A 57,161-nucleotide genomic window follows, 5' to 3' on the forward strand; every position below is an offset into this window, starting at 1 on the left:
CTTCGAAACAGCTAGTTGTCGGATCCGTTCTTGACCGATGCTCGTTTCGAAGGTGCGTGAATGACTAGGCATAGCAGTGCATCAGCGCGTCTGAGTTATTCGATGAACGAATGGCCGACGAACCGGCTCGGAAGCCTGCCGATCGTGCGGGCAGGCATGGAAGAATCCGCAGACGCCTTCATTCAGTTGGCGCTCGAGCGCAGGGGGGCCGGCGGGCGTCCCTTCTACTCCACCTCCGCAAACGGTCAGGTCATTGCGCTTTGCGAGCATGATGCCAATTTCCGCTCGTTGACGCGTCAGGCCGACCAGATCCATGCCGATGGAATGTCGGTCGTGCTCTTCTCCAAGCTATCCTCGGCCGAGCCTTTGCCAGAACGCGTCGCCACGACCGATCTCGTTCATGCCGTGGCGGAACGCGCGGCGGAAGCCGGGGTCAGTTTCTACTTTCTTGGTGCCAGCGAAGAGGTGAATGCCCGGGCGGTCGAGAACATGTCGAAGGCATATCCGGGACTTCGCTTTGCCGGCCGACGCAACGGTTATTTTGATCGCGCCGAGGAAGAAGCGGTTGTCGAGGCGATCAATGCGGCGGCTCCGGATATCCTCTGGATCGGCTTCGGCGTGCCGCTGGAGCAGCAGTTCGTCGTTCGCAACATCAACAGATTGCACAATGTCGGCTTGATCAAAACTTCCGGCGGCCTGTTTGATTTCCTCGCCGGAGGCAAGAGCCGCGCCCCCCGCTGGATGCAGAAGGTTGGCCTTGAGTGGTTCTACCGCATGCTCCTCGAGCCGCGCCGGCTGGCAACACGCTATCTGACCACCAATCCGGTTGCCATCTACGCGATGCTCCGGCATTCGCTGCGAGCCCTTTCTGCAGGCCGGTGATCGGACCAACGATCTTGAGTTCCTCGATTTCGCTCATCACACCGAGTTATCGTGGCGACCTCGACAGTTGCCGTCTTCTCTGCGACTCGATCGACCGGTATGTGACGGGCTACGACCTGCATTACATCGTGATCGGGGACGAGGATGCGGACGCCTTCGTGAGCTTCGAAGGGGAAAAACGCCGCGTGATCGTCTCGTCCAGCCTGCTTCCATCCCTTTGGGCCCTGCCGAAATGGCGGGGGCGTCGCTACTGGTGGGCACCCCATTTGCGCCTGCCAATCTACGGCTGGCACCTGCAGCAGATGCGCAAGATCGCAATGACGCTTGCGCAACCGAGCGAGCGGGTCATGTGCATCGACTCCGACAATTGCTTCTGCCGCCCACTGGATCTGAGCGCAATGGCATCGACGCCGAAGCTCGCCCACCACGTCGCGTCTGGAGATATCAATCCCACGCGACCTAGCCACGTCCGCTGGTGGCAAAATGCGCATCGGCTGCTTGGCCTGAGCGTACCGGCGCTGCCGGGCGACGATTCCATCAGCCAGATGGTTCTGTGGGAGCGGCGAACGGTGGCGACCATGGTGAAGCGTATCGAGGGCGCTAGTCGCCTTCCGTGGTGGCAGGCGCTGGCCCGCATCCGGCATTTTTCCGAATATCTCGTTTACGGTGTCGCGGTCGCCAATGACCCCGAGCTTGCGCAACGACATGAACGCGTTTCGCAAAGCCCGTGCCTGACCTATTGGGAGGGGCCGGCTCTAGACCGGGAAGGATTGGCGGCATTCATCGAAGGCTTGAAACCGGGGCAGACGACGATCGCGATCCAGTCGCATACGCACACACCGATCGAAGTGATCCGAAAGGCAGCTCTTGGCTGAGAGAGCCTAGTTGCTGGCCCGATATGGGGTTGGCAGGAAGCCGAGGCTTGCCAGTGTACGACCGAGCGACACGAGCAGCGGATGGCTTGCCGGCAGCAACCGCCGGGTCCTGAGGAACAGCGCCATCGATCGAAGGCAGCCGGCGCCGAGACTGAGCGCGTTTTTTGCAATCACCCTGATGGCCGACGTGCTGTGGATCCGATCGATAACATAATTGATGCTTCCGGTGCGCAGCGAGCGCGTCATCAGGAAACGGGCTGAGACGCGTTCCCCGGGTACGAATTCGCGGATAACCGCCTCGGCGCACCACCAGGTCTTGAAGCCGGCCTTGCGGCATCTCGTAAAGAACTCCATGTCGCCACCGCCCAGAAAATTGAAGCGGACATCGAAAAGCGGCGAAGCAAGACCGGCAAATACCCGGCGGTGGATCAGGCAGTTGCCGGAACCGTGGATCTGATCAATTGCCCGGGTCGAGCCTTCTATCGAGCCGAAAAGCAGATGCTGTGTGACTGCGTCGGACACTGGTACTTCGAACTGCCGGACAACAGGCCCGCCGACGATGTCGGCGCCCTCCCGCCGAGCCGTGCCAACGATTGCGGCAAGCCAACCGGGCATGGCCATTTCATCGTCATCGATCATCAGCAGAAACTCGGCCTCCGGAAAGCCAGCCATTGCCTCGCCGAACGCACGGTTGATGGCATGGCAATTGCCCTGCCGCTCTTCCGTGGTGACCAGGAATGGCAGGCCGACCCTGGTGAGAAACTTGCGGGCAAAGTGGGCGCCGGCCGGGTTGGCTGCGTCGTTGTCGACAACGACGATGGCAAAGGGGAAATCGGTCACCTGCTCGGCGAGCGATGTCAGGGTGCGCGCCAGCCATTCCGGTCGACGAAACGTCGGGATGCAAACGACTGCCTCAACGGACCCCTTGCTTTCCTGCATCATCCAAACCTCGATCGCGCAGAGATTGTTCGCCTTGTGGCGTTAGCCGACTTGGCCCGGCTATTGGCGGTGAAGCTGTAATTGGCTGGCGCCCACTCTACAATCGACGGCTGAGTATGAGGTTAACGGGCCTTCTCAGAACCGTTGCGTCGATCCGAGGCGCGGGGACGGGAGTAACGCGCGATCCTGGTGCGTCAGCCTCCTTGACGACAAGCCCGGCATTGGCCTGCAATCTCAAACCGAAGACCGCAATCAGCATCGTGAACCAGATCGGTCCGCTATTGCCGAAGAACGGGCTTTCGAGGCAGGCGAGAAACAGGGAAAAGAGCCAGATCCGCAAGAACAGGCGTGTCAATGCCATGTCGTTGCTACCGGCAAGCGCGCGGCGGGCATAGCCGACAGGAAGGACCACCAGCCAGATGAACGTCATCACGAGCGCCGGGATGCCGCCATTGATCAACTGTTCCACGTAGCCGTTGTGTGAATTGGCGGCAGTGACGGCCCAGGTGGTCATGGCTTGGCCGCTGTTGAACAAGGCGTCGGTCTGCCAGAAGGACTGAAAGCCGTAGCCAATGATGGGCCGCTCGGCGATCGCGGAGAGTGCAAGCCGCCAGATCGAGCCACGGTCGGTAAAGGTCGGATCGATACCCGCGGAAGCAAGCAGGCTGCTGAAGGAAGGCGAGACCGCCGCAGTCAGCAAGATCAGGTTCAAGCCGACAAGGCCGCCAAGAAGCATCACCACGCCGAGTTTCGTCCAGCGTTCAAAAATCCAGGCAAGCAGCAGGATTGCCGGAAGCATCGCGGCGGAGGTTTTCCCTCCCGCGTGAAGCACGAAGAACCCTGCTGACAATGCAATCAAGAAGCCAAGCCGGGCGTGTCCTGACCTTCTTGCATAGAGGCCGAAGAATACGGCATAGACCATCGCGGCTGCAGCCACGTTCTTATGGCCAAAATGACCGCGCCAGTCGCCGGCAAGCGACTGCTCTAGCGCGTCTGTCGCTTGATGGATGGCGAGGTGCGGCAGGAGAAGTACGCCAAAATAGGAGAGGCCGATCGTAAAGGTCAGGCCAAGGCACATGAGCCTTGCAAATTGCTCGCCGTTTCTTGGAATGAAGAGCATTGCGTTCGCGCACAGGCAAACAAGGATTGCGAAAACGAGGCGCCTGAAGGCGGCGCTGGGGTCGCCGGCAAAAAGACCCGTGAAGAGCAGCCAGACGAGCAGGCCAATCAGCAGGCCATATGGGCGCAGCAGCAAGTGGCGCGCGGGATTCTGCAGGACCGTGCCAAGGACCACGGCCGACATGGCAATGACGATCAACTGATTGAAAACGTTGGACGTGCTGCCATAAGGTGTGGAAAGGCTTGTAGCATTTGGATCGGGAAACGGGCTCAATCCGATCCAGAAGTAGCCGAAGACAGCCAGGAAGAGAAAGCCTGCAAAGGTACTGCCTTTGCCCGCAACGACACTCTTGCCGCTGTCAGCCATAGGCCTTGGCCTGGATCGCGCTCAAGCGGCGATAGTCTCGCCAAAGCCCCGACAAGACCGCGATGGCAAGGCCAAGTCCGAGGCCGACAACGCCGCCGGCGCCAGCCAGCACATAGGCCCGCGGCGGAAAGCTCCGCGTTGTCGGTACGACCGCCGGTGAAACGATCCGCACGTTGGTCGTGTCGATCTGCTGGCGTTCGGCGGCTTCTCCTGCTCGTGCCATGAAGGCTTCGTAGACAGTCGCCTTGGCGCGCGCCTCACGCTCCAGTTCGCGCAGGTGAATCTGCGCGGCGGTGTCCTGGAAGACCGAGGATTTCATCTGGTTTGCCTCGGAGTTCAGCGCGTCGAGTGCCGATCTTGCCTGGTCGAGTTCGGCTTTCGCGGCTTGCACGATGCGTGCCGTCTCCGCGTCGATCTGGCCCTCCAGCGCCCTGAGCTGTGGTTCGAGCGCCAGGATCATGGGATGACGCGGCCCGAGGACGGCCGATTGAGAGGTCACGCGTTGTCGCAGCGTCGAATATTGCGTGCGCAGCATTGTCATCGTTTCCGATTGCAGCGCAGACGCGTTCAGGCGGTTTTTCGGGTTGGTGGACACGAGTTCGTTGTAGCGCGACTGCGCCTGAATGACGCGCGCCTTGGCGTCGATCAGCTGCGTGTTCGTCTGATTTGACATGAGGGTGCTGACGAGTTCTCCCGAACTCGATTGCAATCCCTGTTCGCGCTTGAACGTCTCAACCGCAGCCTCTGCCTTGGCAACCTCCACCTTCAGGTCACCGAGGCGAGCAAACAGCGAGCTCGCAGCCCGGCCGGCCCCTTCCGATTCCGCCTTGGCCAGCTCTTCCTGGAAGGAGGTCGCGATGGCATTGGTGATGGTGACTGACTTGGCCGCGTCCTGCGTCCACACCGCGATATTGACGATGAAAGAGCGTTCGTCACGACGGGCCGTAACGCGCTTTGCCAGCGCGCGCAGCGCGTCACCGGCCGGGTCCTTGGCTTCAGGCGCAACAAACTCCGGGTCATCGGTGAGCTTCAGCTCGCCAATCACGCGGCTCAGCACGTTACCCGATGTCAGGACCCGCAGCTTGCTTTCGACATCAAGCAGCTGCGTATCCCGCTGCATGCTCTCGGAGAAGATGTCGTCAGCGACAACCCGGAGATTCGACGGGTCGACGAGAAGGTCGATTCCGGCCGTAAAGCGCGGCTTCACCACAAGAACGACCGCATAGCCAGCGACAGCGCCGAGGATGGCGAAGGCAAAGATCCAGACGAGACCCACGCGCAGCCAGTTGAGGATACGGGTCAGGTCGAACTGAAAGAGTTCTTGAAAGACCGAAGGCCAGTTTTCTGGGGAAGGGGTGGAAGCAGGGGGAGGCGCAACTTTCAGCACCGGCCGCGGCGATGCGGCACCGTCATCCTTTTCCCGGCTCGTCGTCCAGCCACGCGTACTGATGACCGGAGTCTGATGTCGGGATGCGGCTTCATACATGGCAGCGGGTTCTGATTTACGTGGGCGCGGGAGCGCAAACCTATGGTTAAGAGACCTGATTTTCCTTAAGTATCCATTAATGGCGATTTCAATTTTCGCGTGCGCGTGAAGCAGCTCTCCAATAAAAAAGCAGAAGTTCAAGGCCTTGCACGCTTGCGCGGTCGAATTCTGGTTCATTTATACGCAATCCAAGGATATCCATTTATGCGCAGGCGGGACTTCGTTCTCGGCGCAATGGGTGCCGGACTGGCATCCACAGGCGCGCTCGACCCTTTTGTCCGGGGTGATCTGACTGCCAGGGCGGTGCCTGCCAGAGGCCCCATTCCCTACGGTGCGGCCGTGCGCACCGATGTTCTCGACACCGAATTCGACTACAGGCAGGCCATCGTCGATCACTGCCAGCTTGTCGTCGGAGAGGGCGGCTTGAAGTGGTTCGACCTGCGTCCGAGCCAGGATCAGTTCGTCTTCGACCAGCCTGACCGCCTGATCGATTTTGCCGATCAAAACGGCATGCAAATGCGCGGCCACACACTTGCCTGGTATGGCGCGATGCCCGATTGGACAAACAGCATCGGGAGCGCGTCGGAAGCCGAACGCGAACTCGTCCATCACATCACCACCGTCGTCGGACGCTATCGGGGGCGGATTCCGAGCTGGGATGTCGTCAACGAGGCAATCGCCGAACAGCCGGAGAGTGGTGCGACGATCCGCGGCTCGATATGGCAGGAGCGGCTCGGCAAGCGCTACATCGAGCTTGCGCTGCGCACGGCTGCCGCCGCCGATCCTTCGGCTCAGCTCGTCATCAACGATTACAACATTGAAAATCCGACACAGCAGTGCCGCGACCGGCGCCAGGCCTTGCTCGACCTGCTACGTGATCTGAAGGACCGCGATGTGCCGGTCCACGCCGTCGGTATCCAGGGACACCTCCCTGGCGACATGGACATCGACAAGGAGGGCCTATCGAGATTTGTCGAAACGGTGAAGGGAATGCAGCTTGACGTTCTCGTGACCGAACTCGATGTGATCGACAACAAGCTGCCCGCCCGTGAATATGACCGGGACCAGGTCGTCGCAGCACGCGCACGCGAATTCCTCGGTGCGATTTCCGAGGCGGCGCGCCCGAGCGCCATTCTGACCTGGGGCATCACTGATCGCTATACCTGGGTGCCGATGTGGTTCAAGCGCGACGACGGCAAGCCCAACCGTCCGTTGCCCCTCGATGCCGGGTGCCGGCCGAAGGCGCTGATGAAGGTCATCGACGAATTCACGCGTGCGGCCGAATGATGTTTCGTCAAATCTCGGCATACATGATTGCGAACGCCGTTTCGGCCCTTTTCGGGTTCGTTTCGGTCGTGCTTTTCACGCGCATGCTTAGCCCGCACGAATACGGCATCTATGTCGTGGGTACGGGTGTTGCTGGTGTCATATCGACCCTGCTTTTCGGCTGGATCAAGTTCTCCGTGCTGCGCTTCGATTCCGAAGGTGGATCGAAGGACGTGCGCACCACTGCCCTTTTCGCTTATGCGGGACTGATGCTGCTCAGTCCGCTGGTCATCCTGGCGACGTGGCTCTTTGCGGAGAATTCGTCGACCTATGTCGTGCCGGCCGTGTTCGTCGCCTTCATGGTCGGGTTGTTCGAGTTCGTGCAGGAAGTGTTCCGGTCTCGCCAGCAGACGGGGGCCTACATGTGGTCGGTCATCCTGCGGGCGGTGCTGACGGTCGTCTTCTCTGCCGTCCTCGTAATGGTATTCGGCATGGGCGGGCAGGGTCTCCTTGTGAGCGTCGCCTGCTCCTATCTCGTGACTTTGTTGGTCTACGCGCCGGGCGTCTGGCGCCGACCGCGCCACCCGTTCGATACCGGGCTGATGAAGGAAATGATGCGCTTCGGCCTGCCGATGACCGCCTCGTCGTTCATCTTCGTGTTGCACACGGTTCTCGACCGAATGATCATCATAACCTATATCGGTGAGACGGCCGCGGGCGTCTATGGTGCCGCTGCCGATCTCGTCCGACAGATCATCCTTTTTCCGGGCGTTGCAATCGGATCCGCAACAATTCCGGTGGCGATCCGTTTGCTGGCGCAGGACGGCCATACGGCTGCCAACCGGCATCTGATGGAAACCGCCGAGGTGCTCCTGACAGTCCTGATGCCGATGGTCGTCGGACTGGCGCTTGTCGCGCCCGGTTTTGCAAGCCTGATCCTCGGCCCCGAGTTTCGCGACGCGGCTGCCATCCTCATCCCGATCCTCGTCTTTGCCTGGCTGTTTCGCTCCATCTCCTATCAGTTCGTGCATGTCAGTTTCCAGCTGGCGAAGAAGCCGAGCCTGATGGGGGCGCAGGGCATGATCATTCTGGCGATCAACATTATTGGCATGGTTGTCCTCGTACCGCGCTTCCAGCTTGTCGGTGCGGCTTGGGCGCTGCTGATCGCCGAGATCGGTGGTGTAATTGCCGGTTACTTCCTGTCCTATCGCGCCCATCGCTTACCGCTCGAACTCCGTCCGATCGTCAAGGTCAGTCTCGCAACCGCAACGATGGTGGTGCCGACCTTCATCGTGGGCAGGCTTCAGACCGGCAACGCTGTCTTCGACCTGACTGTGCCGATCGTCACCGGTGTCGTCGTCTATGCGGCGGCTGCGTTTGCGCTCAACCTGGCCGGCGTCCGCATGGCCTTGACGAGGCGACCGCGGCCAGCCTGATCGGGATCACTTTCTTTTGATCTGGCGCCGAATAGAAGGCGAGACAATGCCATTCCGACTTCCGCCAATTCTTAACGTCTCAAGTATATCGGTGAGGAATACGCACGGCGGTCTCTCAATCGGAACGCCTTGCGCGGGAGGGCAATAGTGACGCGAACGGATGTGAACTCGCAAGAAGAGAAAGGGCGTTCCGCCTCTCAGCCGACGGTCTTCGGGTCGCATACCGGTTTGTTCACGGCAGCTGATGACGATGCGCCAAAGAGCGATCTCGCAGTGCTTTTCCTCAGCCCTTGGGGGCTCGAGGAGATGTGTACACGCAGGTTCCATCGCATCCTGGCGGAGCGCTTCGCAGAGATTGGTGTCGCGAGCCTCCGCTTCGACTATCCCGGAACGGTGAATTCGCTGGACGACAGGTCGGCCGAACGCGGCCTGTCGGGGTGGTCCGAGGTGATCGGCAAGGCGGCTGAAGAACTCAAGATGCTGTCCGGCACCCGCAAGTTGGTCTTCATTGGTCAAGGTATCGGCGCGAGCCTCGCGCTCATGCAGGCGCGTTCCGCGTCATCACTTGCAGCGATTGCCCTTCTGGCGCCGGTCCTGAAAGGAAGGGCCTATCTACGCGAGCTCTCGTTGTTTTCGCGGCTCATTGATGATGGTCTCGGTATAAAGCCTGAACTGCGTGACAGCGCGCCTGGATCGATCGCCGGATTGCGCATGCCCCGTGCTGTCGCAGATGACATCAAGGCAGTCGACCTCAACAGCATCGAAATCACGGCCCTACCACATGTCTTCCTCGCCGAGCGCCCGGGCTTTGAAGCCGATACGACGTTTCGCGATCGGCTGACGTCGGCTGGCTGCCAGCTGCGGGCGATACCATTTTCCGGATATGATACGCTGGTTTGCAATCCGCTGGACCAGGAACTCCCCGAAGCGCTTGTCGATGAGCTGATCGACTGGTTGAAATCGCTGCCGCAATATCACGACCAACGCCCGCTTCCAGCAAAAAAGCCTTCGCCAGTCGCATCGGTCCGTTCGGAGAAAATTCGCGAAACGTCCGTCCGCTTCGGTCAGGATGAACGGCTCTACGGGGTCTTGTGCGAACCCGCTGAAGGTTCGATCGGCGTGACCGCCGTTATTCTGACGACGGCCTACGATCATGCAGCCGGGTGGGCGCGCTCTTCGGTCGCGCTTGCGCGCGAGCTGGCAAAAGTTGGCGTGTCGTCCTTGCGCTTTGACAGCGCCGGTGTCGGGGACAGCCCGCCGGTCGCAGCCCGTCGCAAGCAGGTCCTCTATGACGAGGCCCAGATTGCCGATGTCGGAATGGCCCGGGATTATGTCGACAGTCTTGGTCTGGGCGAGCGGACGTTACTGATTGGACGCTGCAGTGGCGCCTACGTCGCCTTTCGAAGTGTGCTGGCCGATCGACGCTGGGACTCCTGCGTGATTGTCAATCCGGTTGCTTTCCGCTGGCGCTTCAAGGGCCTGCCAAAGACATTGAAGGCCTATGTGAGGAATGCCCTCGATCTCGATACGGTTCGCCGCCTCTGGACCGGTGACGTGGACCTTGGGGCGGTGACAAAAAATATCTCCATGCGTCTTGTGGATCGGATGGCAAACAGGCTGTCTTGCGTCTTCGCGCCCGCCAAGCCGATCACGCAGCTTACAAAGCAGGTGCATCGCGATTTTCAGGCCCTGGCCAGCCGCGGCACCCCGCTTTCGATCATCTATACGGAAGGTGACGAGGGGCAGGAGATGTTTCGGATCAATTTTGGCGATGCGGGCGAAAAGCTCTCTGCCTATCCGAACGTTCAACTGCATCTGTTCCCCGACGCCGACCACAATCTGACGCCGCTGCCGGCACGTGAGAAGATGATTGCGCTGGTAAAGCAACAAGCGCTTTCACTTGGCAACCGCAGCGAACGGCACATTGCAAGTGCGGTTGCCTAGTGCAGTCAGGTCGCCTCCCTCGTCCGGCACCGGATTGGCGGAGTTGGTGCCGTCTGACCGACTGTTTTGGGCTCGTGGATGACACGCTGAATAGTGCCAGAACGCCGATCATGATGATTGCAAGCGCGGGGTTTCAACTATTGTTTGGCCCTATCTTGATTTTGGTCCTGCTGCTCATAAATTCATATACTTAAGCGTGAAGTTCACGCGACGCCTGATAAGCTTCATATTGGGAGGTCATCATGGCAATCTCTCTGATGGATGGAAGGAAAAGGCAGGATTGGGCTAACCTGGTTCTGGCGGTTTGCTTGTTTGTTTCGCCGTGGGTCATGGGATTCGCGGCCGAAGCAATGCCGAGCTGGAATGCCTGGATCGTTGCCGTCATGCTCGCCGCTATGGCAACGGCAGCGCTGTCGGTATTTTCCGAATGGGAGGAATGGGCAAATCTCGTACTCGGCCTCTGGCTGATTGCGTCGCCCTGGCTGCTCGGTTTCACGGCCAATGCGAACGCGATGTGGACGGTTGTCGTGCTTGGCTTGCTCGTTGCGGCCGTATCGCTGTGGGCCGTTTGGGATGTTCATCATCCGCACGCCCACGCATAGTGCGCGGCCTGGTCCGGTCGCTGCGGTGGGCTAGGTGAGCCGTGTCCACCGCTCAAATGATGGTGTGATCTTAATTTCGCGACCAGCATTGATCGCGAAAACATGGCGATGGCGATCGTGTCGCCGGGAACCGGCCCTCAAACTTCGAATATCAGCAGGAAATAGGCAACGAAGAGAACGAGGTGCACGGCGCCCTGCATGAGGTGCGTGTAGCCGCTCGCAAACGTAATGGTGCTGAGAGCCAGAGTGAGAACGAGCATCACGGTCTCGGTGCGCTCCAGGCCAAGCACGACAGGATGGCCAATGAGGTGGCTGACGATCAGCATCGCAGGGACGGTCAAGCCGATTGTGGACAGAACGGATCCCAGGAAAATGTTGACCGACCGTTGCAGATGATTGGCGACGGAGGCCCGCACGGCGCCAATGGCCTCAGGTGTCGCGACGAGGATGGCCATGACAACGCCGCCGAGTGCCGCCGGAGCACGAATTGTCTCGATAACGAAATCGATTGGCGCTGCCAATTGTTCGACGAGAAAAACAACGAGGGCCATGTAGGCAACCAGCAGGATGACGGGAAGCCATAAAGGTCCTTCCCTGGTCCTGACATGCTCGACTGTAACCTCACCGGTGTCTTCGATGAAGAAGCCTCGGTGCCGTCCGGTTTGCAGGATCAAAAATACGCTGTAGAGCCCGACGGAGATGAAGACGAGAACCGCTTGCTGTACAGTCGAATAGGGCAGACCGTTTGTCGGATGCGTGAAGTTCGGCATGATCATGCTAAGCGTTGCCAGGGGCACGATAACGCCGAGATAGGCATTGGCTCCCTGGAGGTTGTGGTGCTGTTCATGCCGCCGCCAGCCTCCGATCAGAAGGCACAGTCCGACCATTCCGTTGAGTATGATCATCACCACGGCAAAGAGCGTGTCGCGCACCAGCGTCGGATTGTTTTCGCCGTGACGCATGACAGCAGTAATGGCCATGACCTCGATCGACGTGATGGCCAGCGTCAGAATAAGCGTCCCATACGGCTCGCCCAGTCGCTCCGCGAGATGATCGGCATGACGCACGACCGCAAGAGCAGAGCCAAGCACGACTGAAAACAACCACACAAAGATGACTGCAAGCCATATCGGATTGACGAGCAACCCGAAGAGAGACTCACCAAAGAACAGGAATATGACGCTCGTCGCAATGCTGACGGCGAGAAGCCATTCCCGGCGCATCGGCGCCGACCAGTGACGTTGCTGCACGGCCACTTCCGGGTTCATTCCTGCGGGCCCCTCGAAGTCGTTTCGATGAATACGCCATAACCCGGCCCGCCCGTCCACTCCCATCGCACAAGTGGCGTCTGGCGGGCTGCGCGGCCACTGTTCCGCTAGAATAAATCCTTGCCGACACCGCTGGCCAACCTCAACCCAGAATGTCGCGTTTCCAACGTTCCTCGGTTTTGGCAGGCCATTGGCATGCGGATAACGCTATGCAACTCCAGACCGAGTTTGATGCCGCGCGGCCCGAACATGGCGCGCTGGTCTACTTGCTGGGGAAACGCTCCTGCCTATCTCCCCTCACGAGGGATCATGACAGGCGCCTTGCAGACCGTCGGCGGCCTGGATTGTGCCAATCAAAGGAGGAGTTGATGCCGGAGCCTTTTGTCGTTCATCGCGAGACCCACGTCGCGGCGCCACCTTCGGCGGTTTTTGCCTTGCTCACCGATCCCGAAAAGATCCTTCGCTGGATGGGGACTGAAGCACAGGTCGAACCTCAGCCCGGTGGGCTCTATCTGGTCAACGTTACCGGCGCTCGCTTCGCGCGTGGCTCGTTCCGAGAGGTCGTGCCTGTCCATCGGCTCGCCTACAGCTTTGGCTGGGATGGCAGCGAGATAGTCCCGCCAGGGTCGAGCCTGGTGGAGATAGACCTGATCGAGAAACCCGACGGAACCCTGTTGAAGCTGACACATACCGGATTGCCGAATGCCGAGCAGTGCGCCGGACATGCCGAAGGCTGGGAGCATTATCTCGGCCGAATGGCGCAGTGCGCGGCTGGACGCGATCCGGGTCCGGATCCGTGGGCCGGTCGAACTGGATGACGGTCCGCCGCCTCGGCTGGAACTGCCTGAGCGGCTCGGACCGCGGGTGACAGCTCCCAGCCGGCATGGCATGATTTAAGCATGGATCTGCCCAACTCGCTTGCATGGTTGATCGATGAAGCCGGCACATCGCCGGATCCCGACTGGTTCCTGGCCGAATTGGGCCGGCGGCTGCTGATAGATGGTCTGCCGCTGGCAGGCGGTGCCCTGACGCTTGCGGCACCGCACCCAATCATCGCCCGCCGCACCTGGTTATGGCGAGCCGAGACCGGAGCCGTAATCGAGGCTTTGAGCTTCACTGATATTGCACGCAATCAAGCTGGGCGTGAATGGTTGTCTGGTCTTGGGCCGGTGGCGGAGGACGTCGTGGGCGTTGTGCCAGACAGCCCGGTTCTCGGATGGGCCGGGACGCGTCCGTTCACGCCCGCGGAGGCTGGCGACCTGCATGAGGTGGCACGTTTTGCCGCACCATCCTTGGCCGCGTTAGCTGCAAGGGTTGGTTTGACCGCGCTTCTCGAAGCCTATCTTGGCAAACGAAGCGCTGTTCGCGTTCAGGCTGGCGCTCTGTCTCGCGGTACCGGTGAGACGATACCGGCCGCTCTGCTCTGCGCGGATCTGCGAGACTTCACTGCGCTCTCCGAAGCAACCGAGCCAGCGGTGATGATCGCCACGCTCGATGCCTGGTTTGATCGTATTGCCGGCGCGGTTCATGCCTTCGGGGGCGAGGTGCTGAAGTTCATGGGGGATGGGGTATTGGCAATCTTCCCCGTCACCACTACGCCTGCCAGTGCCTGCGAGGCGGCACTTCGCGCCGTTGCTTCTGCCCGCGCTGGCATGGCCCATCTCGATACCGTGCGCCAGGGCCAGGGTTTGCCAACACTTCCCTTCGGTGTGGCACTGCATTTCGGGGAAATCCTCTGGGGTAATATAGGTGCTGCCGACCGGCTGGATTTCACCGCTATCGGCCCCGCAGTGAATTTGGTCAGCCGGCTCGAAGGCCTCTGCAAGCCGTTGGGGCGTACCGTACTGCTTTCCGGCGAGGTCGCGGCAGAGACGACCACCACCCTGGTTCCCATGGGTTACCATTCGCTGCGTGGCATTGCCGAGCCCTGTGCCGTCTTCACGCTTCCCGGCGACTGAGGTCACGGAGAGCGATCACTAGAACCAGACATCGGCGACTGTGCGCCCGTCCGACGGCAGATCCTCGAAACTGTGGAGGCCATCAAACCGCAGCAGGGGTATGTCGGCCACGTCAGCGGGCTCGGCGAGACGAAGGTTGACGGCGATTCTCGTCTGCCCGTTGTCGCCTGGCCTCAATCCACGCCAACTGACGAGATTGCCGCAGCGGCGACAGAAGTTGAAGGAAAGGCTTTGTGAGCCGCGGATGTAAGCGGTGAGTGCGTCGGTCGTGTCTTCGACACGAATTCCTTGGCCATCATATTCATAGGCCCAGAGGACGCCGTAGCGTCGGCAAACCGTGCAGTTGCAGATCGTCGCATCGGGAATGGTGCCACGGAACTCCCAGTGAACCGCTCCGCAATGACAGGAGCCGCGGGTTATTTTGACGGCGGTCTGCTGCGCTTCCCCCGTGGTCATGAAAACTCTCCCCCGACGATTGCCTCATATCTTCTAACGCGGATGGGGCGGGTACGACAGGTGCGACGTCGCCAGTTGGGCGGCAGCGATCGTTGCCGGGCGCGTCGAGGTTGTCAAATGGAGCCGTGGATTCAGGGTCGCCCCGGCCTATTTTGCGGCCGCGTCCCCTGTTCCTCGTCCTGCCAACGTGCTGAGCACGAGCACGATGTCCTGCCAAAAACCAGCTTTTTGAATGTAGCGGGCATCGGCGTCCGCGAGAGCCTCAGGCGTCGACATGTCAATTCCTTGAAGCTGGGCCAGTCCGGTTATGCCAGGCCTCACGGAAAACACCTTGAGTTTACGTCGTGCGGCGATGACGTCATGCTGTGATGGGAGGCATGGGCGAGGACCGACGAAGCTCATTTCACCGCGCAGGACGTTGATCAGTTGAGGCAGTTCGTCGAGCTTGTAAGCGCGCAGCTTTCTGCCGAGCGGTGTGATCCAGGAGGAAGCCGCATCATGAGAGCCGACGTTCGGAGAACCTGCTGCCATCGTCCGGAACTTGATGCACACAAACGGTACCTCACTCCGGCCAACGCGCTCCTGAAGAAACAACGCGCCGCCAGGCGACGATCTGCGTACCAGGACCACAAGGAGGAGCAGAACCGGAGAGAGAACGATAAGTCCGAGGCACGCAGCGCAGATATCAAACAGTCGCTTCAAAGACCTGTTAAAGCTGTTGACCATCGGTATATTCGTGTTCCTGTCTCAAAAATTCACGCCAAACGTTTCAGCACGAGCGCTTCAGTGCGGTTCGCATATCAAAAGGCGGCGTCCAGTCCAATAACGCGCGCGTATGCGAAATGTCCACTTCCAACCAGTCGGTGAGACGGTTCACCAGCTCTGCCTTGCCGGTTGCCCGGCCGAGGAAGTTGAGAACGCCGGGAGGGCACGGAAGCAATCGCGCCGAACACCCCATCGCGGTCGCCAGCCGCCTCAACAATTCTGGCGTCGAGATCGCTTCGCCGTCGCCCGCCAGGAATATTTGGCCAGCGGCAGCGGGATGAGATGCGGCCGTCACGATCAGATCGGTGAGATTTTCGACGTATATCATGGATCTTCGATTGTCGATCGAAGCCAGGGGCAAAGGAATGCCGCTCCGAACGAGCCGTTTGAGCGCTCGGAAGCTTCCTTCAGCGCCACGTCCATAGACCAGCGGCGGGCGGATAATGACGATCTCCATCCCGGTTGTCTTCGAAAGCGCCGTCAGGGCTTGTTCCGCTTCGAGCTTTGAGACGGCATATTCTGTCGTCGGAGCAGCTGGATCATTCGACGTGAATGCACGCCCGGCGAACGATCGTTCCCCGTTCACCTTGATCGTGCTGATGAACACGAACCGTTTGACCCCTGCGGCGACAGCCTGTTTAGCAAGGTTGATGGTTCCTTCGGCGTTCACTCTACGGAAGGCACCTGGCCCCGAGTCCGACCCATCGATGACATTTTGGTTTGCCGCCGCCAGATGGATGACGACATCGACGCCGCTCAGGGCGGCTTTCCAGTCCGTCGCAGCATCGATGTTCCCGACGGCAACAGACCCTGTTCGGGGAGAGCGGCTGGCCGTCCTGTAGGCGAGATTGCGGACACGGAGTGCCTGCTGAAGATCCTGACCGACAAAACCTGTCGCGCCGGTAACGAGTAGCATTCTCAGCTCCGAACAGATTGCAGAACGGCAAGCGATACCCCGATCAACTGGAGGCACCCTGCCGAACAGACACCAGATCGACCACTCCGTCGAACGGGTGAAAGTCCTGCACAAGCTCGCTCAGAATGCTTCGCAGTGCCTCGACATCTCCTTCGTCTGCGGCGGAACTCAATTGCTGGAGTTTCGGCATCAGCATCTCCAATGCAATGAACCGCTCCCGTGCGCGCATGATCTTGGCATGTTCCGTCAGCTCGGGATTGTCACCAATCAACAGCTCTTCGTAAAGCTTCTCTCCAGGCCGCAGGCCGGTCGTAACGATGCTGATGTCGCCGGACGGATTTCGTTCGTCTTGGACGACCAGGCCGGAAAGTTCGACCATGCGCCGAGCGAGATCGATGATCTTGACCGGCTCGCCCATGTCGAGGACGAAGACATCGCCTCCCTTGGCCATGGAGCCGGCCTGGATCACGAGTTCGGTCGCCTCGGGCACCGTCATGAAGAAGCGCGTGATCTCGGGATGCGTCAAGGTGATCGGCCCGCCTTGGCGAATTTGCTGGCGAAACAGCGGAACGACAGAACCGGAGGATCCAAGGACATTGCCGAATCGCACCATGGTGAGAACGGTCGAGGCGCCTTCGGCCGCCAACCCTTGAAGCGCCATTTCCGCGAGCCGCTTGGTGGCGCCCATGATATTGGTCGGCCTGACAGCCTTGTCCGTGCTGATCAGTATGAACCTTTCGGCGCCGGCGTCGATCGCTGCCCGTGCAACCGTCACCGTGCCAAAAACGTTCGTTTTGACGCCTTCGACCGGATTTTTCTCGACCAGCGGCACATGCTTGTAGGCGGCAGCGTGATAGACCATGTTCGGCCGCCAGGTCTCCATGATCTTCTGGATACGATGTTCGTCGCAAACGCTAGCAAGCAGGGGAACGATCTGAAGCCCGCTTTCCGGGTTGCTGCCGAGAAGTTCGTTCTCCAGGGCGTAGAGCCCGTATTCATTCTGGTCGAGAATCAATAAGAGAGCGGGCTTCAATCGAGCCAGTCCGCGGCAAAGCTCGCTGCCGATCGAGCCGGCCGCGCCCGTGACGAGCACCACCCGGCCACGGATGTTCCGTTCCAGCAGCGCCTGGTCGGGCGCTACCGGCGTGCGGCCCAAAAGGTCCTCGATATCCAGTTCCTGCAGGTCGGTGAATTCTGCCTGGCCGCCGGCCAGGGCGTTCAGATCGGGGATCGTGCGAACGGCAACGCGCGCGCCCCTGAGCTTCTCCAGGATTTCGTTGCGACGCGACCGGTCGATCTTGGGCAGTGCCAGAAGAATCGTGCGCACGTTCAGCCGTGCGCTCAACTCGACGATCTTTTCCGGATCGTAGACCGCCACGCCGCCAATGAGGCTGCCATGGAGGTTCCTGTCGTCGTCGAGATAGCCGACAACCTTCAAGTCGGCACTGCTGCTCAAGGCGCCGGCAACCTGCCGACCACGGAAGCCGGCACCGTAGACGAGCATGTTTGTCTGCGTGCTATGACGGAGGATCCGCTTGTAGGCTTCATGCAGGAAGTACCGCGCCGTAAAGCGAGAAAGGCCGATCGCGAGGAGCAGCAACAAGGGTTGCATGATCCCCACGGTGCGAGGCACTCCGGGAAAGCTGATCGCCGTAAAGACGGCCATGAAGGCAAGGCCATAAATGGTCACGGCCTTCAGAACGGTAACGAAGGCCGACCAGCCAAGGAAGCGGAAGATTGCCCGGTATAGACCCATCGTGATGAAGATCGGCAGGGCAATTATGAGTGAAACGGGAATGGTCAGGAGCTGAATTCCCGTCAGCGCCACCCATTCATTCAGGCGAAAGCAAAAGGCGAGCCAGATGGTCAGAATGCAGAGGCAGGAATCGACCAGCAGCGCCAATACCCGCTTGGCGGGCCTCGGCAGGTCGAGAATGCTCTGAACGTACCTGTCGGAAAGCGCCCGCATCTGATCCTACCCTTGCATGCGCGCGGGGATTGCGTCGGACGGGCCGCTGATATCAGGAACAACGTCACTTCGCTGACCCAAGCGCGAACGCAGCCTCATCGAACAGGCAAAACATGTGGCAGCAAACAGCAACGCATAGGACTCGCCGATCGCGAGGCGATTGTTGGAATTGCTCAGGATCGTGAAGCCAAAGTAAACCGCGAGCGTCAGGTAGCAAGCAAAAGCGCTCTTGCTGATCACGCCTGCCGATGAAGCACGATAGACACGATAGATGCCTGAGACAACGATCAGCGCCAATATCGCGAGGCCGGCGATCCCATATCGAACCAGAATCTCCAGATAGCCGTTATGCAACAGCGTGTATGGCACGCTGGCATAAGATGTGGTCCGCCAGATCGTAAGCCACCCATTGCCGCTGCCGAAAATCGGTGAGACGGATATGACACTCAGCGCGTTGGTCCAAAGCTGCAACCGTTCATCCAACGACATCGGGGTCTGTGATGATTCGATTGCCTCCTTCATAACGCGCTCGACGGGAGCGCCGCTATCCAATCGTTCCGCGATCACCACAACGGAGTTGAGCGTCGCGCCCCCGTAATGCGCGACGTTGTCACGGACCTCGTAGACGCCCCACGACAGAAGCAGGAGTCCAGCGATCGCGGCGACCAGGACGGTCTTTGTCCTGAGGTAAACGAGGGTCGTGATGGTCATCAGACCAACGGCAGGCACCAGCGCCAGCCACACTCCTTTGGACTTGGCGCCATAAATATTGAAAATCGCCAAGCCGATAACCGCCAGGGCGATCGCCAGCACAATTGCCTTTGTCCGCGCAGAGCTGCCGGTCTCCCACTGATGCAGCGCCCAGTAGAAGGCTCCGATGAAGATGAAGCCGCACCCGACGGCGCCGTGAATGGAATTATGATGGAAAGCGGGAGATATGTACTCGCCCGCCACGATTGCTGAAAACGGCGTCGACGCAGCCAGAAGGACGAGCGCACTGCAGAAGAAGGCCAACAAAATTGGCTTGATGAGATGCCAACTCGTCTGCAGTGCCACGCCCATCGCGGGAAAAAAGATTGCGAAAGCGTAGAGCCATTCGGACGCGCCTTTCTCACCGGCTGAAATCAAGCCGAAGAGGAATCTCAACAAAGCAAAGACGCCCCAGGCAATGCAGACAATCGCCAGCCAGTCACTCAATGCCGGGCGGAAAGGGGCCTTGCGAAGCGCAAAGGTCAAGCCCATGAGCAGGATGGCAGCATATCGATAGACATCGGTTTCTATCAACGTGACTGACATCATGGCCAGCCATAACATGCATGTGGTGATGTTGAGGGCGGACGATTTCACCTCGCTGCGAAAAGCGGGCGCCATCATGACAGTGCATACCGGATTCGGCGTGCATACTCGATTACGCGAAGAAAATGCGTCGCGAGCTTACGGGCGCCTCGCAATTTTACGGCACGGTATTGAGCCCGGTCTGCTATCTGGCTCATAGCAGAGCGCGCGGACAACTCGACGATATTTTGCCGAACTGTGTAAATGCTGACGCCAGTCTTCCACCCGCGCTCGAGCGTCATGTCGTAGGGGAACTCGATGTTGTCGGCGCATTCAAGCAGCTTTCCGGCTCCTTTGCGTGTGACCAGGTAGCAAGCAGCCGATCCCTGCGGACCGTGCAGACAGCGCCCAACTTCATCTCCATACTCTGAAACGGCCACTGTCCGGCACCACTTTGATCTGTGATTAAGCAACTTTACCACCTCTGCGGAAGGCACTGCTCGCAAGATTGCAGCTGCCCTGAGGGTGAAATCGTGACGCAATTCGACGTCATCTTCCATGATGATGGCGTTTTCGTAGTCGCTGGACAGAAAGACTTCCAACGCCCTGATGTGGGCACGATAGCAGCCATACTCGCCAGGCAGCATCTGCCGCCCGTTGCTGCGCAGGAACGCCTTCTCGTTGAACCCGGATCTTTGTGTCGCCGGGATCGCATTTCCATCAACGCCGGGAACTCGGTCGATCTGCATGCCAGCCAAGGTTGCCTGCGACGAAACTTCCGCCCATCGCTTTGAAGAACTGTCCAGATTGATCACGTAGGCACCGATCAAGGGTTGCAAACGCTTCATTCCTGTGGCGGTGTTCAATTTCAGCATCTGATCCGCGTCATATGTGGCACTTCCCTGGCTCTGCGTCGCTCCTGCCTCGAAGAGGTCGCGGAGGCCACAGGCAATTGGCCGCCTTTGAGCGGCTTTAATGGATAGTATTTCCGTCCATCCTTATCTACAACACCTTTGACGTGTGCATCCACAATTGAGACAGTGATCATGTCGCGAGAGCGAGGCCAACGCGACAAATCAAGTCCCTGCTGTAGCGATCACGCAAAATCCAGCGCAGAGGCCTCCTATCTTCAACATGGCCGGTCTTTGCAAGCCAAATGTTCAACCAGTGCATCAGTTTTCGACGATTGCTGTCCCGCTCCCGAGCTTTGCCTTAACCCCAATGCGTTGGTTGGCTGGCTGTCGAAGAGGCGGCAGCCGCGAAAAGTCGCGATCGAAATCGAAACTCCCTGCACCGACATCCTGTTGCTGCCAGATCGCCCCTTGCGTGCGCTTGTGCCTCTGCTAAGCCTTCTCAGGCTGCAAAACGAAACGCAAGTGAAAGAGACAGGGCTCATGTTCCTGAGCGATCGCCAAACGGAAATAGTCGGAATGGCCAAATCGAACGGCCGCGTTTTTGTCGAGGATCTGGCTGCGCATTTCTCCGTCACGCCGCAGACGATCCGCAAGGATCTGAACGACCTCTGCGATGCACAGATCCTGACCCGCGTCCATGGTGGAGCGACCTTCCCGAGTGGAACCGAGAACGTGAAATACGAGGCGAGACGCCAGATCGCGGCCACGGAGAAACAGGCAATCGGCGTTGCAGCAGCCGGTCTCATTCCCAATAACGCCTCGCTTTTCATCAATATCGGCACGACAACCGAGGCGGTCGGGGATGCGTTGACGAACCATCACGAACTGATGGTCATCACCAACAACATCAACGTTGCCAACAGACTGCGACTGTTCCCGACGATCGAGGTCGTCATCGCTGGCGGCGTGGTGCGTGGCTCCGATGGCGGTATTGTGGGGGAGGCGGCCGTCGATTTCATCAGGCAGTTCAAGGTAGACTATGCGGTTATCGGCGCGTCTGCGATCGACGAGGATGGCGCACTGCTTGACTATGACTTTCGCGAAGTGAAAGTCGCGCAGGCAATCATCGCAAATGCGCGGCATGTCATCCTCGTGGCTGATTCAACAAAATTCGAGCGGACTGCGCCCGTCCGCATTGCGCAACTTCCCCAGGTGCATACGTTCATCACCGATCGGTGCATTGCGCCGTCGATCCGCCGCCTCTGTCAGGAAAACAGCGTGAAGTTGATCGAGACCGGATCAGCGGATGCATAGACACTGGCAATTTGGGGTTCATTTCATCCAGGTCCTACGCTAGCGTTTGCCCATGAGTCTAGAAACGGTTCGCGCGTTCTTCCGCGCACATGCTCCTGACGTCGAGATCATCGAAACCGCCGAAAGTTCCTCGACGGTGGCGCTGGCTGCGGAGGCGCATGGGGTCGATCCCGCCCAGATAGCCAAGACGATCTGCCTGCGTGTCGGTGAGAAAACGATGCTTGTCGTTGCCGGCGGGCTTGCGCGGCTCGACAACAGAAAGTTCAAGGATACCTTCGGGGGCAAGGGCCGGATGCTTGGGCCCGACGAGGTCGTGGAGGTTACCGGCCATCCCGTGGGGGGTGTCTGCCCCTTCGGTTTACAAACGATTGTGCCGATTTATTGCGACGTCTCGCTGAGGCAATTTGACGAGGTGGTACCGGCAGCCGGCTCCACCAATTCAGCTGTACGCATATCGACCGAACGCTTGGCCGAACTCACCAAGGCAACCTGGGTCGATGTCTGCCAATGAAGATCGTCCCCTAGACTTCAAACCCGCGAGGCAATCCCTATATAAGCTCCCGACATGCATCATTTGTCATGACAGGAGAAATTGGATGCCGAGTGCCGTTTCGCGTTTTGCCAAGATTGCGGCGATTGCCGCTCTGACAGGCGCTACCGTGTTTGCCTCGATCGGCGAGGCTGATGCGCGCCGGGCTGGCGGCTTCGGATTCGGCAGCCGTGGTACACGGACCTTCCAGGCGCCGCCCGTTACCCGCACAGCGCCTTCGCCTGCCGCACCGATTGAGCGTTCGATGACGCCTCGCCCGCAGACCAACGCGCCGTATGCCGGCCAGCAACCGCTCGGCGCGCAGAGGCCCGGCTTCTTCAACGGCTTCGGACGGTCGATGATCGGCGGCCTCATCGCTGGCGGTCTTCTTGGCATGTTGCTCGGCCACGGTTTTGGTGGCGGCTTCGGCTTCCTCGGCATGTTGCTGCAAATCGCTCTGATTGCCATTGCGATTTCCTTTGCCATGCGCTTCTTCGCCAATCGCCGCCAACCGGCCTACGGCGGTCCCGGTCGCGCAACGGCTAGCAATATGACTCCAGCCGGCAACGGGTCGTTTCAGATCCCGTCGATTGGATCGGGGCTAGGCTATCAACAACCACAGGCAAGCGCGAAACCAAATGACGAGCTCGGGTTGAGTCCACGCGATCTTGATCGCTTCGAGCAACTGCTGACGGAGGTGCAGACCGCTTATGGTGCCGAAGACTACGGCACATTGCGTCGTCTGACGACACCGGAGGCCATGTCCTACCTGGCCGAGGAGCTGGGGGAGAATGCGACGAACGGCGTGCGCAACGAAGTCTCCAACGTCAAGCTGCTGCAGGGCGATATCGCCGAAGCCTGGCGGGAGGATGGCGCGGACTACGCGACGCTCGCGATGCGCTATTCGTCTATTGATGCGCTTGTCGAGCGGGCAAATGGCAAGCTCGTCAGTGGGGACAACAGTCGGCCTACGGAAACAACGGAAGTCTGGACCTTCGTCCGCAAGGGGGCGGACGAGTGGAAGCTTGCCGCGATCCAGGGCACGGAGAAGCGCGCCGCGTAACCTCGCGGCGCATCAACCTTCCTGGGCAGTCGGGACGACCCAAAGCGGGCGATCGTCGCGCTTGCCTCGCAGGGCCGGCGCCGACTGGTCCTCCACGGCAAGGCCCTCTTCGCCTTCCTGAACGTCTACTTCATAGGTATAGTCGTAGAGCATTTCACAGGCGCGCTCATTGGCCTTGATCTTCGCCTCGGTCTCGCCGATTGCAGTCGAAATCGCCTTGATCCGTGCGCGCAACATGGAACCGAGGATGTCGGTCGCCGGTCGCTTCTCCAGCCGTTCCAGGTGATGCTCGATGCGTGAGGCGTGGCGCTCGAGTTCTCTTTTGCTGAAACGCGCCTTGCGCATTTCCTCAGAAAGGTCGGACCGCATGCGGGCGAGGGGATCGAACGTGCCTGGCTCGCGCTCGTCCAAGGTCAGTTGATTGACGAGCTTTTCGATGACGATAAGTGCCTGCAGATCGATGGGATCGGCCAGTTCGACATCGTAGCCGGTGTCGTCGAAGACCTTTCTGCGAACTGGATCCAATAGAAGCTCGTAGGCCTTCTGGACGCGGCTGAAAGCCTCCGGGTCGCCACCAGAGTCCGGATGCGTCGCCTTTGCACGACGCCGATAAGCAGCCTTCACCTGTTCGTCGGTCGCGTCTCGCCGGACCCCAAGAATCTCATAAGGATTGGTCACCATCCCTCCGTCGCTGTTCGGACATTGCCGTGACACCCATGAAGGGCATTCGTCCATCGCGGCCTTCTTCTACCATCACTGGGGCGGAGTTTGGACAAAAAGAATAAACAAAATCCCCTGATTCAATGCAGGCATGACACGGTTGTCGGACGCGCGATTGCGGTTGATGGAGATCCACCGCCCCATTCACCCGTTCAACACCCTGGCCCTTTGAGCATGCCAGGCGCGTCATCGCGCTCCCGCTGAAAATAACCCATGCCCAGTCTGCTGCTTAATCGATATAATCCCGCGGCCCGCGTTGACGCATTTCGTCAAATCGAGTTCTATCCGCCACCATTTGTCCGGCCCCTCCTGGAGGTCCCGGAGAATTCGGAGGAGGTTTCATGCGCACTATCCGCAAGATCGCAGAATTGCGCGATCAGCTTGGTGCCTATCGGCGCGACGGCAAGACGGTCGGCTTTGTGCCGACGATGGGTTTCCTGCACGTCGGACACATGGAGTTGGTCAGGCGCGCGCGCGCCGAAAACGAGGCGAGCATTGTATCCATCTTCGTCAATCCGCTGCAGTTCGGGGCCAATGAGGATCTCGCCAAATATCCGCGTGACCTGACGCGCGACAGCGCGATGCTCGAGGCCGCCGGCGTCGATATCCTGTTTGCACCTGATGTCAGCGAAATGTATCCGGAGCCGATGCTGACGGTCGTCGATGTGCCGGCACTCGGAAACCAACTGGAAGGGGAGGTCCGCCCCGGACATTTCGCGGGTGTCGCGACCGTTGTGACGAAGCTCTTCAACCTCGTGCAGCCGGATCGTGCCTATTTCGGCGAGAAGGATTACCAGCAGGTGGCGCTCATCAAGCGGATGGTCAAGGATCTCGCCCAGCCGGTTCGTGTCGTTGCCGTGCCGACCGTACGGGAGACCGACGGCCTGGCTTGCTCGTCGCGCAACGTCTATCTCAGCGAGCGTGAGCGGGCGGCGGCCATTGTCGTGCCGAATGCGCTGGCGCAAGCCGAGCGGCTCTATGCGAAGGGCTGCGATAGTCCCGAGGAGCTGGAGGCTGCGTTGAGGCAATTCATTGCGATGGAGCCGCTCGCCACGCCTGAAGTGGTCGCGGTGCGGCACCCGGAAACCCTGGAACGATTGTCCTCGCTGCAATCCGCGCCTGCCCTTGTCGCGCTTTTCGTGCGAGTCGGCACGACGCGGCTTCTCGACAACAAGATCATCGGGCTCAAATCGGTCAAGAATTCGAGGGCAGCGTAGTGAGCACCCATAGCAAGCAGAAGCGGCTGACGACAGCCTCGATTCGGGCGATGAAGGGCAAGGACCGTGTCGTCTGCCTGACGGCCTATACGACGCCGATCGCCCGCCTGCTCGATCCACACTGCGACCTTCTCCTGGTGGGCGATTCGCTTGGGATGGTCCTTTACGGCATGGAAACAACAGTTGGCGTGACGCTCGACATGATGGCTGCCCATGGCCGCGCGGTTATGCGCGGCGTATCGCGTGCCTGCGTCATCGTCGATCTGCCCTTCGGTAGTTACCAGGAATCAAAGGAACAGGCCTTTCGAAGCGCCGTCCGGCTGATGCAAGAGACCGGATGCGACGGCATCAAGCTGGAAGGCGGCGAAGAAATGGCGCAGACGATTGCGTTCCTGACAGCAAGAGGCGTACCGGTCTTCGGTCACGTGGGGCTGATGCCTCAGCTCGTCAACACGGCCGGTGGCTTCCGGTCGCTCGGCCATTCCGATGAGGAGGCCGCAAAGATCAGGCGCGATGCACTGGCAGTCGCAGAAGCCGGTGCCTTCGCGGTCGTGGTCGAGGGAACCGTCGAGCCCGTTGCTCGTGACATCACGGCTTCCATTCCCGTGCCGACGATCGGCATCGGCGCATCCCCTGCCTGTGACGGGCAGGTACTCGTGTCAGACGATATGTTGGGGCTTTTCAACGATTTCAAACCGCGCTTCGTGAAACGCTACGCTGATTTGAGCCCTCTGGTGACTCAAGCCGTCGAAGCTTACGCCGAGGAGGTCCGCACCGGGCAGTTCCCCACCAAGGAACATACGTTCCAACGCAAGTCATAGTGTCTAGCCACCACCTGTGATCCCGTACGTCACGGGTGACTGGCAAGGCCTCCGCCATAGGGGCTGGAACACGGATTGGGGGCGTTTAGCGTTCGCGGAGCCAGGTGTCGATCCCTCGCGCGGCGGCCCGGCCGGTGGCGAAGCATGCCGTTAGAAGATAGCCGCCTGTCGGGGCTTCCCAATCGATCATCTCACCGGCGACGAAAAGGCCTGGGAGTGCCTTCAGCATATAGTTCCGGTCAATCTCCCCCCACTCGACGCCACCTGCCGAGGAAATCGCCTCGGCGATCGGGCGCGTTCTTTGAACGGGGATCGGCAGGGCCTTGATCAGACGCGCCAGTCGATCGGGATCATTGAGGTCTGTGGCACTTGCGAGCTCTCGCAGAAGCGCCACCTTCACGCCATCAAGGCCAACTGCCTTGCGGAGCCGGTTTGACAGGCTTGCTTTCGGATCTTGCTTTCCAAGCGCGTTGGCGATGCGATCCTGTGTGCGTGCCGGCAGCAAATCGACGTCAAGCGTTGTGGTTTCGCCAGCCGCCAAGCTCTCTCTCAGCACGGCCGCGTGGGCGTAGACGAGGCTGCCCTCGATGCCATGCCGGGTTATCACGAATTCTCCCGGAATGGTGCCGACCCTCGAGGTTGCCGTGACCGATTTGACCGGCTCACCGGAAAAACGCTGCCGCAGGTGCTCGCTCCAATCGACATCGAAGCCGCAGTTGGCAGGCTGAAACTCATCGATGGCGATGGTCTTCTCTCTCAGCCAGGGCAGCCAGCATCCATCGGAACCAAGCCGTGGCCAGCTCTTTCCGCCAAGTGCGAGCAGGGCTGCATCTGGTTTGACCACATATGCAGCCCCGCTTGCCTCGATCACATAGCCTCCATCCGAAAAACCTGTCCAGCGGTGCCGGGTGAGGATCTGAACACCTTGCGCCTCGAGCCTTCGCAGCCAGGCGCGCAGGAGCGGCGAGGCTTTCATGGCCGTTGGAAATACCCGACCCGAAGATCCGACGAATGTTTCGGTGCCGAGCCCTGCGGCCCAGGCTCTCACATCCGACGGCTTGAAGCCGTCCAGTGCTTGGCGTAGGCGGGCATTCGACGTGCCGAAGCGTGACGCAAAGCGATCGTAGTCCTCGGAGTGGGTGATATTTAGCCCGGACTTGCCGGCAAGGAGAAACTTCCGCGCAACGGTCGGCATCGCTTCATAGACTGTGACGGTGTGCCCGGCCGACGACAGGCTTTCAGCGGCCATCAGGCCTGCCGGCCCGCCGCCGAGGATCGCGATTTGCTTCTTGACCATGAAATGTTGCCCAGGCTCGATCTGCAAACTCTCTCATCGCCCGCGCGAGCGCCGTGTGCAAGAGCGCTGCGATGGGTATGGGACGCTCCAGCACATCCTGTGCATTTAGATGGGGCTATGTTCTGCAGAATGCGCGCCTGCGGACAGTTAGGCACGCCGCCTTAAGCGCCGTTGTAACATGGCTGGTATCGTTTGGGCGAATATCAATCCACGATGCGGGGCGTGAATTTCGGCTTTGCAGGCGTCTCGGCTTTCTTCATTGCCTCTTCGTGATACCAGCAACTTTCGTAAACGGATGGAGCCATCCCCTGTTCAATATCAACCGCTTGACGTGTTTCGCCTGCGCCAAAGCGCTTCTGTGGAAATGCGTAGATCGTTGCAGTCTCGTGATGCACACCAACGGCCATTTTGTGCCTCCTTGTTCACCTGCCTCCGAAGACGTCGACGCGACGATAGCACATGTGCACAGGATTTGCGCGATATGATGGAAAAAAGTGCAATATTTGTTGGAATAATGAGCATCCAAATTTGCTGCGCTTTGTATCAGAATCTCTTAAAGTGCAAAATATAGGCAAACGCATAAAAAGTAATCATTGTATGCTGGGTGCGAAAAAAATGTTGCACTTGAAGGCGCCCCGCCATCGGAGCTTCTCGACCGATGCGCCAACCATTTCCCTGGCGACTAAATGATTGAGTCCGCTATCAGTTCCACGCCCACGATCACGGCCAACTAGCCTGTAGCCCGCCGATCGACCGGCGAGCTTTGAACAGTTCGCGATGCCGTTCAAACCAAACTGGCACGCGACGTGCATATCATTTGGCAGCCCTTCGCGGCCTGGTCGCTTCAACGGTCGGTTCGCGTGAGGTTTTGCTCACGATTTATGTTTGAGAGACTCGCAAATGACCAAGTATAAGCTCGAGTACATCTGGCTCGATGGGTACACCCCGGTACCAAATCTCCGCGGCAAGACGCAGATCAAGGAATTCGACGCTTTCCCGACGCTCGAGCAACTCCCGCTCTGGGGCTTCGATGGTTCGTCCACGATGCAGGCCGAAGGCCGCAGCTCTGACTGCGTGCTGAAGCCGGTCGCGATCTATCCGGACCCGGCGCGCACCAACGGCGTTCTCGTCATGTGCGAAGTCATGATGCCCGATGGCGTCACCCCGCATCCGTCCAACAGCCGCGCCACCATCCTCGACGACGAAGACGCATGGTTCGGTTTCGAACAGGAATATTTCTTCTACGAGAACGGTCGTCCGCTCGGCTTCCCGGAAACCGGCTATCCGGCTCCGCAGGGTCCGTACTACACCGGCGTTGGCTACTCGAACGTGGGTTCGATCGCTCGCGAAATCGTCGAGGAGCACCTTGATCTGTGCCTCGCAGCTGGCATCAACCACGAAGGCATCAACGCCGAAGTGGCGAAGGGTCAGTGGGAGTTCCAGGTATTCGGCAAGGGCTCAAAGAAGGCTGCCGACCAGATCTGGATGGCACGCTATCTGCTGCAGCGCCTGACGGAAAAGTACGGCATCGACATCGAGTATCACTGCAAGCCGCTCGGCGACACAGACTGGAACGGCTCGGGCATGCACTGCAACTTCTCGACCAAGTTCATGCGCGAAGTCGGCGGCAAGGCTTATTTCGAAGCGCTGATGGCGCAATTCGAAGCGAACCTGATGGACCACATCAACGTCTATGGCCCTGATAACGACAAGCGCCTGACCGGCAAGCATGAGACGGCTCCGTGGAACAAGTTCTCCTACGGTGTTGCTGACCGTGGTGCCTCGATCCGCGTCCCGCATTCCTTCGTCAAGAATGGCTATCGCGGTTATCTGGAAGATCGTCGTCCGAACTCTCAGGGTTGCCCCTACCAGATCGCTTCGCAGGTTCTGAAGACGATCTCGGAAGTTCCGACTGCCGGTTTTGCTTCGGCAGCGGCCTAAGCCAGCAATCTTGCGTTAGATTTGGTGGCGCCGGTCGACTGATCGGCGCCATTTCCTTGACTGGCGGCCCGCTGACACCGACTTTGCAGCGGAAGCGTCCTCGCAGGCGCCGCTGCGATCCATCTACCAAAATCACCCGGTGGTTGAAAAGTCCAGCCGGACAAGCATAATCCTTTTGCGTTGTCGGTGTTTGGTCCTATACTCTTGGCGGATCCTCCAATCGCGAGTTGCCGTGACAGGGAAACACAGCCACTTCCTCCGCTTGCTCGGAACGCCTGCGCTTTTTGCAGAGGGGCACGAGATTGCATTGCCGGAGAAGGCCTACGCGTTGCTTGCCCTCCTGGTGAGCGCGCCGCAATATTCCATGGACCGCGAGATCCTGCGCGGCATACTCTGGCAATCGGATCAATCCAAACAGCGTGCCGGCAGCTTGCGCCAGCTACTTGCGCGTATCGATCGCAGCATTCCTGATGACATGCCCCGCCTTGTCAAGACGACCAACAGCCATGTCTCGTTCAACGACGAGGGATGGAATGCTGACGTCCTGGTCTTGACCAATACGGCCGCGCCGTTGCCACGTCCTGCGTGGGATTTGCTTGGCGGCGAGCTCCTCGAGGGGTTCAAGGCGCCGACGATTGAAGCGGAAGAGCGCATCGGTCTGGAGCGACAGCGCATCGCCGGCCGTCGCGAAGCCCATATCATTTCACTGCTTGACACGCCGGAAAAGCGAACCTCTGACGATGTCCTCTTCCTCGCGGGTCTGCTCGTCGAGGCCGACCCTGCGAACGAGGTCGCTTGCCGGGCGCTGATGAAAAGGCACGTTGACGCGGAAGATCTTGCAGCCGCGCGCCAGGCATATTTTCGCTGCCGTAGCGAGCTGAAAACCGAATATGGTGCGGAACCGGATGGCGTGACGCAGGCCCTCGCGCAGGAACTCGGCATCATCGCTCCAGCAATGCTTGCCAGTTCGCCCATGACTGTGCCAGCGATCGCGTCCACCGACCCGGTCGGGCAGCCCCGTGTCCTCATTTTGCCGCCGGATTCGATTTTGTCTGACCCGATGCTGCAGCGTGTGGGGCGAGCCTTGCTGGAGGAGGTAACGATCGGGCTGAGCCAGCAACGTGGCTTCAAGGTTATTGCCGCTCATACCAGTCTGGAAATCGTCAATCGCAATCTTGCGGGCATGGCTGCTCCGCCGCCGCCTGAACTGCGCTTCGACTATACAGTCTATGTCACCATCCATGGCCGTGATGACGACATTTATGCGACCTGCCGATTGACGAAGACTTCAACGGCCGAGGTGCTGTGGGCAATCGACCTGCCGCTCGCCATGCAGAAGGTCAATCACTCCTTCGGGCAGCTTGCGCGGCGTATCGTGATGACGCTTGCCGACACGATCGAGCGCCGCGAGCTCCTGGACATGACGCACGACGTCAACCCGTCGGCGTATCGGTTGTACCTTGAAGGAAAGCGTCTCGTTTCGAAGACGGATCTGCAGCATCTGCGGCAGGCGCGCAAATGGTTCAAATCGGCGCTGGCCCGCCACGACAGATTCTCATCCGCGCACGCCGGAATGGCGCGCGTACTCGGCATGGAGTGGCTGGTGCGCGGGATGAAGGACACGCAATTACTGGAGGACGCCGACCGGTCCGCCTGGCTTGCGCGCGACACCGACCCCAATAGCGGCCGGGCGATGCGTGAGTTGGGCTTTGTCGCTCTTTACCGTCGCCGCTTCAGCGACAGCCTCGATTTCTTCGCGGAAGCGCAGATGCTCAACCCGAATGACGCCGATATCCTCGCCGACCACGCGGATGCGCTTTTGCATGATGGACAGAGTGACAGGGCACTGGAGTTGAGCCTGGCGGCGATCAAGCTCAATCCGCTGCCACCGGATTACTACTACTGGAACCTCGGTGGGATTCACTTCGTCCAGGAAAATTACGCAAAGGCGATCGAGGTTCTCGATCGCGTCAAGGATCGTCCGGCGACCTCGCGCCTCTTGGCCGCAGCTCATGCGAAGAACGGCGACCTCCGGACCGCGTCGCGTTATGCCGCCATTGTCCTCGAAAATTTTCCGGATTTCCGTACGGATGACGTCTGGCAATTCGTGCCGGATCGCAATCCGGAGGACACGCGTCAGCTGATCGACGGTCTTCGCATCGCCGGACTGTCCTGAAGCGCTACAACTTCGGCGTTTTCCCTCTTTTCTGATGAAAATCTCGGTCACGCCGAAATAACGCCCGTTGGTGCATCTTCTCTGTGTCCGCAGCGCAATGCTGTTTCAAACAGGAGATGAAACAATGACGACGACACAGATCAAGCCCGTTGCAGTCCGTCTTTCGGCAGCCGCTCAGGCCGTCCTGAAGCAGGAAGCAGTGCAGCTCGACACGAACGCGACGGCAAATATCGTTCACGCCCTGAAGTTCCGTTGAGGATTGATGCGAATGTCTGTTCAGACCGCACTCGAGCGCCTGGCGCAAGATCTCAGCCTCTCATCGGCCGGCATCAACAGCTATCACGACCGCTCGTTGACGCCTGGGCAGACATTCGCGGCGATCAAGCCGCATTTCAAGGAACTCGGTATTACAAGGGTGGGTCTGCTCACCGCGCTGGATCTCCTTGAGATCCCCGTTGCCTTTGCCACGCGACCGAACAGCTATACGCTTTCCGTCTTCCAGGGAAAGGGCATCGACGAAGAGGCGGCAATGACCTCGGCTGCGATGGAGGCGGTGGAGACGCGTGTTGCCGAGAGCCAGCCCAGCGACCTTGTCATTGCGACCGTCGCCGGCATGAGGGCTGAGCATGCGTCGATGATCGACCTTGATTCGGTGGCCCGTTGTGTCCCTTCGGAGATTGGTTCCGAGCCGATCGCCTGGGGCGAGGGCCTCGATATCATGTCCAACCGTCCGGTCTTCGTTCCCTGGCCACTCGTCGGCCTCGACCATCGGGGCACCCGGCCGTCCGGTTTTGAGCAGTCGAGCGACGGTCTCGCATCCGGAAACCGGCCGGCGGAAGCCGTACTTCACGGTCTTTGTGAACTGGTTGAACGCGACGCATGGGCGCTGACGCAGTTGCGTCCCTATGAACAGCTGCGCGGCGCGCGGATTGATCCGATCGCGTTCGGCGACCCTGTGCTCGATATCATTGTCGATCGCATCCGGCGCGCTGGAATGCGTCTATTGCTGCTCGACATGACGACCGATATTGGCGTTCCGAGCTTTCTGGCAGTTATCATTCCCGGCAATCTCGGCGAGCGCGTGGATGCCCGCTGGACCCATGTTTGCGGGGGATGCGGATGCCATCCTGATCCTGTTCGCGCGGCGCTCCGAGCAATCACCGAGGCCGCTCAGAGCCGACTGACGGCGATTGCCGGCAGTCGTGACGACTTTTCCCCGCGTGTCTATCAGAGGCTCGATGATGGTGGCCCGATGCAAGAGCTCATCAATCTCTGCGACGAAGCCCCGGTTACTCCGAAATTCTCTCTCGAAGCTCCGCAGCGCACCATGCAGGAAAACATCGGCCGCATTCTCGATCGCCTCAGGTCGAGGGGCATCGATCAGGTGGTGGCCGTGCCGCTTTCCCATCCGGGTCTGCCGGTCTCGGTCGTTCGTATGATCGTTCCTGGCCTTGAGGTGGATGTCAGCGGCGAATTCATTCAACTCGGATTGCGGGCCGTGAGCGCCATGCAGGGAGCGATGCAATGAAGGTCATTTTTGGCGGTCCGAGTTTTGGCGCGGACATCGATAGGCTTCGGGTCGAGAATCCGTCGATCCTCTTTCGTGGGCCGGCTGCACGCGGCGACATATTTCAGGCGGTGCGAGATGGAGCGCATGCGATCGGGATTGTTGACGGCTACTTCGGGGAAGTGCCTTCTGTGTGGCACAAGGAAATCCTCTATGGGCTGCAGCACAATGTCATCGTTGTCGGGGGTGCCAGCATGGGCGCGCTTCGCGCAGCCGAATGCGACGCGTTCGGGATGGTTGGGGTCGGCACGATCTACGAGGACTATGCCGAGGGTCGCCTGATCGATGACGAGGCCGTCGCGCTCGTGCATGCGCCAGAAGAGCTCGGCTGGTTGCCGCTTTCGGTTCCGTGGGTGGATTTTCAGCCGACGATCGACGGTCTCTATCGGCAGGGCGCACTTTCGCCTGCCGAGCACAAGATGCTGTTGCTCGCAGGCCGTTCGATCCATTTCTCAGAGCGTACTTATCCCAAGGTCGTCGAAGGCTGCACCCTTTCGGGTGACGGCCGTGCCAAGGAGATCCTGCGGCTGATTCGCGCCGGAAAGGTCGAGCGCAAGCGTCAGGACGCCGAACTCGTCCTGCAATATCTGCTGGAGGTGAGGTTTGCTCCCCAGCCGCGTGACTGGGGCTTCGCCGCCACCTCGCATTGGGAACTTTTGCGGGCGGAGGTCACAGGTGCTGTCACGCCTGTAACGCCCAAGTAACGCCGGACCTGAATGATGGATATCGCTGAAGCCCGGAAGGCTCATCATTGGAGAAGGCAGTGACAATGAACATTCTGACGCGGGACGAGGGAACGGGTAGCGAGTACGCGAGAATCTTCCGGTTGCTCTCGGCGGCAAAGGATGAGGCCCAGAAGCTCAAGCTGAACAATCTGATGCACTTGACCAACATGGCTCTTCTTCAGGTGGTCATCGACTGGGACGGGATTGACCCCGAACGGGAGCTCGACGTCAACCTCGAAAAGCTGATCGGCACCAAGACGCAGGTCGCAATGAAGGATGCCAGCGAGAATCTAGTGCTTCTCGACTGCCACTGACGGACCGGGGTGACGTTGGGACTGCGCCTTTACTCGCCGTCGTCCAGCTGTTCCATGCCGGCAATTGCCTGTACGAGCTTTACGATCTTCTTGCGAACATGCTCGTTCTTGATCGACAGGAAAGCGGCATTGAGCAGCACGCCGTCGCGGGAAACAACGAATTCCTCGCTGGGCGTTGGATTATCGTTGGCCGAGTTGGGGTTGACGTCCTCGAAGAAAGATCGGACGTCGACATCGAGGGCACCGGCAATTTCGACCAGCATGCTCGCGGAAACGCGGTTTGATCCCTTTTCATATTTCTGGATCTGCTGGAAGGTGACGCCGACCCGATCACCAAGTTCGGTCTGCGATACTTTACGCATCAGACGCTTTATGCGGATTGTCTTCCCGACGTGAACATCAACTGCATGGGGACCTTCCTTCATCGCTCTCTCCTTCCAACGCCGGTTGTTACGCGACTATTCTGCCAGCAATCAACCTAACGGAGATAATTGAACGGATCAATTGCGTTGATGTGTTTTTTATCCCGCATAGAGAGCCGATGGGCAACATATTGGATATTCGGCTTTCGGCCCGATTTGCGAGGGGTTTAAATCGCAAATTTCTGTCACGGGGAGCAGCAACCACAGGTCGTGCGCAGCCGGCCGTTTTAAGTTGACGGATTCCTTCGCGTCGAGTAGCGGCAATCCTGTGTGCTGGCGAGCCTTTCCGCCTCCAAACTCCCGAGCGCTTTCGCGTCGCGATGTGGTATGCCACTGATAGATCAGTCGATACAGATGGATTCGTAGCTGCCGTGACGATCGGGTTTGCTCATGCCGAATTGATAGCCGTACTGGTTGCGGTAACGGGTGGCGAACCGCGTGTCATGACGATCCGATCCGGTGATGCACTGCCGTCCGGTCCGTTCGAAATGGGACATCGCACACTGCAAAGCGGTCTGCGTGAATGGGTTCAGGAGCAGACGGGCCATCCGGTCGGCTATCTGGAACAGCTCTACACCTTCGCCGACCGCGACCGAAACAACGAAATCCTGGGCGGCCGGACGATTTCGATCAGCTACCTCGGCCTCGTGCATGAGCAAGCGACGCCAGGCGGCGGCCGACCCGGCTGGCAGGGCTGGTATGGCTATTTTCCGTGGGAAGACTGGCGCACCGGGCGACCGGCGGTCCTCGACCACCTGGTCGACTGCCTTATGGCGTGGGCCGAGCGTGATCCGTCCCGTCGTGAGGATCGGATCCGCCGGGCAAATTTCGCCTTTGGGCTCGGCGAGGCCTCATGGAACGAGGATCTTGTATTGCAGCGTTACGAGCTCCTCTATGAAGCGGGCGTTGTGAACGAGTCGGGCTGCGCGGCCGAGACCAATCCGGGCCGGGCAATGTTCGCGGACCATCGGCGTATCCTTGCGACAGGCATTGCGAGATTGCGTGCGAAGATCAAATATCGCCCGGTGGTTTTCGAGCTGATGCCGGTGAGCTTTACGCTGCTGCAGCTGCAGCGAAGTGTCGAAGCGCTTGCCGGGCTGACGCTGCACAAGCAGAATTTCCGCCGGCTGATCGAGCAGCAGGAACTTGTCGAGGAAACCGGCGAGACGACGAGCGAAACGGGCGGACGCCCCGCAAAGCTTTTCCGTTATCGCCATGCTGTCCTGGAAGAACGCGCGCTCGCCGGATCAAAGCTGCCAATCTCCCGCAATTGACATATGCTCATAACGAGAATATCTATGCGCTCTAGATATGCTCTGATTGAGTATAAATAGGAGCCGGCCATGAACCACAGCGTTTCAGCATCATCGCTCTACGAGCGCGTTCGTCGCGTCATCCCCAAGGCGGAGTGGATGTCGTTCGAAGATGACGTCGAGGCGATCCTTGAGCTGAAGCGGCGGCGAAACGCCGTCATTCTTGCGCATAACTATCAAACGCCGGAAATCTTCCACGGGGTTGCCGATATCGTCGGCGACAGCTTGGCGCTGGCGCGCAAGGCAATTGACGTCGAGGCGGATATCATCGTGCTTGCCGGCGTGCATTTCATGGCCGAAACGGCCAAGCTCCTCAATCCCGACAAGACGGTGCTCATCCCGGATATGGGGGCCGGTTGCTCGCTGGCGGATTCGATCACGCCCGAGGATGTGGCGCTTCTACGCCAAGCCCACCCCGGCGTGCCTATTATTACCTATGTGAACACCTCGGCGGCCGTGAAGGCGGCATCGGACATTTGCTGCACATCGGGAAATGCCAGGCAGGTTGTCGAGTCGCTCGGCGTGCCGCGCGTGCTGATGATTCCAGACGAGTATCTCGCCCGAAACGTCGCCCGCGAAACGTCGGTCGAGGTGCTTGCCTGGCATGGTCACTGTGAGGTCCATGAACTGTTCACGGCGGATGATGTCAGGCAGCTTCGTGAGAATTATCCCGGGGTGACGGTGCTGGCGCATCCAGAATGTCCTCCGGATGTCGTTGCCGAGGCGGATTTTGCCGGGTCGACGGCAGTGATGTCGGATTTTGTCGGGCAGCAGCGTCCGGCCCGTGTCGTGCTCCTCACTGAATGCTCGATGAGCGACAACGTCGCCGTGCACCATCCTGATGTTGAGTTCATCCGCCCCTGCAACCTTTGCCCGCACATGAAACGGATCACGCTCGCCAACATCCGCGCTGCACTCGAGGAAAACCGCCACGAGGTCACCGTCGACCCTAAAGTTGCCGTTTCTGCAAGGCGTGCGGTCGAGCGGATGCTTGCGATATGACCGCGCTTCTCGGGTCATTGAGCGGGCAGGTCGTCGTCGTGGGAAGCGGGCTCGCCGGTATGATGACGGCGCTGACGCTGGCGCCGCAGCCGGTTGTGCTCATTACCCGCGGCGCCATTGGTGCGCAGACCTCGAGCGCCTGGGCGCAAGGGGGGATTGCCGCAAGCCTTGGCGAGAATGACAGCACCGAGTTGCATCTGTCCGATACACTTGCTGCCGGCGACGGCCTGTGCGACCTGCAAGCCGCATCCGAGATCATCGAAGAGGGGCCGGCCGTCATCGCCGCCCTGGAGCGCGCCGGCGTTGCTTTTGATCAGGACAGTCAGGGTCGCCTGGTCCTTGGCCTTGAGGCGGCACATTCGCGTCGACGCATCGTGCATGTATCCGGGGATGGGTCGGGTGCTGCGATCATCGCCGCACTGGTGCAGGCAATCGCCAACACGCCCTCGATTACCACGCTCGATGCAACCGAGGTGCGCTCGCTTTTGAGCCATGACGGATCTGTCACCGGTGTGGTCATCAGCCGGGGAGGGCAAACCGCTGCCATCATGACCAACCGGGTGGTGTTGGCCACAGGTGGGATCGGCGGACTCTACGATGCCACGACCAATCCCATTTGCAATTTCGGCCAGGGGATCGCGCTGGCGGCAAGGGCGGGGGCCAGGCTTGCCGATATGGAATTCGTGCAGTTTCACCCGACCGGCCTTGACTCTGCGCGACGGCCCTTGGCGCTTGTCAGCGAGGCCGTGCGCGGCGAAGGAGCTGTTCTCGTCAACGACAGGGGGGAGCGCTTCATGACCGGTTTCGACGGCGCCGAGCTTGCTCCGCGCGACGTCGTTGCGCGCGCCATCAGCGACGAGCTCTCGATGGGGCGGCGTGTCTTTCTCGACGCCCGTGCTGCGCTCGGCAATCGCTTTGCCTCCCGCTTTCCAACGATCCATGCACTCTGTCAGGACGCCGGAATCGACCCGGCAATCGATCTCATTCCAGTGCGCCCCGCCGTCCACTACCACATGGGCGGTGTTGCGACCGGTTTGACGGGGCGCAGTTCGCTCCCCGGTCTTTGGGTCATCGGCGAAGCCGCCTCGACCGGACTGCACGGCGCCAATCGTCTGGCCAGCAATTCGCTGCTCGAGGCGGCAGCCCTTGGTATTCGGGCCGCCCGTGATATTGGAGCGACATTGCCCGGCACCGTTCGGTCGGCGCCGGCAGTCTCAGCCGGGCCAGCACCGGATGCGTCTGCGGTGCGCGCGATCGTGTCGCGTCATCTCGGCGTGCTGCGCAATGTCGGGGCTCTCCAGGGTGCGATCGCCACCCTGCTGCCGCTCGCGGAATCCGACGGACCCGCTGCTGACCCGGCGATCGTTGCATTGACAATTGCCGTCTTCGCAATGCTGCGCAAGGAAAGCCGCGGAGCGCATGCCCGCACCGATTTTCCGCTGAAGCTGCCTGTCGCCGAACGCCGCTTCATGACATTTGCCGATGTGCTCGATGTCGCACATGCCGCCACCCATTCTTTCGCCCGGAGTGCCTGATATGTCCCTTGCCCCGTTGCCGCGCCTTATTATCGAACCGATGCTGCGCACTGCCCTCGTTGAGGATCTCGGGCTTGCCGGCGACATTACCTCCGCGGCGGTCATCCCCGCCGATCATCGCTCGTCTCTGGTTATGGTGGCGCGGCAGCCCGGTGTCGTCGCCGGCCTGGATGCGGCTGAACTCGCCTTCCAGCTGGTCGAGCCAACGATCACCATGGCCCGTTATATGGAGGATGGATCCCCGGTCAGGCCCGGTGACATCATCGCGGAGATCACTGGACCGTCGCGTGGGTTGCTGACGGGGGAGCGCACGGCGCTGAACTTTCTTGGACATCTGTCCGGCATTGCGACGGTGACGGCAAGCTTGGTTGAGGCGGTCAGGGGCACGAAGGCGTCGATTGCCTGCACCCGCAAGACGACACCTGGGCTGCGGGCCCTGGAAAAATACGCGGTGCGCGCCGGCGGGGGCATGAACCATCGGTTTGCGCTTAATGATGCCGTCCTGATCAAGGACAATCACGTGGCGATTGCCGGCGGCGTGGTCGAGGCGATCCGTCGTGCCCGCGCGGGCGTTGGGCACATGGTCAAGATCGAGGTCGAAGTGGATACGCTCGAGCAGCTCGGTGAAGCGATGCGAGAGGGTGTTGATGCGGTCTTGCTCGACAATATGACGCCGGCGCAGCTGCGCGAAGCCGTCGCAATCGTCGATGGTCGCGCGATCACCGAAGCCTCGGGAAGGGTAACGCTTGCAACCGTTGCCGCGGTCGCCGCCTCAGGCGTCGACCTCATCTCTGTTGGCTGGTGTACGCACAGCGCGCCGACGCTGGATATCGGGCTCGACGTGCAAGGCTGACCGATATCGTTGGCAAATTCGTCGCGTGTCACGATTTCTGCGGCGCGCCACGAAGACCGAAAGACCTGCTTGAGACGGCTCGGAGTTTCCCGTCGTGTGTCCAGGCGCGATATTCGATTTCAGAGATGAGCGTTGGCTGCGCCGACACGAGGTTCTTTCCTCGACCTGAATAGTCGAAGGATGCGCGCTTCCTTTTGAAGCGATCGAGCATCCTGCGGAGGTGTTCGGCGTTCCTTTCGGCGAGCAGGCAGGCTGGAAGCCCTTAGGAGTTCTTCGACCCTTGCCTGTTCATCCTTGAAAATATCGGCATCATTGTCGCAACAATGCCAAGGTCGCGACGAGCTGACCCGCGTAAAGCTGAGCGAGGTTACGGGTCTGCTCATCCCTGGATCGCTCCGCCTCGCCGAGATAAAAATCAAGAAGCAGTTCTGCTAGCGCAGTGGGTGGGATATCTGCCACCCCCACCGAGTTCTCAAACTTCAATATGCGTCCCCCGAAGGCTGCAACGCGCTGCGCCCAGCCATTCTGTCGCAGTGTCGTCGGCTCTCGCGAGGGCGGATGATCATTTCGAACGAGTGTTCGAAGGTGAGCGTCAAGTCTGGTTTCAAGTTCGCGCAGGAGGATCGTTTCAGTCTGCGCGTGCTTCTGAAGATGGAAGGCCAAACGCCGTTCGCGGCGTAGAACAGTGACGTGCCCGAGCTCTTCGCGCGCCATACGTTCCGCCGCCTCGGCAATCTCCTGCGTTGGCGCGTGGGCCGAAACATACGTCCAGAAGAGGAAGGCCCGTTCCTCGTTTCGCACAGCGACCGAAAAGGCCCGATAGGCCGAAAGCAGCGCGGGGTCCGTGAGGTTCATACCTTCATCGTCAAAGACGTCCTCCGGTTCGGTGCCCGCAGCGACGCTGGCCATTCCCATTTGACCTGACCAATCCTCTACGGAAGCGAGATGGCCGCGTTCCTCTGCAGCCAGTCGTTCGAACACGGCAACCAGGTCGGGCTTTCGCGATCGACGCATATGGTCAGCCAGCGTCTCGTAGCCAGCAATGGCTTCAGTCTCCATAGCCTTCGCCGTTGCCAGCAACTCCGGCATCGAACGGATGGTCATCGGTTCTCTTGGCAATTCTGTCATGGTTCGCTCCTGAGACGCGCCGTCTTGCGGAAACGGTTATCAGAAGGAAAGATTTTCCCGTTTGATACATGTCAAAGAGGGGCTGCTGCGTCGCGACTACACCTTTCACCGTAAACCGCCAACGTGGGTGTACGGGAAAGAATGCTTTTGAAATCGAGACCTTGGCTGCAAGCCTGCTTGCAAGCGCTACTCGTGCTTGCTGCAATCTGGTTTTCTGCCGTTGCTTGCAGCGCCGCTGATCAGCTTGCGACTTACATCCAAAAGGTAGAGCCCTCGGAACTTTTCCAGGGAGCGGACAGCTTTGGCCCGCCGCAGGGAGAGCCTCCGATCGCCCCGGTGTTCCGCGGGAGCGAGGTTCTCGGTTACGCATACCTGAACTCGGACTTCACGGCGTCCGCCGGCTATTCCGGAAAGCCAATCCACATCGTGGTTGGCATTGCGGCCAATGGCGTCATTCGCGGTATCAAGCTCGTCGATCACAAGGAACCGATCGTCCTCATTGGCATTCCGCAGGCCCGTGTCGTCGCGGCATTGAATTCGATCATCGGCAAAGATCTCGGACGTGTCGCCGCTGGCCTCGATCGTCCTCCGCAGGTCGACATCGTCAGCGGTGCGACAGTGACCGTCTTGGTCATGGGGGATAGCGTAGTCCGCTCGGCCGTGAAGCTTATTCGTGCCCATCGGCTCGACAGTCAGCAGCAAACCGCTGGAGCGTCGGTCGCAACGGAAGTTAAGCGTGTCGACGAGGCAAAGGTAGGCACGCAGGATTGGGAAACGCTCCTTGGAGACGGATCGATCCGCAGCCTGCGGCTGACAGTGGGTGAGGTCTCGGAGGCATTCCGCACATCGAATAAGGACGCGGCTGCCGCAAGACCGGAAGCGACGCCCGAAACCGAACGATTCATTGATCTCTACGTTGCTCCGGTCAGCGTTCCAGTCATTGGCCGCAGCCTGCTCGGGGACACCCTTTACGAACGGCTTCGCAAGCAACTGCAGCCGGATCAGGCAGCAATCCTCGTTGCCGGCGACGGTGCTTACTCTTTCAAGGGGTCAGGATATGTGCGCGGCGGGATCTTCGATCGGATCGAACTCCTTCAAGACGGGCAAGGCGTCAGATTCCACGACCACGACCATACCCGCATCCCAGCGCTCGCAGCAGCCGGCGCGCCCCGACTGAGGGAAATCGCCCTCTTCGCCGTTCCCAAGGATTTCACCTTCGATGTAACCGAACCCTTTGAGCTGCAGCTCCTGGTACAGCGCGCCGGCGAGGGCACACAGAAGGCCGTGCTACCCTATAACCTCGGCTACTCGCTCCCCACGCCCTATGTGAAGGTCGAGAAAGCAAGCCAGACGCCTGCTGCCGCCCCGGTCTCCACAGCGCCGCGCGTGCCGCAGCCAGAAGCAACCGTCGACGAGGGCGAAGCTCCGCTCTGGATATCGATATGGCAGGGGAGCCGCGTCAAGATCGCGATAACGATCGGTGCGCTTTTGACGTTGACGGCAATCTTCTTCTTTCAGGACTGGCTTGTCCGCCGGCCGAAACTGTTTGCCTACGTCCGGAACGGCTATCTGTTATTTACCCTTGTTTGGCTGGGGTGGTTTGCCAACGCGCAGCTTTCGGTCGTCAATGTTTTCACCTTTGCCAATGCTCTCGTGACGGGGTTCAATTGGCAGTTCTTCCTGGCAGCCCCGCTCATTTTCCTGCTCTGGGCAGCGGTTGCGGCGGCGCTCTTGTTCTGGGGCCGCGGACCCTTCTGCGGGTGGCTTTGCCCGTTCGGTGCACTGCAGGAGCTTACCAGTAACGTCGCCAAGAAGCTCAAGGTGCCGCAGGTCAAGCTGCCGTGGGGTCTGCACGAGCGTCTCTGGCCATTGAAGTACATCATTTTCCTCGGTCTCTTCGGCCTTTCCTTCTATTCGATGGCTCTTGCCGAGACGTTCTCCGAGGTAGAGCCCTTCAAGACTGCGATCATCCTGAAGTTTGCACGCCAGTGGCCGTTCGTGCTGTTCGCGGTCACACTTCTGGTCGCCGGACTCTTCATCGAGCGCTTTTACTGCCGTTACCTGTGCCCGCTGGGCGCAGCACTCGCCATTCCTGGGCGGATCAGGATGTTCGAGTGGCTGAAGCGTTGGCCTGAATGCGGCTCGCCGTGCCAGCGTTGCGCGAAGGAATGCCCGGTTCAGGCCATTCATCCCGAAGGTCAGATCAATGTGAACGAGTGCATCTACTGCATGCACTGCCAGGAGCTGTACCAGGACGACCACCGCTGCCCGCACATGATCCAGGTGCGCCTCAAGCGCGAGAAGTTCATGGCGCTGTCGACACCTGAATCCAGAGGAGAGGTCACCACCAAGAAGAGGGTCGAGGTTACCTACAAGGGTAGTCCAATCAAGAAAGCAGATTCCGCGTCGGATCAGCCGGCGTGAACATACCCACCAAGGAGACGCAAATGACAACTCAAGAAAAGCATCCATTGTTCAACAGACGGCAACTTTTGGGGACGACTGCATTCGCGGCGGCAGCCGGCGCGGCCGGGGTCGGTGGCGCTCTGACGCTTTCCGGAGCCACGGCTACGGCGGCGCGCGCGGAAGGCTTGAACCATGAGGTCAAGCCTGGTGAACTCGACGAATACTACGTGTTCGTGTCCGGAGGGCAATCGGGCGAAATCAGAGTGGTTGGTCTCCCATCCATGAGAGAACTCATGCGTATCCCGGTTTACAACCGCTGCAGCGCGACCGGCTGGGGTCTTACCAACGAAAGCCGCAAGGTACTCACGGACGGTCTGCTTCCTCAAACGCGCGAATTCTTGTCCACTCGCGGCGGTGTCTACCACAACGGCGATCTGCACCATCCGCATCCCTCCTTTACCGACGGGACCTACGATGGGCGCTACCTGTTTGCCAACGATAAGGCAAACACGCGCGTCTGCAGAATCCGTCTGGACGTCATGAAGTGCGACAAGATCATCGAACTTCCGAACCAGCACACGGTCCACGGACTTCGTGTGCAGAAGTACCCGAAGACCGGATATGTGTTCTGCAACGGCGAAGATCGCGTTCCGATCCCGAATGACGGCAAGATTCTCGACGATACCAAGCAGTACCATGCTGTCTTCACAGCCGTCGACGGCGAAACAATGAAGGTTGCCTGGCAGCTCATCGTCGATGGCAATCTCGACAATGTCGATGCCGACTATCAGGGGAAGTACTGCTTTGCGACCTGCTACAACTCCGAAGAAGGTGTCAATCTTCCGGAGATGATGGCAAAGGACCAGGACTGGGTCGTTGTCTTCAATCTCAAGAGGATCGAAGATGCCGTCGCGCGGGGCGACTTCAAGGAGATCGGCGGCGTTCCCGTTCTCGACGGCCGCCATGGCTCCGCCTACACGCGTTACATCCCGGTTTCGAACAGCCCGCATGGCATGAACACGGCTCCGGACGGAATACATGTCGTCGCCAACGGAAAGCTGTCTCCTACCGTCACCGTATTCGACGTTCGCAAGTTCGATGACCTGTTCGAGGACAAGATTCAACCGCGCGACACGGTCGTCGCCGAGCCTCAGCTTGGCCTCGGGCCGCTCCATACGGCCTATGACGGGCGCGGCAATGCCTACACCACCCTGTTCATCGACAGCCAGATCTGCAAGTGGAATATTGAAGACGCTATCCGCGCCTTTAAGGGCGAGAAGGTCGACCCGATCCGTCAGAAGCTCGACGTTCAATATCAGCCGGGTCACAACCACACATCGATGGGCCAGACCAAAGACGCGGACGGAAAGTGGCTCATTTCGCTGAACAAGTTCTCGAAGGATCGCTATCTTAACGTCGGCCCCCTGAAGCCGGAGAACGATCAGTTGATCGACATTTCCGGCGACAAGATGGTTCTCGTTCACGACAATCCCACCTTTGCCGAACCACACGACGCGACCATCGTTCATTCGTCGAAGATCAATCCCGTAAGTGTCTGGAAAAGGGACGACGTCTTCTTCGCCGATGCAGTCGCTCAGGCCAAGAAGGACAACATCGACCTCCTTTCGGACTCCCAAGTTATCCGGGATGGAAACAAGGTGCGGGTCTATATGACGTCGGCGGCCCCGGCGTTTGGCCTTGAATCATTCAATGTCAGGCAGGGCGACGAGGTGACCGTCTACGTTACCAATATCGATGACGTGGAGGATCTTACTCACGGCTTCTCTATCGTAAACTACGGTATCCAGATGGAGGTCGCGCCGCAGGCGACCGCGTCGGTGACCTTCACCGCCGATAAGCCAGGCGTCTATTGGTACTATTGCTCGTGGTTCTGCCATGCGATGCATATGGAGATGCAGGGTCGCATGCTCGTTGAACCAAAGGCAGCATGATGCCGCCGCTTGGCAAAATAGCACTCCTCGGAATGGCGGTCGCAACGACCGCCATTCCGGCCCATGTTCGCGCCGCAGAATTCCAGCTTGCGGCGACGGATGCCGCAACCGTTCAACGTGTCCTTGATGCCGCCGCAGATGGAGACATCGTACGGCTGTCCCCTGGCCGGTATGCCGGACCATTGACTGTCAGCAGGCAGATCGTGCTGGAAGGCCAGTCTGGCGCGGCCGTCGTGGGAAATGGCAAGGGAAGCGTGATCACGATCACGGCGCCAGGAGCTGTCGTGCGAGGTCTTGAGATTGAAGGATCCGGCTCTGATCTGTCTGCGCTCGATTCCGGGGTGTTTGTAAGCCAGAGCGCTGACCATGCGGTGGTCGAAGACAACACGATCAAGGGAAACCTGAACGGTGTCTATTTGCACGGTGCCGCCGGTTCCGTCGCACAACGCAACCGGATCATCGGAATGGCGTCGGGTCGGATGAGCGAGGCCGGCAACGGCGTCTCACTGTGGAACGCCCCGGGGGCAATGATCGTGGACAATGACATTAGCCTCGGCAAGGACGGCATCTCGACGAACGCGAGCAAACGCAACGTCTTCAAGGGAAACCGTTTCCGCGACCTGCGGTTCGCCATCCACTACATGTACACCAACGACAGCGAAATCAGCGACAACGTCTCAGTGGGCAACCTGGTCGGCTATGCCATCATGTTTTCGAACCATCTGAAGATCACCGGAAATGTCTCCGATGGCGACCGGGATCACGGATTGCTCCTCAACTTTGCCAACGGCTCGACCATAAGGCAAAACAGGGTCACCGGCCGCCTCCAGCCATCAGATCGATGGCTGTTGGGTGGAACAAGGGCTGACGCCAGCGACATGCCTGGCATCGAGACGCGACTTGCCGAAGGGCAGGGGACGCAGCTCGGACCGGAGAAGTGCGTGTTCATTTACAACGCAAACCGGAATGTCCTTGAAGACAACGTGTTTGAGAACTGTGCGATCGGCATACATTTTACAGCCGGCTCCGAAGGAAACGCCATTGCCGGCAACGCGTTCGTAGGCAATCGGAATCAGGTAAAGTACGTCGGGTCGCGATACCTCGATTGGTCGAAGAATGGTCGAGGTAACTACTGGAGTGACAATCCCGCGTTCGATCTCGATGGCGACGGGATAGCAGACAGTCCCTATCGCCCCAATGACATCATCGACACCGTTCTTTGGACAGCCCCGCAAGCCAAGGTTTTGACCACAAGTCCCGCGGTTCAGATCATCCGATGGGCGCAGTCCCAATTCCCTTCGCTCCTGCCGGGCGGCGTGATTGACAGCAAGCCCCTGATGGGGCCGCCCGTACCCTTGGAGAATGCACGATGACGGCGACAATTTCTCTCGAACACGTTTCGAAATTTTATGGCGATACCGCCGCGATCAACGATGTTTCGTTTTCCCTTGGCGAGGGAGAGCTGGTTGCACTTGTCGGTCACAATGGAGCCGGCAAGACGACGTTGATCAAAGCGATCCTGGGGCTTCTTCGACCGACCGACGGAAAGGTGCGCGTCCTTGGCGAGGACCCGGTTTCCGGGAACCTGATCGTGCGCAGGGAGGTCGGATATCTCCCCGAGAGTGTCACTTTCCATCTGGCGCTCACTGGACGTGAGGTTCTGTCGTTCTATGCGAAGCTGAAGCGCGTGCCGGCGGATCGATGGCGAAATCTCTTCGATCAGGTCGGCCTGGCGCAGAACGCTGCCGACAGGACGGTAAGAACCTATTCGAAGGGAATGCGCCAACGATTGGGCCTGGCACAGGCACTTCTCGGAGAGCCACGCCTTCTCCTGCTGGACGAACCCACCAGTGGATTGGATCCAGCGCTACGACGCAGTTTCTACGATCTCATCCTCGACTTCCAGAAGAAGGGAACGACCGTACTTCTCTCCTCCCACGCGCTGAGCGAGCTTGAGGAACGGGCCGAACGCGTCGTTATCATCAACGGCGGTAACAAGATCGCCGACGGAACGCTTGACGAACTGCGACGGATCGCGTGCCTGCCGACCCAGATCCGGTTCAAGCCGAGCAGCGAGTCCGCTGCTCACTCGTGGTTTGACGGGCCGGTGCGATGGACCGAGCGCAAGGATAAATTTCTGGAAGCCAGTGTCGACCATAGCGAGAAGATCGCGGTTCTGTCGGCTGTAACATCCGATCCGGCTGCACTGACCAGCATGACTGTCATCGAGCCGACACTCGATGACGTCTATGCGCATTTCCTCCAACGACAGGGAAGAAAGCCGTGAACAATATCGTGATCATTGCCCGAAAGGAGATCCAGGAGGGGTTGAGAAACCGCTGGGTCATCGCGGTGACCTTGCTACTTGCGTCGCTGGCGCTGACGCTTTCGTTTCTGGGCAGTGCGCCGACCGGCAATGTCGGCGCGGGCCGTTTGGATATCGTCATCGTCAGTCTTGCCAGTCTCACGATCTTTCTTGTTCCCCTCATTGCCTTGCTGCTTTCGCACGATGCGATCGTTGGAGAACTGGAGCGTGGAACACTTCTCCTGCTTCTGAGCTATCCGGTAGCACGTAGCCAGATTGTGTTCGGAAAATTCCTGGCGCACATACTCATACTCTCGTTCGCCACTCTGTTGGGCTACGGCGCGGCGGGTCTGGCGCTCGTTGTCGCCGGGACGCCGACCACTGCGGACAGTTGGACGGCGTTCGGCGCCATGATTGGATCCTCGATCCTGCTTGGATCGGTCTTCACCGCTATCGGATATCTCGTCAGCGCGACTGTCGGCCAGAGGAGCACGGCCGGGGGCATCGCCTTGGGAGTATGGCTGTTTTTCGTCATCATCTACGACATGGGTTTGCTGGGTGCGATCGTGTCGACGAAGGGCGTTGGATTTTCGCCGGGGCTGCTAAGCATACTTCTGATGGCCAATCCGACCGATGCCTACCGTCTGCTCAACCTGGGATCGGAAACGGCCGGCTCTGTCTCGGCACTGTCCGGTCTCGCAGCGAGTTCGAAGCTGTCTCCGACCGTCCTGATGGCATCCTTGGCCTTATGGGTTGCCGTCCCTCTATCGTTGGCCATGCTTCGTTTTTCCAGGAGAGAACTTTGAACCGCTCGTTCGCAATATCAGTCGTCCTTATGGCATCTCTGTTAAGCGCTTGCGAGAAGGCCGAGACCATCGTGCCTCCTCCGTTGGAGCTTACCTCCGATGCCGTGGATCATTTCTGCGGCATGAACGTGCTGGAGCATGCGGGGCCGAAAGGACAGGTTCTCCTAAAAAATGGCGGAAAGCCGGTCTGGTTCAGTTCGTCGCGTGATGCAGTTGCATTTACCCGGCTTCCGGAAGAACCAAAGGACATTGCTGCAATCTACGTATCGGACATGAGCCACGCTACCAGTTGGGAAGCGCCGGGAAGTCAAAACTGGGTTGAAGCCGATCGCGCATTCTTCGTTGTGGGCAGCAAGGTTCACGGCGGGATGGGCGCACCGGAAACCGTTCCTTTCTCCGTTCGGGCAGACGCCGAAGAGTTTGCGCAAAAGAACGGCGGCAGAGTTTCGATCCTCGGGGAAATCAAGGATCAGGATGTTCTCGGAACGTCTACCAGCGCACCCGCGAGCACGGAGATTGAATCCAATGGTTAGGGCCATAACCAGGCGACGTGCCATAGGAATTATCGCAGCGGCAGCCGGACTTCCGCTGCTTTACTCCAGCTCCGCCGCGAAAGCCGATGCGCCGGTCGTCGTCTGGACCGGTCAAGCACTCGGAGCGCGGGCCAAGCTGGTCCTGCATCACGGCAATATGGCGAAGGCTCGGCGGTTAATAGATGAGATCGTTCTTGAAGTTGCTCGGCTAGAAGGAATTTTCAGTCTGTATCGGGACGATTCGATCCTCGCGGAACTCAATCGGGTAGGTGGGGTTGCCGTGTCTTCGCCAGAGATGGTGTCCTTGCTCGACCAGTGTCTGCGGGTCTGGGAAAGGACCGGCGGGTTGTTCGATCCTACCGTGCAGCCGGTATGGGAGGTGTATCGCGATCACTTTGCATCGGCGCATGGAGATGAATTCGGGCCCAGCCAGACCAAGCTGAACAGGGCTCTCGGCAAGGTCGGCTTCGAAGCCGTAAGGTATGGCTCGGACCGCATCGCCTTCGCCGAGCGGGGAATGGCGATGACCCTGAATGGCGTTGCCCAGGGGTTCATTACCGATCGAGTAGCCTATATGTTACGGAACGAAGGCTTCGACAGTTGTCTTGTGAACATGGGTGAGGAACGGGCGGTCGGCGCACAATCGGATGGAACGCCATGGCATGTCGGGTTGGCCACAACCGAAGACAGCCTGGATCCCGATGCGGTGCTGTCCATCGTAAATCGGGCGGTCGCCACGTCCAGCCCGACTGGCTTCGTCTTCGACGAAGACGGCAAGTTCGGGCACATCCTCCACCCAAAAACGGGCAGCGCGCCGATGGCCTATCGGAGAGTAACCGTTATCGCTGATGACGCGACCACGGCAGATGCGTTGTCGACAGCATTTAACCTCATGGACGTGAATTCAATAAGATCCGTATTGAAGGACTGGCCCGGAGCCTCTGCCGACCTGGTCGAACCAACTGGCGAAAGACACCGGATCTAGGCGCTAGATTCATGGCGGGTCCGCCAGCCCTGGCATTGGTCAAACCTGGTCGAGTAGCGTGAGAACGTCGCCGAACGTCATGTGGGCCAACCGTTTGCTGCAGGAGGATTGTCCTTCAAGGCGCAGCGAGATTTAGGTCATGATCCGCGACAGCTAGGACTTGGCGGAAAGCGCGCTCAATTCTTCGAGATCGAGGTCTCGTTCCAGTTCGTGCAGCGTTTCGTCATCGATATCACCGGCGCGGTGAAGACGGATCAGTTCACGGCGTCCGGTGGCGATCGCCGCCAGAACGACATCGAAATGGGCATGGAGCAGAACGTCGTGGTGTTCCGTTTTCTGGATATAGTCGACGATCACCTTGGCCCTGAGTTGATAGCGCTCCAGCAGACGAGGATGGATGAGATTGCCTTCCGTGTCGTAGGCCCTGTCCTTTACGGTCGCCAATTGCGCCTGAGCCATGGCGGCTTCGGCCTGGCTCAGGTTGAGGCGCGCCTTTTCCGACTCCGGCTCGATCAGCTTTGCCCATTCGATCAGGCGCCCCAGCGTCGTGCCCTGGACCAGTACGGTCCCGACAATGACGGCGAACGACGTCACCAAAATGAAATCGCGGCCGGGAAAGCCTTCGGGCACGCTCAGCGCCAGGGCAAGTGTAACCACACCGCGAACGCCCGCCCAGCTCAGAACGACTGAAGCGCGCCCGCCAAGCGGCGCGTATCGCCTAAGGCCCAAGACATTGCAGAATTCGACCACAAGGTTTGATCCAAACACCCAAGCGAAGCGCGCAAGCGTAAGTGCGACCAGGACCACGAGCATCGGCAATCCCATGGTGGCGATCACGACGCCGAAGCCACCGCCACGTTCGACCACGCCCCGCAAGGATGACCCGATCAGCATGAAAACCGAGGCTTCCATCAGAAAGATCATCACAGTCCAGAACGAGGTGCCGCGCATGCGCGCCGAGGCCGAAAAGACGGTATGCTGATACCAGCCCGCGATCAGGCCCGTCGTCACGGTGGCGATGACGCCGGAAACATGGATCATTTCGCCGAGCATATAGGACATCCAGGCGAGCAGGGTCGTGGCCGCTATGATCAGGTATTCGTCGTTCAGGCGGCGGACAAACACCACCCATACCGTCCCGATGGCTATGCCGACGGCGGCGCCGCCGAGCGCCAGCAGGAAGAAACTTCCCATCGCCTCGGCCGTGCTGAAGGCACCCGTGACGCCGGCGGCGATGGCAAACCGGAACAGCACCAAACCGCTTGCATCATTGAGCAGGCTCTCGCCCTCGAGCAGGATTTGAAGGCGGCGTGGCAGCTTGACCCGTTGCAGCACGGCGCGAGCGGAGATCGCATCGGGTGGTGACACGATCGCCCCGAGAACTGCGCAGGCCGCCCATGGCAAGGAAGGAAAGAGGAAGTGGACCGCGACTGCCACGACGGCGCAGGTGAAAAATACCGCGCCGACGGCAAGCGAAGCAATGCCGATCATGTGGCGGCGCAGCCGGCCGAGAGCGATGAACCAGGCACCGTCCATCAACAGTGGTGGCAGGAAGATGACGAGTACCAGATCGGGATCAATGGCAATGGCTGGCAGACCCGGCAAAAAGGCAAGCAGCGCACCCCCGGCGAGCAGCGCTACGGAGGGCGGCAAGCCAAACCGGTGAGCAGCGTAATGCAACGCGATGATCGCCAAGAACATCACGATCACCAGCTCGAACAGGTGAGTTGGGTCCATTAAGCGCTGCCTGATTTTCCGCCCGATGGTCTATTACAATGCGCGTTTGCTCGAAATGCAATCGCCCGGGCATGCCTGTTTCATCCGGCACGCCAAGGCTCCACTGGATTCTGCGTTGCCACGGGAGGAACCGTGAAGCATATGGATAGGGCAAATGGGCACGCGCCGAGCCGGCCGCGCTGCCAGCGGTCCCTGACGGAAAGATTTTCCATCGACGAACAGATAAATGGAACGATCCGCACTCGTGACCCGTGAGCGCCCAGCTATTTTGCGGCCAATAGGCGGCTACCAAGCGCGGTTGCCGCGCTAGGCACTACTTTGTGGAGATATGCATATGAATTTTATTGCTCGCCGTGCGAAATTGCTTGGCACCGTTTTTAGCCTGGGGTTGTTGATCGGTGCGCCGGTCCATGCCGAAACGCCGCCGAACGTTCTGGTCGTTGCCCAGTCGATTGATGACGCCGTTAGCTTCGACCCGGCTGAGGGCTTCGAGCTCACCACCGTCCAGTCCTTCAACAATCTCTACCAGCGCCTCGTTCAGTCAAATCGTGATGACGGCACCAAGATCGATCCGGCGCTTGCCGCTTCCTGGGAAGCCGGCAGCGACGGCAAGAGCCTGACCTTTGCGCTCGCCGACGCGAAGTTCGCCTCCGGTAACCCGGTGCGCCCGGAGGACGTGATCTTCTCGCTGACGCGCGCCGTCAAGCTCAACAAGTCGCCGGCCTTCATCCTGAACGAGCTCGGCTGGAAGGCCGATAATGTCAATGCTGCCGTCACCAAGGTTGATGACAAGCATGTGAAGCTCACCTGGACGGCCGATGTCGGCTCAGGCTTCGCGCTGTCGCTACTGACGGCGCCGATCGCCTCGATCGTCGACGAGCAGACCGTTGCCGCAAACGCAAAGGACAACGATTTCGGCAATGCATGGCTGAAGACCAATTCGGCTGGCAGCGGTGCCTACGCGATCGGCACCTACACGCCCCACGAGGCGCTGGTGCTCCAGGCCAATGCCAATTCGAACGACAAGCCGAAGCTCGAGAGTGTCATCATCCGCAACGTGCCGGACGTCGGCGCCCGCCGCCTGCTCGTTGAGCAGGGCGATGCCGATATCGCCCGGGGCCTCTCTGCCGACCAGATTGAAGCGCTGAAGGATAAGAGCGGCATTAAGGTCCTCTCTGTTGCCTCGGCCCGCACCGACTACATCCTCTTGAACAGCAAGGCGAACGAGACGCTCGGCAATCCGGCGTTCTGGGAGGCTGCGCGTTACCTTGTGGACTATGACGGCATTGCCAAAAACCTGCTGCGTGGCCAGAGCACCGTCCATCAGTCGTTCCTGCCGGTAGGCTTCCCCGGTGCGCTGACGGATACCCCCTTCAAGCTCGATGTCGACAAGGCGAAGAAGATTCTGGCGGATGCCGGTATCAAGACGCCGTTCAAGATCGAATTCATCGTCTTCAACGACCAGCCGTTCCTTTCGATCGCGCAGTCGCTGCAGTCGACCTTCGCGCAGGCCGGCGTCACGCTGGACATCCAGCCGGGTGTTGCAAGCGACATCTATGCCCGTGGACGCGCCGGCAAATACGAGATGACCCTGCGTTATTGGATCCCGGACTATTTCGACGCTCACTCGAACGCCAGTGCCTTCGCCATCAACAAGGACAATTCAGCCAACACGGTTGCCAAGCAGGCCGGCTGGGTGATCCCCGAACTGACCGACGCGACGCTTGCTGCCGTCAAGGAACAGGACCCCGCCAAGCGCGCGGCGCTCTATCAGGATCTGCAAAGGAAGATCCAGGCAAGCTCGCCCTACATCTTTACGCTTCAAGGCAACGACCAGGTCGTGCTAAGCGACAAGGTGAAGAACTATGCCCAAGGTCTGAACGCAGACCAGGTTTATTACGACAAGGTAGAAAAATAAGTGCCGCAGGCGGCAACACCCCCTAATGCCGACATGAGCAACTCCCGCCAGCACAGAAGCTGGCGGGAGTTGTCTTTCGTCGTGCCCCTTATCAAGTGGCTGTGGTCCTTTGCACTGACGCTCTTTGGGCTGGCAATCGTGACCTTTGCCATGACGCGGCTTTCCCCCATCGATCCGGCGCTGCAACTCGTTGGCGACCATGCCAGCCAGTCGACCTATGAACAGGCGCGGCTCGAACTCGGGCTCGACCAGCCGTTGCCGCTGCAGTTCCTGCGCTATGTCGAGACGGCGCTTTCTGGCAATCTCGGCCAGTCAATCTCGACCGGTCAGCCGGTCGCGCATGATATCGCCCGTACGTTTCCGGCGACGATAGAGCTTGCCACGACGGCAATCGTCCTTGGCGCGACGATCGGCCTGGCGCTCGGCATCATCGCGGCAATGCGGCAGGGGGCATGGATCGACGGTGTTTGCCGCCTTGTATCTCTGTTTGGCTATTCGGTGCCTATCTTCTGGCTCGGCCTTTTGCTGCTGTTGCTCTTCTACGCCCGGCTGCATTGGGCGCCCGGGCCGGGCAGGGCGGATGTCGTGTTCCAGTACACCGTCAAGCCTGTCACCGGTTTCGCGCTGATCGACACGTGGCGTTCCGGCAAGCCTGGTGCCTTTCGTGATGCGCTGGCCCATCTGGCATTGCCGGCGACCGTGCTTGCCATTCATGCTCTTGCGGCAATCTCGCGGTTGACGAGGGCGTCGATCATTACCGAGCTCGGCCAGGAGTATATAGCCACCGCACGAGCAAAAGGAGCCGGCCTGGGGCGGATCGTCTTCGTCCATATTCTGCCGAACATCTCCGGGACGCTGCTGACTGTGATTGCCCTTTCCTATGCAAGCCTGCTTGAGGGAGCCGTCCTGACCGAAACTGTCTTTGCGTGGCCCGGTATCGGACGTTACCTGACGACGGCGATGTTTGCGGGCGACATGCCTGCGATCCTGGGAGCTACGCTTGTCGTCGGTGCCTCCTTTGTGCTTCTCAACGCGCTAACCGATCTCGCCGTGGCTCGGCTGGAAGTGGAAAGAAAGCGATGAGCGCCATCGAACAAGCGCGGATCGGCGGGATGTCCTTTGGTTGGCGGATGCTTCGGTCCCCTTCGGCAGCGTCGGGCGGTGGCATCGTGATTTTCATCCTCGCCGTTGCGCTGCTTGCGCCGTTTGTCGCGCCCTACGATCCGAATCTGCAGGAAACGGCCAATCGCCTCATGGCCCCGAGTGCTGCCCACTGGCTCGGCACCGATGGCTTCGGACGCGACATCCTCTCGCGCTTGATCTACGGGGCACGGCCGACCCTGCTCCTGGTGCTCATTGTGGCATTGCTGATGGCGCCGCTCGGTATTGCCGTTGGTATACTCGCAGGCTTTTTCGGCGGCGCGACGGAGCGTATCCTGATGCGAATCACCGACATCGTCATGTCCTTCCCGCGATTGCTGTTGTCGTTCGCCTTTGTTGCGATCCTGGGGCCTGGGCTTATCAACGGTGCACTGGCGCTCGCCTTGACGAGTTGGCCGGCATACGCCCGTCAGGCTCGTGTTGAGACCGGAGCGCTCAGGCAGAGCGACTATCTCGCGGCAGCCGAAATGGTCGGCATCAGGGGGCCCAGGCTGCTCTGGGGACATGTCCTTCCGCTGGTGTTGCCATCGGCCGTCATTCGGCTGGCGCTCGACCTTTCAGGCATCATCCTTGCTGCCGCCGGCCTTGGCTTCCTTGGCCTTGGAGTACGACCGCCGACGGCGGAGTGGGGTTCAATGGTCGCAGAGGGCACGCAGGTGATCTTCGATCAATGGTGGGTCGCTGCCGCGCCCGGGCTCGCCATCCTTGTTGCCTCGCTCGGCTTCAACTTGCTGGCCGATGGCCTGCGCGACATTCTGGATCCGCGCCATGCTTGAACCGCTTCTGTCTGCCGAGGAGCTTTCGATCTCCTTTCCCTCCGATGCAGGCCTGGTTTCCGTTGTCGACCGGATCTCCTTTTCAGTCGGACACGAGATCCTGGCGCTCGTTGGAGAATCCGGCTCTGGCAAGTCAATGACGGGACGAGCCATAATGGGTCTCCTGCCGCGCGGCGCAATCATGCGTGCCAGACGCCTGGTCTTTGACGGCAAGGACCTGGCCACGCGTTCGAGCGCTGACTGGAACGCACTGCGCGGGACAGGCCTGGGTCTGATTTTGCAGGATCCGAGATATTCCCTCAATCCGGCGCACCGGGTCGGTCGGCAGGTCGAAGAGGCGCTACTTCTGCACACGAAGCTTTCGGCTGTCGAGCGACGCGAGCGGGCACTGGACATGCTGGAGAAAGTCGGACTGCCGGATCCGAAGCGCATCTACGCAAGCTATCCGGCGGCACTCTCAGGCGGCATGGGACAGCGGGTGATGATCGCTGCAATGCTGATCAATCGACCGAAGCTGCTCATTGCCGACGAGCCGACTTCGGCTCTCGACCGTGACCTGCAGGACCAGATGCTGACGCTCTTGCGTTCGTTGACGGAGGAGTTCGGCATGGGCCTGCTGCTGATCAGTCACGACCTGCAGCAGGTGTCTCGCTACGCAGACCGTGTGCTCGTCATGCGGCAGGGACGTATCGAGGAAGAAATGACATCCGCCGATCTCTCCCACGCCGGATCGCCCTATACCCGCGCGCTTTGGGCGGCGCGACCGTCGGCGGCCACCTATGGCACGCGGTTGCCGGTTTACGAGGACGAGCAGTGAGCGCGCTGGCGGTAAAGGATCTTTCTGTCACCTTTCAGGGCGCCTCGAAGGGCTTCACGGCCGTACGCGGCGTCTCCTTCGACGTTGCCGCTGGTGAAACCTTCGGTCTCATCGGACCTTCCGGATGCGGCAAGACGAGCGTGCTGCGCGCAATCGCCGGGTTGAACACGAATTGGCAGGGCGACATTTCGGTCTTCGGTCAGCCCCTGGCAGCGGGACGCAGGATCACCGGGATGCTGCGCGAGGAGATCCAGATGGTGTTCCAGGATCCATATTCGTCGCTGCATCCTCGCCATCACATCGCGCGCATCTTGGGCGAGCCGCTGTCAATCCGCGGCATGTCAGACGTTACCGAACGCGTGCGTGTTGCGCTCGACCAGGTCGGGCTACCGGCGGCGGTTGCGCAGCGCTACCCGCACCAGATTTCCGGCGGACAGCGGCAGCGCGTGGCCATAGCCCGAGCGCTGCTGCTCAAACCCAAATTGTTGCTGCTCGACGAGCCAACCTCGGCACTCGACGTTTCAGTACAGGCAGGGATCCTCAATCTCTTGAACGACCTCAAGACCTCACAGGGTATCACTTTCATTCTGGTCAGCCACGACCCCGGCGTCGTCGCCCACATGTGCGACCGTGCCGCTATGATGAAGAAGGGCCTGATCGAGGGCATACTTGATCGGTCTGCCTTGTCTGTCGACAGCTGACAACCGGGGCGCTGCAGGCGTCGAAGCAAACAAGCTTCGCGAGGACGGCAGCTTTAGCCGACGCTGGCATCGGCCGAGACATCGATCTAACAGTGATCATCCTCCCAACGCGATAACATCCAATGCCGCTACTGCGATTAGATCAGAAGCTCCTTGCAACAAAGGAATTCACCGGTTCCGTGGGGCTGATTGCCGCCTTGCCGATGTACGATTGGCCGGAGGTGCGAGCGGAGACCGATGCGCAGTGGGAGCAGCTTCGGGACGAGTTGCTGTTCCGCGGCATCGACGCCCCGGAACGACTGGCCCGCACGCGCAAAGACCTTCCTTCCAACCCGGAGCTCTCGGGGGACCTGGCGGAACACTCATAGCCTCCGATCCGGCAAATTTGCCAGGCGGCGAGCTCGATCCAAACTCGCTCTGGTTACATCCCGGACTCCTTCTCGCACAGGCATGCTGGGGTCCGATAGAGCGTGGCCTGGCCGATCACATTCAAATAGTCGGCCAACCGGGCTACGACGGTATCGAAGGAGGAGAGGGGCCGCTCTATTCGAGTGCGATAATAATGCGTGGCGGGGGAGCGAACGCGATGCCGCCCCCGCTTGACGGCAGTGCCGCTATTGCGTTGAACCTGCTGCGCGGACGCCGATTTTTCTACAATGAGGTCGACTCCATGTCCGGCATTCTGGCATTGGCGTCAGACCTCGAAGGCATGGGCGAGACGCTCGACATCTTCTCGCATCGGGAGCAGTG

Annotated in this window: 53 protein-coding genes (1 of these 53 running past the window's edge); 37 read left to right on the plus strand and 16 right to left on the minus strand. The window is 59.8% G+C overall.

Annotated elements, in window-relative coordinates; translation table 11 throughout:
* Positions 1 to 102 precede the first annotated feature (102 nt).
* Positions 103 to 882 carry a WecB/TagA/CpsF family glycosyltransferase gene (locus IB248_RS13000; protein WP_169680624.1) on the plus strand — a complete coding sequence of 260 codons (780 nt, stop codon included), beginning with the start codon at positions 103 to 105 and terminating at the stop codon, positions 880 to 882.
* A 14-nt stretch (positions 883 to 896) separates the two neighbouring features.
* Positions 897 to 1,757: a DUF6492 family protein gene (locus IB248_RS13005; RefSeq protein WP_192241009.1), complete on the plus strand. Its 861-nt coding sequence runs from the start codon at positions 897 to 899 to the stop codon at positions 1,755 to 1,757.
* A 6-nt stretch (positions 1,758 to 1,763) separates the two neighbouring features.
* Here IB248_RS13005 and IB248_RS13010 read toward each other — a convergent pair whose 3' ends face one another.
* The 3 genes from IB248_RS13010 to IB248_RS13020 all read right to left on the minus strand — a co-directional run bounded on the left by IB248_RS13010 (position 1,764) and on the right by IB248_RS13020 (position 5,668).
* Positions 1,764 to 2,696, minus strand: a complete 933-nt coding sequence (locus IB248_RS13010; protein ID WP_192241052.1) for a glycosyltransferase family 2 protein — start codon at positions 2,694 to 2,696, stop codon at positions 1,764 to 1,766.
* A 97-nt stretch (positions 2,697 to 2,793) separates the two neighbouring features.
* The gene (locus tag IB248_RS13015) at positions 2,794 to 4,182 is read right to left on the minus strand and encodes an O-antigen ligase (RefSeq protein WP_192241010.1); all 1,389 of its coding nucleotides are present in this window, start codon (positions 4,180 to 4,182) and stop codon (positions 2,794 to 2,796) included.
* A complete protein-coding gene (locus IB248_RS13020; protein ID WP_192241011.1) occupies positions 4,175 to 5,668 on the minus strand; it encodes a GumC family protein in 1,494 nt (497 codons plus the stop codon). Before IB248_RS13020 ends, IB248_RS13015 begins: the two co-directional genes overlap by 8 nt.
* A 204-nt stretch (positions 5,669 to 5,872) precedes the next feature.
* Between IB248_RS13020 and IB248_RS13025 the strand changes: the two genes are divergently transcribed.
* From IB248_RS13025 to IB248_RS13040, 4 genes are all read left to right on the plus strand, one after another.
* Entirely contained in the window at positions 5,873 to 6,955 is a 1,083-nt protein-coding gene (locus tag IB248_RS13025) for an endo-1,4-beta-xylanase (protein ID WP_192241012.1), read from the plus strand.
* Positions 6,952 to 8,370, plus strand: a complete 1,419-nt coding sequence (locus IB248_RS13030) for an oligosaccharide flippase family protein (RefSeq protein WP_192241013.1) — start codon at positions 6,952 to 6,954, stop codon at positions 8,368 to 8,370. The genes IB248_RS13025 and IB248_RS13030 overlap by 4 nt, the downstream gene beginning before the upstream one ends.
* Before the next feature lie 147 nt (positions 8,371 to 8,517).
* Complete coding sequence (locus IB248_RS13035) at positions 8,518 to 10,314, plus strand: alpha/beta fold hydrolase (protein ID WP_192241014.1); 1,797 nt, start codon at positions 8,518 to 8,520, stop codon at positions 10,312 to 10,314.
* 242 nt (positions 10,315 to 10,556) lie between these two features.
* Positions 10,557 to 10,916: an SPW repeat protein gene (locus IB248_RS13040; protein ID WP_018858137.1), complete on the plus strand. Its 360-nt coding sequence runs from the start codon at positions 10,557 to 10,559 to the stop codon at positions 10,914 to 10,916.
* A gap of 137 nt (positions 10,917 to 11,053) precedes the next feature.
* Here the strand turns inward: IB248_RS13040 and IB248_RS13045 are convergent, their stop codons facing one another.
* Positions 11,054 to 12,184 (minus strand): calcium:proton antiporter, encoded by a 1,131-nt coding sequence (locus tag IB248_RS13045; protein ID WP_192241015.1) that lies wholly within the window; start codon positions 12,182 to 12,184, stop codon positions 11,054 to 11,056.
* Positions 12,185 to 12,552: 368 nt separating this feature from the next.
* Between IB248_RS13045 and IB248_RS13050 the strand changes: the two genes are divergently transcribed.
* A complete protein-coding gene (locus IB248_RS13050; protein ID WP_062368954.1) occupies positions 12,553 to 13,002 on the plus strand; it encodes an SRPBCC family protein in 450 nt (149 codons plus the stop codon).
* A gap of 81 nt (positions 13,003 to 13,083) precedes the next feature.
* Entirely contained in the window at positions 13,084 to 14,142 is a 1,059-nt protein-coding gene (locus IB248_RS13055; RefSeq protein WP_192241016.1) for an adenylate/guanylate cyclase domain-containing protein, read from the plus strand.
* 18 nt (positions 14,143 to 14,160) lie between these two features.
* Here IB248_RS13055 and IB248_RS13060 read toward each other — a convergent pair whose 3' ends face one another.
* The 6 genes from IB248_RS13060 to IB248_RS13085 form a co-directional block, all read right to left on the minus strand.
* Positions 14,161 to 14,598, minus strand: a complete 438-nt coding sequence (locus IB248_RS13060; protein WP_192241017.1) for a GFA family protein — start codon at positions 14,596 to 14,598, stop codon at positions 14,161 to 14,163.
* A gap of 147 nt (positions 14,599 to 14,745) precedes the next feature.
* On the minus strand, positions 14,746 to 15,324 hold the full coding sequence (locus IB248_RS13065) for a sugar transferase (RefSeq protein WP_192241018.1): 579 nt from the start codon (positions 15,322 to 15,324) through the stop codon (positions 14,746 to 14,748).
* Between the two features lie 43 nt (positions 15,325 to 15,367).
* Complete coding sequence (locus IB248_RS13070; protein WP_192241019.1) at positions 15,368 to 16,279, minus strand: NAD-dependent epimerase/dehydratase family protein; 912 nt, start codon at positions 16,277 to 16,279, stop codon at positions 15,368 to 15,370.
* Positions 16,280 to 16,322: 43 nt separating this feature from the next.
* Positions 16,323 to 18,248 carry a nucleoside-diphosphate sugar epimerase/dehydratase gene (locus tag IB248_RS13075; protein ID WP_192241020.1) on the minus strand — a complete coding sequence of 642 codons (1,926 nt, stop codon included), beginning with the start codon at positions 18,246 to 18,248 and terminating at the stop codon, positions 16,323 to 16,325.
* A 6-nt stretch (positions 18,249 to 18,254) separates the two neighbouring features.
* Positions 18,255 to 19,544, minus strand: coding sequence for an O-antigen ligase family protein (locus tag IB248_RS13080; protein WP_246779241.1), 1,290 nt, complete (start codon positions 19,542 to 19,544; stop codon positions 18,255 to 18,257).
* A gap of 74 nt (positions 19,545 to 19,618) precedes the next feature.
* Positions 19,619 to 20,398, minus strand: a complete 780-nt coding sequence (locus tag IB248_RS13085; RefSeq protein WP_192241021.1) for a glycosyltransferase family 25 protein — start codon at positions 20,396 to 20,398, stop codon at positions 19,619 to 19,621.
* A gap of 519 nt (positions 20,399 to 20,917) precedes the next feature.
* Here IB248_RS13085 and IB248_RS13090 point away from each other — a divergent pair.
* The 3 genes from IB248_RS13090 to IB248_RS13100 all read left to right on the plus strand — a co-directional run bounded on the left by IB248_RS13090 (position 20,918) and on the right by IB248_RS13100 (position 23,283).
* Positions 20,918 to 21,691, plus strand: a complete 774-nt coding sequence (locus tag IB248_RS13090) for a DeoR/GlpR family DNA-binding transcription regulator (protein ID WP_025660595.1) — start codon at positions 20,918 to 20,920, stop codon at positions 21,689 to 21,691.
* 52 nt (positions 21,692 to 21,743) lie between these two features.
* Positions 21,744 to 22,202, plus strand: coding sequence for a YbaK/EbsC family protein (locus IB248_RS13095; protein WP_192241022.1), 459 nt, complete (start codon positions 21,744 to 21,746; stop codon positions 22,200 to 22,202).
* Between the two features lie 85 nt (positions 22,203 to 22,287).
* The gene (locus tag IB248_RS13100) at positions 22,288 to 23,283 is read left to right on the plus strand and encodes a Tim44 domain-containing protein (protein WP_192241023.1); all 996 of its coding nucleotides are present in this window, start codon (positions 22,288 to 22,290) and stop codon (positions 23,281 to 23,283) included.
* Positions 23,284 to 23,295: 12 nt separating this feature from the next.
* Here IB248_RS13100 and IB248_RS13105 read toward each other — a convergent pair whose 3' ends face one another.
* On the minus strand, positions 23,296 to 23,961 hold the full coding sequence (locus tag IB248_RS13105; protein WP_169680594.1) for a J domain-containing protein: 666 nt from the start codon (positions 23,959 to 23,961) through the stop codon (positions 23,296 to 23,298).
* Positions 23,962 to 24,344: 383 nt separating this feature from the next.
* Between IB248_RS13105 and panC the strand changes: the two genes are divergently transcribed.
* Positions 24,345 to 25,220 carry a pantoate--beta-alanine ligase gene (gene panC / locus IB248_RS13110; protein ID WP_192241024.1) on the plus strand — a complete coding sequence of 292 codons (876 nt, stop codon included), beginning with the start codon at positions 24,345 to 24,347 and terminating at the stop codon, positions 25,218 to 25,220.
* On the plus strand, positions 25,220 to 26,041 hold the full coding sequence (gene panB / locus IB248_RS13115; RefSeq protein WP_169680590.1) for a 3-methyl-2-oxobutanoate hydroxymethyltransferase: 822 nt from the start codon (positions 25,220 to 25,222) through the stop codon (positions 26,039 to 26,041). Before panC ends, panB begins: the two co-directional genes overlap by 1 nt.
* Positions 26,042 to 26,126: 85 nt before the next feature.
* Here panB and IB248_RS13120 read toward each other — a convergent pair whose 3' ends face one another.
* Positions 26,127 to 27,338: a TIGR03862 family flavoprotein gene (locus IB248_RS13120; RefSeq protein ID WP_192241025.1), complete on the minus strand. Its 1,212-nt coding sequence runs from the start codon at positions 27,336 to 27,338 to the stop codon at positions 26,127 to 26,129.
* Between the two features lie 203 nt (positions 27,339 to 27,541).
* Complete coding sequence (locus tag IB248_RS13125) at positions 27,542 to 27,745, minus strand: DUF2735 domain-containing protein (protein ID WP_192241026.1); 204 nt, start codon at positions 27,743 to 27,745, stop codon at positions 27,542 to 27,544.
* A gap of 493 nt (positions 27,746 to 28,238) precedes the next feature.
* On the opposite strand from IB248_RS13125, the gene IB248_RS13130 reads away from it, so the two are divergent.
* From IB248_RS13130 to IB248_RS13150, 6 genes are all read left to right on the plus strand, one after another.
* Positions 28,239 to 29,279: a glutamine synthetase beta-grasp domain-containing protein gene (locus tag IB248_RS13130; protein WP_018858119.1), complete on the plus strand. Its 1,041-nt coding sequence runs from the start codon at positions 28,239 to 28,241 to the stop codon at positions 29,277 to 29,279.
* Positions 29,280 to 29,511: 232 nt separating this feature from the next.
* Positions 29,512 to 31,455, plus strand: a complete 1,944-nt coding sequence (locus tag IB248_RS13135; RefSeq protein WP_192241027.1) for a BTAD domain-containing putative transcriptional regulator — start codon at positions 29,512 to 29,514, stop codon at positions 31,453 to 31,455.
* Positions 31,456 to 31,579: 124 nt separating this feature from the next.
* A complete protein-coding gene (locus IB248_RS32180; RefSeq protein WP_007795609.1) occupies positions 31,580 to 31,711 on the plus strand; it encodes a hypothetical protein in 132 nt (43 codons plus the stop codon).
* Positions 31,712 to 31,723: 12 nt separating this feature from the next.
* Positions 31,724 to 32,983, plus strand: coding sequence for a YcaO-like family protein (locus IB248_RS13140; protein WP_192241028.1), 1,260 nt, complete (start codon positions 31,724 to 31,726; stop codon positions 32,981 to 32,983).
* Entirely contained in the window at positions 32,980 to 33,726 is a 747-nt protein-coding gene (locus IB248_RS13145) for a TfuA-like protein (RefSeq protein WP_062368969.1), read from the plus strand. Before IB248_RS13140 ends, IB248_RS13145 begins: the two co-directional genes overlap by 4 nt.
* 65 nt (positions 33,727 to 33,791) lie before the next feature.
* On the plus strand, positions 33,792 to 34,061 hold the full coding sequence (locus IB248_RS13150) for a hypothetical protein (protein ID WP_018858115.1): 270 nt from the start codon (positions 33,792 to 33,794) through the stop codon (positions 34,059 to 34,061).
* Positions 34,062 to 34,090: 29 nt separating this feature from the next.
* Here the strand turns inward: IB248_RS13150 and IB248_RS13155 are convergent, their stop codons facing one another.
* Positions 34,091 to 34,486: a helix-turn-helix transcriptional regulator gene (locus tag IB248_RS13155; protein WP_018858114.1), complete on the minus strand. Its 396-nt coding sequence runs from the start codon at positions 34,484 to 34,486 to the stop codon at positions 34,091 to 34,093.
* A 368-nt stretch (positions 34,487 to 34,854) separates the two neighbouring features.
* Between IB248_RS13155 and IB248_RS13160 the strand changes: the two genes are divergently transcribed.
* The 4 genes from IB248_RS13160 to nadC all read left to right on the plus strand — a co-directional run bounded on the left by IB248_RS13160 (position 34,855) and on the right by nadC (position 39,186).
* Entirely contained in the window at positions 34,855 to 35,757 is a 903-nt protein-coding gene (locus IB248_RS13160; protein WP_192241029.1) for a hypothetical protein, read from the plus strand.
* Between the two features lie 69 nt (positions 35,758 to 35,826).
* The gene (gene nadA / locus IB248_RS13165; protein ID WP_192241030.1) at positions 35,827 to 36,798 is read left to right on the plus strand and encodes a quinolinate synthase NadA; all 972 of its coding nucleotides are present in this window, start codon (positions 35,827 to 35,829) and stop codon (positions 36,796 to 36,798) included.
* Positions 36,795 to 38,333: an L-aspartate oxidase gene (locus IB248_RS13170; protein WP_192241031.1), complete on the plus strand. Its 1,539-nt coding sequence runs from the start codon at positions 36,795 to 36,797 to the stop codon at positions 38,331 to 38,333. Before nadA ends, IB248_RS13170 begins: the two co-directional genes overlap by 4 nt.
* 1 nt (position 38,334) lies before the next feature.
* Positions 38,335 to 39,186, plus strand: coding sequence for a carboxylating nicotinate-nucleotide diphosphorylase (nadC, locus tag IB248_RS13175; RefSeq protein ID WP_192241032.1), 852 nt, complete (start codon positions 38,335 to 38,337; stop codon positions 39,184 to 39,186).
* Positions 39,187 to 39,495: 309 nt separating this feature from the next.
* Here the strand turns inward: nadC and IB248_RS13180 are convergent, their stop codons facing one another.
* Positions 39,496 to 40,314, minus strand: coding sequence for a ferritin family protein (locus tag IB248_RS13180; RefSeq protein WP_192241033.1), 819 nt, complete (start codon positions 40,312 to 40,314; stop codon positions 39,496 to 39,498).
* Positions 40,315 to 40,455: 141 nt separating this feature from the next.
* On the opposite strand from IB248_RS13180, the gene IB248_RS13185 reads away from it, so the two are divergent.
* Genes IB248_RS13185 through IB248_RS13215 form a run of 7 tightly spaced genes read left to right on the plus strand, consistent with a single transcriptional unit; the run spans position 40,456 to position 49,301 of the window.
* The gene (locus tag IB248_RS13185) at positions 40,456 to 42,738 is read left to right on the plus strand and encodes a NosR/NirI family protein (RefSeq protein WP_192241034.1); all 2,283 of its coding nucleotides are present in this window, start codon (positions 40,456 to 40,458) and stop codon (positions 42,736 to 42,738) included.
* Between the two features lie 23 nt (positions 42,739 to 42,761).
* Positions 42,762 to 44,672, plus strand: a complete 1,911-nt coding sequence (gene nosZ / locus IB248_RS13190; protein WP_192241035.1) for a TAT-dependent nitrous-oxide reductase — start codon at positions 42,762 to 42,764, stop codon at positions 44,670 to 44,672.
* 32 nt (positions 44,673 to 44,704) lie between these two features.
* Complete coding sequence (locus IB248_RS13195; RefSeq protein ID WP_246779242.1) at positions 44,705 to 46,045, plus strand: nitrous oxide reductase family maturation protein NosD; 1,341 nt, start codon at positions 44,705 to 44,707, stop codon at positions 46,043 to 46,045.
* Entirely contained in the window at positions 46,042 to 46,959 is a 918-nt protein-coding gene (locus IB248_RS13200; RefSeq protein ID WP_025660615.1) for an ABC transporter ATP-binding protein, read from the plus strand. Before IB248_RS13195 ends, IB248_RS13200 begins: the two co-directional genes overlap by 4 nt.
* Positions 46,956 to 47,783 carry an ABC transporter permease gene (locus tag IB248_RS13205; RefSeq protein ID WP_192241037.1) on the plus strand — a complete coding sequence of 276 codons (828 nt, stop codon included), beginning with the start codon at positions 46,956 to 46,958 and terminating at the stop codon, positions 47,781 to 47,783. Before IB248_RS13200 ends, IB248_RS13205 begins: the two co-directional genes overlap by 4 nt.
* A gap of 29 nt (positions 47,784 to 47,812) precedes the next feature.
* Positions 47,813 to 48,316, plus strand: coding sequence for a nitrous oxide reductase accessory protein NosL (locus IB248_RS13210; protein ID WP_192241054.1), 504 nt, complete (start codon positions 47,813 to 47,815; stop codon positions 48,314 to 48,316).
* Positions 48,309 to 49,301, plus strand: coding sequence for an FAD:protein FMN transferase (locus IB248_RS13215; protein WP_192241038.1), 993 nt, complete (start codon positions 48,309 to 48,311; stop codon positions 49,299 to 49,301). Before IB248_RS13210 ends, IB248_RS13215 begins: the two co-directional genes overlap by 8 nt.
* 153 nt (positions 49,302 to 49,454) lie before the next feature.
* On the opposite strand, the gene IB248_RS13220 is transcribed toward IB248_RS13215, so the two are convergent.
* Positions 49,455 to 51,038 carry a Na+/H+ antiporter gene (locus IB248_RS13220; protein WP_192241039.1) on the minus strand — a complete coding sequence of 528 codons (1,584 nt, stop codon included), beginning with the start codon at positions 51,036 to 51,038 and terminating at the stop codon, positions 49,455 to 49,457.
* Between the two features lie 334 nt (positions 51,039 to 51,372).
* Here IB248_RS13220 and IB248_RS13225 point away from each other — a divergent pair, with 334 nt between their 5' ends.
* The 7 genes from IB248_RS13225 to IB248_RS13255 all read left to right on the plus strand — a co-directional run.
* A complete protein-coding gene (locus tag IB248_RS13225; protein WP_192241040.1) occupies positions 51,373 to 52,956 on the plus strand; it encodes an ABC transporter substrate-binding protein in 1,584 nt (527 codons plus the stop codon).
* Positions 52,957 to 54,039, plus strand: a complete 1,083-nt coding sequence (locus IB248_RS13230; protein WP_348648598.1) for an ABC transporter permease — start codon at positions 52,957 to 52,959, stop codon at positions 54,037 to 54,039.
* Entirely contained in the window at positions 54,036 to 54,893 is an 858-nt protein-coding gene (locus IB248_RS13235) for an ABC transporter permease (protein ID WP_192241042.1), read from the plus strand. The genes IB248_RS13230 and IB248_RS13235 overlap by 4 nt, the downstream gene beginning before the upstream one ends.
* The gene (locus tag IB248_RS13240) at positions 54,886 to 55,710 is read left to right on the plus strand and encodes an ABC transporter ATP-binding protein (protein WP_112641073.1); all 825 of its coding nucleotides are present in this window, start codon (positions 54,886 to 54,888) and stop codon (positions 55,708 to 55,710) included. The genes IB248_RS13235 and IB248_RS13240 overlap by 8 nt, the downstream gene beginning before the upstream one ends.
* Positions 55,711 to 55,715: 5 nt before the next feature.
* Positions 55,716 to 56,411, plus strand: coding sequence for an ABC transporter ATP-binding protein (locus IB248_RS13245; protein WP_210333005.1), 696 nt, complete (start codon positions 55,716 to 55,718; stop codon positions 56,409 to 56,411).
* Between the two features lie 122 nt (positions 56,412 to 56,533).
* On the plus strand, positions 56,534 to 56,779 hold the full coding sequence (locus IB248_RS13250) for a hypothetical protein (protein ID WP_192241044.1): 246 nt from the start codon (positions 56,534 to 56,536) through the stop codon (positions 56,777 to 56,779).
* A 218-nt stretch (positions 56,780 to 56,997) separates the two neighbouring features.
* Positions 56,998 to 57,161 carry the start of a PhnD/SsuA/transferrin family substrate-binding protein gene (locus IB248_RS13255; RefSeq protein WP_246779243.1) on the plus strand. The gene runs 283 nt beyond the window's last position, so 164 of the gene's 447 nt are visible here — the first part of the coding sequence; the start codon lies at positions 56,998 to 57,000; its stop codon lies off the right edge, out of view.

This window comes from Rhizobium sp. RHZ01, from assembly GCF_014851595.1.
GTDB classification, from domain to species: domain Bacteria; phylum Pseudomonadota; class Alphaproteobacteria; order Rhizobiales; family Rhizobiaceae; genus Rhizobium; species Rhizobium altiplani.

What these genes read in the sequence shown, in the direction of transcription:
- IB248_RS13015 (WP_192241010.1), bottom strand. Translation starts at nt 4,182, where the DNA reads ATGGCTGACAGCGGCAAGAGTGTCGTTGCGGGCAAAGGCAGTACCTTT.
- IB248_RS13200 (WP_025660615.1), top strand. Translation starts at nt 46,042, where the DNA reads ATGACGGCGACAATTTCTCTCGAACACGTTTCGAAATTTTATGGCGAT.
- IB248_RS13195 (WP_246779242.1), top strand. Translation starts at nt 44,705, where the DNA reads ATGGCGGTCGCAACGACCGCCATTCCGGCCCATGTTCGCGCCGCAGAA.
- nadA (WP_192241030.1), top strand. Translation starts at nt 35,827, where the DNA reads ATGAACCACAGCGTTTCAGCATCATCGCTCTACGAGCGCGTTCGTCGC.
- IB248_RS13090 (WP_025660595.1), top strand. Translation starts at nt 20,918, where the DNA reads ATGTTCCTGAGCGATCGCCAAACGGAAATAGTCGGAATGGCCAAATCG.
- IB248_RS13010 (WP_192241052.1), bottom strand. Translation starts at nt 2,696, where the DNA reads ATGCAGGAAAGCAAGGGGTCCGTTGAGGCAGTCGTTTGCATCCCGACG.
- IB248_RS13120 (WP_192241025.1), bottom strand. Translation starts at nt 27,338, where the DNA reads ATGGTCAAGAAGCAAATCGCGATCCTCGGCGGCGGGCCGGCAGGCCTG.
- IB248_RS13070 (WP_192241019.1), bottom strand. Translation starts at nt 16,279, where the DNA reads ATGCTACTCGTTACCGGCGCGACAGGTTTTGTCGGTCAGGATCTTCAG.
- IB248_RS13130 (WP_018858119.1), top strand. Translation starts at nt 28,239, where the DNA reads ATGACCAAGTATAAGCTCGAGTACATCTGGCTCGATGGGTACACCCCG.
- nosZ (WP_192241035.1), top strand. Translation starts at nt 42,762, where the DNA reads ATGACAACTCAAGAAAAGCATCCATTGTTCAACAGACGGCAACTTTTG.
- IB248_RS13055 (WP_192241016.1), top strand. Translation starts at nt 13,084, where the DNA reads ATGGATCTGCCCAACTCGCTTGCATGGTTGATCGATGAAGCCGGCACA.
- IB248_RS13020 (WP_192241011.1), bottom strand. Translation starts at nt 5,668, where the DNA reads ATGTATGAAGCCGCATCCCGACATCAGACTCCGGTCATCAGTACGCGT.
- IB248_RS13155 (WP_018858114.1), bottom strand. Translation starts at nt 34,486, where the DNA reads ATGAAGGAAGGTCCCCATGCAGTTGATGTTCACGTCGGGAAGACAATC.
- IB248_RS13150 (WP_018858115.1), top strand. Translation starts at nt 33,792, where the DNA reads ATGAACATTCTGACGCGGGACGAGGGAACGGGTAGCGAGTACGCGAGA.
- IB248_RS13250 (WP_192241044.1), top strand. Translation starts at nt 56,534, where the DNA reads ATGCCGCTACTGCGATTAGATCAGAAGCTCCTTGCAACAAAGGAATTC.
- IB248_RS32180 (WP_007795609.1), top strand. Translation starts at nt 31,580, where the DNA reads ATGACGACGACACAGATCAAGCCCGTTGCAGTCCGTCTTTCGGCAGCC.
- IB248_RS13180 (WP_192241033.1), bottom strand. Translation starts at nt 40,314, where the DNA reads ATGACAGAATTGCCAAGAGAACCGATGACCATCCGTTCGATGCCGGAG.
- IB248_RS13100 (WP_192241023.1), top strand. Translation starts at nt 22,288, where the DNA reads ATGCCGAGTGCCGTTTCGCGTTTTGCCAAGATTGCGGCGATTGCCGCT.
- IB248_RS13210 (WP_192241054.1), top strand. Translation starts at nt 47,813, where the DNA reads ATGGCATCTCTGTTAAGCGCTTGCGAGAAGGCCGAGACCATCGTGCCT.
- IB248_RS13220 (WP_192241039.1), bottom strand. Translation starts at nt 51,038, where the DNA reads ATGGACCCAACTCACCTGTTCGAGCTGGTGATCGTGATGTTCTTGGCG.
- IB248_RS13170 (WP_192241031.1), top strand. Translation starts at nt 36,795, where the DNA reads ATGACCGCGCTTCTCGGGTCATTGAGCGGGCAGGTCGTCGTCGTGGGA.
- IB248_RS13025 (WP_192241012.1), top strand. Translation starts at nt 5,873, where the DNA reads ATGCGCAGGCGGGACTTCGTTCTCGGCGCAATGGGTGCCGGACTGGCA.
- IB248_RS13075 (WP_192241020.1), bottom strand. Translation starts at nt 18,248, where the DNA reads ATGCGGGCGCTTTCCGACAGGTACGTTCAGAGCATTCTCGACCTGCCG.
- IB248_RS13235 (WP_192241042.1), top strand. Translation starts at nt 54,036, where the DNA reads ATGAGCGCCATCGAACAAGCGCGGATCGGCGGGATGTCCTTTGGTTGG.
- IB248_RS13000 (WP_169680624.1), top strand. Translation starts at nt 103, where the DNA reads ATGAACGAATGGCCGACGAACCGGCTCGGAAGCCTGCCGATCGTGCGG.
- IB248_RS13125 (WP_192241026.1), bottom strand. Translation starts at nt 27,745, where the DNA reads ATGGCCGTTGGTGTGCATCACGAGACTGCAACGATCTACGCATTTCCA.
- IB248_RS13225 (WP_192241040.1), top strand. Translation starts at nt 51,373, where the DNA reads ATGAATTTTATTGCTCGCCGTGCGAAATTGCTTGGCACCGTTTTTAGC.
- IB248_RS13095 (WP_192241022.1), top strand. Translation starts at nt 21,744, where the DNA reads ATGAGTCTAGAAACGGTTCGCGCGTTCTTCCGCGCACATGCTCCTGAC.
- IB248_RS13215 (WP_192241038.1), top strand. Translation starts at nt 48,309, where the DNA reads ATGGTTAGGGCCATAACCAGGCGACGTGCCATAGGAATTATCGCAGCG.
- IB248_RS13140 (WP_192241028.1), top strand. Translation starts at nt 31,724, where the DNA reads ATGTCTGTTCAGACCGCACTCGAGCGCCTGGCGCAAGATCTCAGCCTC.
- IB248_RS13040 (WP_018858137.1), top strand. Translation starts at nt 10,557, where the DNA reads ATGGCAATCTCTCTGATGGATGGAAGGAAAAGGCAGGATTGGGCTAAC.
- IB248_RS13185 (WP_192241034.1), top strand. Translation starts at nt 40,456, where the DNA reads ATGCTTTTGAAATCGAGACCTTGGCTGCAAGCCTGCTTGCAAGCGCTA.
- panC (WP_192241024.1), top strand. Translation starts at nt 24,345, where the DNA reads ATGCGCACTATCCGCAAGATCGCAGAATTGCGCGATCAGCTTGGTGCC.
- IB248_RS13080 (WP_246779241.1), bottom strand. Translation starts at nt 19,544, where the DNA reads ATGTCAGTCACGTTGATAGAAACCGATGTCTATCGATATGCTGCCATC.
- IB248_RS13045 (WP_192241015.1), bottom strand. Translation starts at nt 12,184, where the DNA reads ATGAACCCGGAAGTGGCCGTGCAGCAACGTCACTGGTCGGCGCCGATG.
- IB248_RS13240 (WP_112641073.1), top strand. Translation starts at nt 54,886, where the DNA reads ATGCTTGAACCGCTTCTGTCTGCCGAGGAGCTTTCGATCTCCTTTCCC.
- IB248_RS13050 (WP_062368954.1), top strand. Translation starts at nt 12,553, where the DNA reads ATGCCGGAGCCTTTTGTCGTTCATCGCGAGACCCACGTCGCGGCGCCA.
- IB248_RS13085 (WP_192241021.1), bottom strand. Translation starts at nt 20,398, where the DNA reads ATGCTGAAATTGAACACCGCCACAGGAATGAAGCGTTTGCAACCCTTG.
- IB248_RS13060 (WP_192241017.1), bottom strand. Translation starts at nt 14,598, where the DNA reads ATGACCACGGGGGAAGCGCAGCAGACCGCCGTCAAAATAACCCGCGGC.
- IB248_RS13145 (WP_062368969.1), top strand. Translation starts at nt 32,980, where the DNA reads ATGAAGGTCATTTTTGGCGGTCCGAGTTTTGGCGCGGACATCGATAGG.
- IB248_RS13030 (WP_192241013.1), top strand. Translation starts at nt 6,952, where the DNA reads ATGATGTTTCGTCAAATCTCGGCATACATGATTGCGAACGCCGTTTCG.
- IB248_RS13065 (WP_192241018.1), bottom strand. Translation starts at nt 15,324, where the DNA reads ATGGTCAACAGCTTTAACAGGTCTTTGAAGCGACTGTTTGATATCTGC.
- nadC (WP_192241032.1), top strand. Translation starts at nt 38,335, where the DNA reads ATGTCCCTTGCCCCGTTGCCGCGCCTTATTATCGAACCGATGCTGCGC.